We start from the raw sequence: 57,671 nt of genomic DNA, 5'->3' as shown, positions 1-57,671 counted from the left end.
TCGGCCACGCTCAGCATTTCGCCCTTGACGACACGCTCGGGGTGGTAACGGGTGATCAGCAGGTGCTCCTTGATCGGCTCTTCGCCGTTTTCAGAGCGGCGCGACTTGCTCGACAGGATGCCCAGCATACGGTCGGAGTCACGTACCGAAGACACTTCAGGGTTGGTCACGACGATGGCTTCGTCGGCGAAGTACATGGCCAGGTGCGCGCCTTTCTCGATACCCGCCGGCGAGTCGCAGATGACGTACTCGAACTGTGCTTTGAGGTCCATCAGTACCTTTTCGACGCCTTCCTGGGTCAGTGCGTCCTTGTCGCGGGTCTGGCTGGCGGCAAGTACGTACAGGTTCTCAAGGCGCTTGTCCTTGATCAGGGCCTGCTGCAGGTTGGCTTCGCCGTTGACCACGTTGACGAAGTCGTAAACCACGCGGCGCTCGCAGCCCATGATCAGGTCGAGGTTACGCAGGCCCACGTCAAAGTCGACGATGACCGTCTTGTGGCCGCGCAGTGCGAGGCCGGTGCCGATGGCGGCGCTGGTGGTGGTCTTGCCCACACCCCCCTTGCCGGAAGTAACGACGAGAATCTTGGCCAAGGTGTTTCACCCCTAAATAAGTCGGGACAGGCGTCCCAGCAAAATGCAAAAAAACGGCAACAGGTAAAAAAGTTGCTCTAAAAATGACGGCAAGTATCCGTTAAAGACGGGTGATGTTCAACACGTCACCGGACAGGCTGACTTGCACGCCGCCGCCCCACAGCGGGTCGCGGCGCAGGTCCTCGCAGACCTTGTACTGGCCAGCGATGGAGACCATTTCGGCGGTCATCTGCTGGCAGAAGATACGGGCCTTGGTGTTGCCTTTGATGCCGGCCAGGGCGCGGCCGCGCATGGCGCCGTACACATGGATGTTGCCATCGGCCAGAAGTTCCGCACCCGGGCTCACAGACCCTGTGACCACCAGGTCGCCACCCTGAGCATAGATCTGCTGGCCGCCACGTACAGGCGAAGTGATGATCCGGGTCGGGCGGATTTCCGGCTCTGCAGCGGGCGCCGGCGCCGGCTCGGGCTTTTTCACTTCCGGCTCCGGCTCCAGCGGCCGCTCACGGGCGCCGGAGGGCGGCAATACCGGCAGGTCGATGGCGATCGCGGCAGCGATGTCCTCGATGCGGTTGGCACGGATCGCCAGGGTTCGCAGGCCGTGGTGACGGCAGATGCGCATCAGCCCGGGCAGGTCGATCGCCCCTTCGTCGGCCGGCAGCTTGTCCAGCGCCAGCACCAACGGTGTGTTGCTGAAAAAATTGGGGGCTTGGGCCACTTTCGCCGCCAGCTGGCGGTCGAGGGCTTCAAGGTCGTTGCGCCCCAGCTCCAGCACAGTGATGGCGAGCATGCTGCCCTTGAGCTGGAACACGGAGGCGGTGTCGGGTGTGTGGTTTGGGCTCATGGTCTGCATAGACGGCTTGTTGCGGAAAAAGTGCCCTGACTTATAACGATAAGACCGGTTGGCCGCAACCGGCGCCGATCCGATGTAGAATGCTCGGCCTTTGACTTACCGGAAGCTTCAATGGAACGCCCGCGTTTTCGTCCCTATTTCCTTCACCCCAGGTTCTGGGGCCTGTGGCTGGGCCTGGGCCTGCTGTGGCTGGTGGTGCAGTTGCCCTACCGCGCCCTGTTGTGGCTTGGCGCTGCCCTGGGCGCGCTGATGTACCGGGTGGCCGGTGAGCGCCGACGCATCGCTGCACGCAACCTGGAACTGTGTTTCCCCGAGATGTCCGTCGACGAACGGCGCCGTTTGTTGAAGGCGAATTTCGCCTCCACCGGCATCGCCTTCTTCGAAATGGCCATGAGCTGGTGGTGGCCCAAGGCCAGGCTGGCGCGCCTGGCGCACATCGAGGGCCTCGAGCACCTGCAAGCCGCGCAGCAGGCCGGGCAGGGCGCGATCCTCATGGCCGTGCATTTCACCACCCTGGAGATCGGCGCCGCGTTGCTGGGCCAGGTGCACACCATCGACGGCATGTACCGCGAGCATGGCAACCCGCTGTTCGACTTCATCCAGCGCAGCGGCCGTGAGCGCCACAACCTCGATTCGCTGGCGGTGGAGCGTGAAGACGTGCGCGGCATGCTCAAACTGCTGCGTGCCGGCCGCGCCATCTGGTATGCGCCCGACCAGGACTACGGCGCCAAGCAAAGCCTGTTCGTGCCGTTGTTCGGCATCCAGGCGGCGACGGTTACCGCCACCACCAAGTTCGCCCGCCTGGGCAAGGCGCAGGTCATTCCCTTCACCCAGAAGCGCCTGGAGGATGGCAGTGGCTATCGCCTGGTGATCCACCCGCCGCTGGAAGGCTTCCCCGGTGAAAGCGAAGAGGCCGATTGCCTGCGCATCAACCAGTGGATCGAAGGCGTGTTGCGCGAGTGCCCGGAGCAGTACCTGTGGGCGCACCGGCGCTTCAAGTCGCGGCCTGAAGGTGCGCCGCGGCTGTATGACAAGAAAAAGCGCTGATCATGTGGGCGCCGGCCTGCCGGCGATGCGGCCAGCACTGGCGGTAAGAGATCCAGGGAGCAAGACATGGCCCCACCCCCGACTACCGGCCTGATCCTCTCTGGCGGCGGCGCCCGCGCCGCCTACCAGGTCGGCGTTCTGGCCGGCATCGCCGAGCTGCTGCCTGCCGGCGCAGCCAACCCCTTCCCGGTGATCGTCGGTACCTCGGCCGGCGCCATCAATGCTGTGACCCTGGCCAGTGGCGCAATGCGCTTCAGCGAGGCAGTGCAAAGGCTCACCGCCTTCTGGCAGAACCTGGGCAGCCACCTGGTGTTGCGCAGCGACTGGCCCGGTGTAATCCGCCAGGCCAGCCGCTTTGTCGGCCACAACCTGCTGGGGCTGGGTGGCCAGGCACCGGTTGCCCTGCTCGACAGCAGCCCGCTGCGTGGCCTGTTGCAGTCGCACATCGACCTCGATGGCATTACCCATGCCCTGGCCAGCGAGCAGCTGCGCGCGGTGGCGGTAACCGCATTCGGCTACGAGTCTGGCCAGGCGGTGACCTTCTACCAGGGCCGCGGCACCATCGACGCCTGGCTGCGCCACCGCCGCCTTGGTGTGCCCACGCCCTTGACCGTTGACCACCTGCTGGCCAGCTCGGCCATCCCGCTGCTGTTCGCCCCGGTGCGGCTCGGCGACGAGTATTACGGCGACGGCGCGGTGCGCCAGTCGGCGCCGATCAGCCCGGCCCTGCACCTGGGTGCCAGCCGCGTGCTGGTGGTCGGCGTCAGCGGCAACCCGCAGCGGCCAGCGCCGCCGCTGCCGACCCAGCGCGTGTTCAGTGGCCATCAGCCAAGCCTGGCGCAGATCGCTGGGCACATGCTCAACAGCACGTTCATCGACAGCCTGGAAGGCGATATCGAGCTGTTGCAGCGTTTGAACCACCTCAGCCGCCTGCTGCCGGCCCACCTGGATGCGCGACGCCTGGGCCTGGCGCCGATCGAGGTGCTGGTGGTGGCGCCCAGCCAGCCGCTGGACGAAATTGCCGCACGGCATCGGCGCGAGCTGCCGGCGGCGCTGCGCTTGTTCCTGCGTGGGCCGGGAGCGACGCGGACCAGCGGGGCGGGGGTGTTGAGCTACTTGCTGTTCGAAGCCAGCTATTGCAGCGAGCTGATCGAGCTGGGGCGGCGGGATGCGCTGGCCAAGCGGCGGGAGCTGGAGCAGTTTCTGGGGGTGTAATCGAACCTACGCGGCGCGTAGGAGCGGCCTTGTGTCGCGAAAGGGCCGCAAAGCGGCCCCATCGATAGTTGCAGCGCCGCTGAAAACCTGGGGCCGCTGTGCGGCCCTTTCGCGACACGAGGCCGCTCCTACAGCGGTTGTGCAAGCAGCACGTTACTCGGCAATCTGCAACTTGCGCGACTGGGTGTACACATACCGAACCTTCTCGTACTCGAACGGCGAGTTGAGCTGGCCGTAGCGGAATTTGGTGGTGTAGCGCTTGTCCACCGCGCGCAGCAGGAAGATTTCCGGATGATCGGTGCTGACCTCGGCCATGTTCAGGTAATTGATCGCCTGTTCGCCAGCGTAATCCACCACCACCCCGGTGGTATCGCGCAGGTTGGACGGCCCAAGCACCGGCAGCATGATGTATGGCCCATCAGGCACGCCATAGAACCCCAACGTCTGGCCAAAATCCTCGCTCTGGCGCGGCAGGCCCATCTTGGTCGCCGGGTCCCACAGCCCACCCACACCGATGATGGTATTGAACATCAGCCGTGCGGTGATCTCTGCCGAACGCTTGGCCTTGAGCTGCAGCACGCTGTTGAACAGGTTCGGCACATCGCCCAGGTTATTGAAGAAATTGCTCACCCCGGTACGCACGAACCTGGGCGTCACGTACTGGTAGCCATCCACCAGCGGCAGCAGCACCCACTGGTCCAGGCGGTAGTTGAAGTGGTAGATGCGCCGGTTCAGCGACTCCAGCGGGTCGTATATGTTGAGCGCCGCCAGGGTGGAGCGCTCGAATTCGCGCTGGTCCAGGCCTGGGTTGAATTTCAGCTCGCGCAGCGGGTCGGTGAAGCCGTCGGCTTCGGGGGCCAAGGGTTCGGCGGTTACTTGAGGATCGGACTCGATCACGCTGGTGCGCGGCGCGGTTTCCGCGGCCAGGGCATTGCCGGCAACCAGCAGGGCGGTGGCGAAGAGGAATTTGTTAACCACGGAAGAACTCCAGCATGGCGTCGCTGTTGACGCGGTAGTTGAGGTTGCCGCAATGGCCGCCATGGGGGTACAGGGTCAGGCGCTCGCCGAACACCTTGCGCAGGAAGCCGATATCGCCAGGGCCGAGGATGACATCATCGGCATTGTGCATCACGGCGATTTTCGGGCTGTCGCGCAGGTAGTCCTCCAGCGCGTACAGGCTCACCTGGTTGACCAGTTGCAGGATGCTGTTGCCGTCGGTGCGGGCGCGCCACATCGGGATCACCTGCTCGGTCATGTAACAGTCGAAGTCGCACTGCAGGGCACGCTTGAAGAACGGCGTAAGGCTGCTGCCCTCGGTGATCGGGTACTTCGGCGGGATGATCAGGCCACGGCGGTTGATCAGGTCCGACGTGAAGGCGATGTCGGCCGCCGAGAAGCGGAACGAGGTGCCGATCAGCATCGCCATCTGTTCGTTGGACAGGTGCTGGCGCGACTGCTGGAAGTCATACAGCAGCGCCTCGTTGAGGTCGATGTAGCCCTTGTCCTGGAAATAGCGGGTGAGCTTTTCCAGCATCAGCTCATAGAACGTGGTGCTGCGGTCGATGCCTTTGACCTGGGTCTGCACCAGTTTGTCGAGGTTGTTGATCGAGGTGTACAGGTTGACCGGCGGGTTGAGCAGCAGCACACGCTTGAAGTTGAAGCTGCGGCGGGTTTCATCCAGGTGGCTGACGAACGCCGCGTCCAGCGCGCCCAGGCTGTAGCCGGTGAGGTAGTACTCGCTGATCGGCAGGCGCGGGTGCTGGGCACGTACGGCTTGCATCACCCGGTACATGTCTTCGGCGTCTTCCCGGCTGATGCCCGGGGTGGCGAAGCGCGAGGCGGCGCTCATGAAGTCGTAGCTGGTCGGCGACGACAGCTGAACCACATGGTAACCGGCCTGGTAGAACAGTTTTTTCAGGTATTCGTTGATGGTGCTCGAATACGGCGCGCCGGTGCCGGCGATGATGAAGATCAGCGGCGCTTCATGGTCCTGGCGAGCCAGGCGGTACTTGAGCTTTTTCACTGCCCAGAAGTTGTCGGGCAGGGTGAATTCACGCTCCGGGCGCAAATTGAGGCTGTAGTCGCTCTGGTCGATCTCGTCGTCGCTGGGCAGCGTCGGGCGCTGATCGGGCGGCGTCGTGGCGATCGTCGCCTCGAACGGGTTGGTCAAGGGGAAGCCGTAGGTTGCGGCGTCGATGTCGCGCGCAGAAGCGGCCACAGCCATGAGCAGGCCGCCAAGAAGGGCGGCTAGGCGCCAATATCGAAGCATGTAATCCCCCAGAAAGAACGCGAGCAAGGTACTGCGCTACGCAGGCTAGGACCACAAGTGCCTTGGCAAAGTTGCCAAGTGCGGTGGCCTTTGGTGTGCTTGTTATCTGCAACATAGCTGCAGATTGTGATTTTGCCTTACAACGGGCCTTGGGCGATCATGGATCGTTTCGATTACTGCTATTGGAGAACGGGATGTCTCGTACCTTGCCGGCTGCGCTGCTCTTGCTGTTTCTCGCCTTGTGGCTGGCTGCAAGTTACGGCGTGCGCTACGGGTTGATGGAAGATGCGCAGTGGGTCGGCCTGTGCGCCGTGCCGGGTGAGCACTGGCAGTGCCAGGTGCGCTCGATGCTGGGGCTGGGCATTCACTTTCAGGTGATGGCCTGGGCTGGGCTTGCGCTGGCGTTGCTGGCGCAGGTGCTTGGCGGGCGCAGCGGTTGGTGGCTGGCGGTGTTGGCGCTGGTGTTCGGCATCCCGGCGCTGGTGCTGTATACCGCCAGCATTGCTGTATTTGTGGTGGTGCTGGCGGGGTTACGGCTGGTACGGCAAGCGCGTCGCGCCTGACAGGGGCTGCCGTGCAGCCCATTCGCCGGCAAGCCGGCTCCCACAGGAGTTGCACCGTACTTGAGGGCGGCGCTTTACCAGTGGGAGCCGGCTTGCCGGCGATGCAGGCACCTGGGTATCAAGCCTTGCGCACCCGCAAACTCCGCCACAACGCCGCAGCCATCAGCACACTGACCACCGCCCACCCCCAGGCCTGCTGATTCTCCAGCCCTTCCTTGTACAGCTGCGGCATCACGCCAGCCCCGACGATAAACGCCAGCAACGCCACCTCCGCCCGTGCTGCTACCACCGGGCGCAGCAGGTAAACCAGCGCCGGCAACGCCAACGCCGCGGTAGGGAAACTGCGATAACGCGGGTCGAACACCATCGCCAGCATGCTCACTGCCGCGGCAAAGCCTGCCGCCAGCAATAGCCACCCTGCGCGCGCCTCGAGCCAGGCAAACACACGCTCCCGCCAGCCAGCCCGGCGCGCCAACGCAAGTACCGCATGGGCCAGTACCATCAGGTTCAACCCCGCCAGCAACGCCGCCCACAGCCATTCCCCGGCAAACCTTGCGTGGGTCCGCATCAATTCGCCCCACAGCCCCAGGCAGCCAGCGCCAAACGCCGCCAGCAACGGCAACAGCAACGCCCCGGTCGCGGTGCCAGGGCGCCCTGCGAACACCAGCATCACTGCCATCAACACCGCGCTTGCCAGCAACCACTGGGGCCAGTGGTGCAGGTTGCTCACCGGGCCCTCGAGTACGCCTTTGTCCTGCCGGTCGGCATCGTACAGGCCCCAGTAGCCGCCCACCGCGCCTTCGCTGACGCGCTTCCAAGGCTGGTCGAAGGCTTCGATCAGGTTGTAGTGCCAGCCATTGGCCTCGGCCATGGCGACGAAACCGCGGATGAACCGCGCCTCGTTGGCCCGGCTGGGCACAGCGGTCTCGCGCTGGCGGCCTTCGCTGGGCCAGCCGGTCTCGCCGATGAAGATATCTTTGGGCGCAAAGCGCGTGCCGAACACCCGACGCACATCAGCGACATGCGCCAGGGCATCTTCGATACCGCGCGGGTCATCCTCCCAGTAGGGCAACAGGTGAATGGTCAGGAAGTCCACCGCTGGCGCCACCTGCGGGTGCTGCAGCCAGAACTCCCAGACATCGGCATAGGTCACCGGCACCTTGACCTGGCTTTTCACTTTGCCGATCAGCGCGGCCAGGCGCTCGCCCGTCACTTCCTTGCGCAGCAGCGCCTCGTTGCCCACGATCACTGCACTGACCACGTCCGGGTTGGCGTTGGCGGCGGCGATCAGCAAGTCCACTTCCTTGTCGGTATCGGCCGGGTTGGCATTGACCCAAGCCCCGAGCATCACCTTCAGGCCATGCTTGCGCGCCAGTGCCGGAATCGCTTCAAGCCCGGTCATGGAATAGGTGCGGATGCACTGAAATCGTTCGGCCAACAGCGCCAGGTCGGCGTCCATGCGCGCCGGGCGCAAGCGAAAAGGCTGGTCGAAAGGCGACTGGTCCTTGTCGAACGGGGTATAGGAGGCGCACTGCAATTTGTGCGTGGGGCTGGCGGCGTCCGGCAGCAGGATCGGCTTGCCGAGCGAGTACCAGAGCGCCCCAAGCCCTGCAAGGGCAAGCAGGCAGGCGAACAGGTACAGCGGCAGCAACAGGCGGGCAGGGCTGGGCATCAGGCGGTCCATCGTCAGGCGCAAAACGTTAGATAGTAGCCCGGCGCCAATCCTTTGGCATGCAAGGATCGCGCAGAATGGTGCAGGCAGACGCCGCTAATGGCACAGTGCTGTCGCAAAGGCATCGGGTACAGGTCGCAGTGGGAGCAGGTCACGCTTTGTTGCAGGAACATCATGCAATCTCCGAGACCTGACGAGGGGATGCTTTGATGGCAACTTTGAAAAAAATGCGACGACTCTTGGGGGCGGGCACCGCCCTGGTACTGGCCATGAGCGCTGCGCAGGCGATGGCCAAAGAAGTGAGCATCGGTTACGTGGATGGCTGGGCCGACAGCGTGGCGACCACCAACGTGGCCGCCGAAGTGATCAAGCAGAAGCTCGGCTACGACGTCAAACTGCAGGCCGTGGCCACCGGCATCATGTGGCAGGGTGTGGCCACCGGCAAACTCGACGCCATGCTCTCGGCCTGGCTGCCGGTGACCCACGGTGAGTACTGGACCAAGAACAAGGACAACGTGGTCGATTACGGCGCCAACTTCAAGGATGCCAAGATCGGCCTGATCGTGCCGGAGTACGTCAAGGCCAACAGCATTACCGACCTCAAGACCGACGAAAGCTTCAAGCAGAAGATCGTCGGCATCGACGCAGGCTCCGGGGTGATGCTCAAGACCGACCAGGCCATCAAGGACTACGGCCTTACCGGCTACAAGCTGCAGGCAAGCTCCGGCGCAGCGATGACCGCCGAACTGGGCCGCGCCTACGGCAAGCAGCAGTCCATTGCAGTGACCGGCTGGGTGCCGCACTGGATGTTCGCCAAGTGGAAGCTGAAGTTCCTCGAAGACCCCAAAGGCGTTTATGGTGCCGCCGAGACGGTCAACAGCATCGGCAGCAAGGAACTGGCGACCAAAGCGCCGGAAGTGGCCGAGTTCCTGAAGAAGTTCAGCTGGCAGTCCAAGGACGAAATTGGCGAGGTGATGCTGGCGATTCAGGAAGGCGCCAAGCCTGAAGCGGCGGCGAAGGATTGGGTGGCCAAGCATCCGGACCGAGTCAAGGAATGGACTGGCAAGTAACGAATCAAACTTTTTGAAGCGGGGCTGCTGTGCAGCCCTTCGCGACACAAGGCCGCTCCTACAGGCGTTATGCGCTGTAGGAGCGGCCTTGTGTCGCGAAAGGGCCGCACAGCGGCCCTGCTTTGTTACTTATTCTGTAAAACACCGTTGCATCTAAGACTAAGGTCGTCTGGTTGGCGTTCAAAGGCAGCATAAAGTGACGGTGTGGGTTCCATCCCCTATCTGTGCTGCTAGGACAAAAACAATGAACGACAGCATTTACCTCTCGATACAAAACAGCCCCCGCTTCAAGGAGCTGGTGACCAAACGCGAACGGTTCGCCTGGATTCTCTCGGCGATCATGCTCGGCCTGTACTGCGCCTTCATCCTCCTGATCGCCTACGGTCCTCATCTGCTGGGCGCCAAGCTCAGCCCTGAGTCGTCGATTACCTGGGGCATCCCCCTGGGCGTCGGCCTGATCATTTCGGCATTCGTCCTGACCGCCATCTACGTGCGCCGCGCCAACGGCGAGTTCGATGAGCTGAACAAGGCCATCCTCAAGGAGGCGCAACAATGATTCGTCACACCAAAGCCTTGGCCGTACTGGCCTGCGGCGTTTTCGCACCCGCCGTGTGGGCAGCCGATGCCCTGACCGGCGAGGTGCAGAAACAGCCGCTGAACGTTGCAGCGATCGCCATGTTCGTGGCCTTCGTCGCCTTCACCTTGGGCATCACCTACTGGGCCTCCAAACGCAATAAGTCGGCAGCCGACTACTACGCTGCCGGCGGCAAGATCACCGGCTTTCAGAACGGCCTGGCGATTGCCGGCGACTACATGTCGGCAGCGTCGTTCCTGGGTATTTCCGCGCTGGTGTTCACCTCTGGCTACGACGGCCTGATCTACTCGATCGGCTTTCTGGTCGGCTGGCCGATCATTCTGTTCCTGATCGCCGAACGCCTGCGCAACCTGGGCAAATACACCTTTGCCGACGTGGCCTCCTACCGCCTGGGGCAAAAGGAAATCCGTACCCTGTCGGCCTCCGGTTCGCTGGTGGTGGTGGCGTTCTACCTGATCGCGCAGATGGTCGGCGCCGGCAAGCTGATCGAGCTGCTGTTCGGCCTGGACTACCATGTGGCGGTGATCCTGGTAGGTATCCTGATGTGCCTGTACGTGCTGTTCGGCGGCATGCTGGCCACCACCTGGGTACAGATCATCAAGGCCGTACTGCTGCTGTCCGGTGCCAGCTTCATGGCACTGATGGTCATGAAGCACGTGGGCTTCGACTTCAACACCCTGTTCTCCGAAGCGATCAAGGTGCACAGCAAGGGTGAGGCGATCATGAGCCCGGGCGGCCTGGTCAAGGACCCGATCTCGGCCTTCTCGCTGGGCCTGGCGCTGATGTTCGGTACCGCCGGCCTGCCGCATATCCTGATGCGCTTCTTCACCGTCAGCGACGCCAAGGAAGCGCGCAAGAGCGTGCTCTACGCCACCGGCTTCATCGGCTACTTCTACATCCTGACCTTCATCATCGGCTTCGGCGCGATCCTGCTGGTCAGCACCAACCCGGACTTCAAGGACGCCGCCGGCGCCCTGCTGGGCGGCAACAACATGGCTGCGGTGCACCTGGCCGATGCCGTGGGTGGCAGCATCTTCCTCGGCTTCATCTCGGCGGTGGCGTTCGCCACCATCCTGGCGGTGGTTGCCGGCCTGACCCTGGCCGGTGCCTCGGCGGTGTCCCACGACCTGTACGCCAGCGTATGGCGCAAGGGCAAGGCCAACGACAAGGACGAGATCCGCGTCTCGAAGATCACCACCATCGCCCTTGGCGTGCTGGCGATCGGCCTGGGTATTCTGTTCGAGAAGCAGAACATCGCCTTCATGGTCGGCCTGGCGTTCTCCATTGCCGCCAGCTGCAACTTCCCGGTACTGCTGCTTTCGATGTACTGGAAGAAGCTGACCACCCGCGGCGCCATGATCGGCGGCTGGCTGGGCCTGGTGAGTGCAGTGACACTGATGATCCTTGGCCCGACCATCTGGGTGCAGATCCTCGGCCACGAGAAGCCGATCTACCCGTACGAGTACCCGGCGCTGTTCTCGATGCTGATTGCCTTCGTCGGTATCTGGTTCTTCTCGGTCACCGACAAGTCCAAGGCGGCTGAAAACGAACGCGCACTGTTCTTCCCGCAGTTCGTCCGCTCGCAAACTGGCCTGGGGGCCAGCGGGGCGGTTTCGCACTGACATAGAGCGCAAAAAACACAACGCCCCGCCAGTCGGGGCGTTGTGCATTGTGCAGTGTCATTTTGCCTTCGCTCGGAAATTTCCGAAGCTCCCTCGGAAGCTTCCTGATTATCCCGCCCCATGCTTCCCGAATACTTCTCCTCACCCGCCGGGCCAACCCGGCAGGCCTGTTACCTTCAAGGAGAAACCATTCGTGAAACGCACGTTACTCGCCCTTCCCCTGGCCCTGATGTTCGCAGGCGCCGCCCATGCCGTCGACCCGATCGAGAAGCAGGTGCAAATCGTCGCCCAGGTGCCCACCGACGCGTTCTACGTCGAGCCCGTGGGTGGCAACTGGATGAACGACCCGCAGGAAATGGCCTGGAATTCCTTTCAAGGCAAGCTCGACCCGATTCGCAAGCAACTGCAGGTCAAGAGCACCATCGGCCCGATCAGCGCCTACCTGGTATCGCCTGCAGTGATCGCCAACGGCAGCAACAACATTGGCCTGGACGTCACGGTCGGTGACACCGTGTTGCAAACCACCCCGGCCGAAGTGGTCAGTGCCACCCAGGCGGCACCGGGCGCGGTCATCGGTTTCCAGGTCGAGGCCCAGCCGGCGCCAGGCACCGGTTATGAGCCAGGCAGCTACCAGGGCCTGGTCAGCATGATCTTCGAAACCGCCGCCCCTTAAGGCTCCGTTCACCTCCAGTGCCTGCCCGGGCCCTCGCCAACGGCGAGGGGCGGGCAGGTCATGCCTGTAAGCGATACCCATGTCCCGACATTCCTCCTCCGCCGTCTTGCGCTGCTGGCTGCCACTGGCTGCCAGCATGGCCTTGTGGGCCGGCATGAGTCATGGCGCGGCCAGTGCCCTGGGGCCGGTCGCAGGCCTGCCGCGCGAGTTCGAGGCGCATTTCTTCGATGTGCCGTTGGCCGTACGGGTCGACCTGGACGGCCGTTACCTCGGTGATGCCATGGTGGTGCTCAGCCGCGACCAGCGGGTGCAGTTGCTGGAATTCACCGAAACCTTCGACAGCCGCGAGCCCGAGAGCCTGCGACGATGCTGGCGCGAGCGCCTGGCCGATGGCAGGCCCCTGGGCGACTGCCAGGCAGACTGCCCGGAAGGCTTGCGTGCGATTCATTACAGCCTGGCCAATTCGCAGCTGTCGCTGCTGACCGACCGTGCCGAAGTGGCCGCTACTGCCGAACGTTTTCATCGCCTGCCGGAGCAGGGCAGCCACGGCCTGTTGCTGCGCAACCAGCTCAACCTGGTCAATGATGGCGTCGCCACCAGTGGCCGCTACGCCTTGCAGGGCCAGGCCAGTGTCGGCCAGTGGACAGCCCTGGCCGACGGCCAGCTCGACCGCGGCAGCGACAGCCGCGAGGGCACCCGCTACCGGGTCGACCAGCTGTATGGCGAGCGCCTGGTCGAGGACCATTTCTACCGCCTGGGGTACTTCACCCCCAGCGCCCAGGGCCTGACCCGCCAACCCAGGCTGATGGGCGCCAGCCCTGACACGACCCTGGGCCTGATGTTCGGGAGCAGCGACAGCCTGCTCATCGACAGCGCCGCGCCCAGTGCCACGCCCATCCATGTCACACCCAGCCGCCCGGCCGTGGCGCAGATCTACCGCAACGGTGTGCTGATCAACAGCCAGCCGGTGCAGCCAGGGTTGCAGACCCTCGATACCAAGGTGCTGCCCGGCGGCATCTACGAGGTCGAAGTACGTCTGGTCGAGGACGGCCAGGTCAGTTCGCGCAGCCAGGCATTCGTCTACAAGCCCGGCAACTGGCGCAGTACCGACGCACCTTGGCGTTACAACCTGTATGTCGGGCGCCAGAGCAGTGAGCTCAGCAATTGGCAGGCCGTGCATGACGACACCCTGGCGGCGGGCGTGCTGGCCAACTACCTGCTGCACCCAAGGGCAATCGTCGGTGTGTCCGCTCAGCGGCTCGACGATGCCATGCAATACGGCACCTCACTGGACTGGGATGTGCGCGACCGGCTCAAACTCTATGGCAACCTGTTCCAGGCCCAGGGCCATGGCAACGGCTTCGACCTGCAACTGATCCATGCCTACGCGAGCGGCTCGCTGGTCGCAAGCCACAGCCGCACCTGGCTGGCGCAGCCCGGCAGGGACTACCTTGGCAATGCACCTGCACGGCCATTCACCCGGCGCCAGACGCAATCATCGCTGTCCTTGAACCATCGCCTGGACCCTCGCAATACCGCCAGTGTGCGTGTGTCGCACAGCAGTGGCAGTGATGCCGGCATCGGCATCGATCTGGGGTGGGCCTATTACGGGCGTTTGTTTGGCTCTGACGCCAACTGGCGCTTGTCGCTGTTCGATCGCCCGGGCAACAGCGGTACCGGTGATGCGCGCAACCGTGGCATCAACCTGAGCCTGAGCATGAGCCTGGGCGACGGCGGCCGACGTTTGTCCGCCAGCATCGGCAGCCGCACCTCGCGTGACGGCGGGCGTGACCTCAATACCTCGCTGGGCTATCGGCAGGATGTAGAGATCGGCCCATTGCGCAGCATTGGCGCCACCCTCAGCGCCGACCGCTACGGCACGGGGCTGGGGGCCGATACCCAGTTCGAGAACCCGTTCATGCAAGGTGACGCTTACCTGCAGCGCTCCTCCTACAACGGCGAATTCACCGGTGGCCTGAACCTGCAAAGCCTGCTGGCCGTGGGTGCCGGCAAGGCGGCAGTGAGCGGCCAGCCCCTGGGGCACCAGGCCGCGTTGATCGTCGATGTGGACACCGACATCGACGGCCTCAGGTTGCGTGCCGACGATGCCATGGGCGTCAACCTGCATGCCGGGCGCAACATCATCCCGGTCACCGCCTACAAGCCCGGGCATGTGCAGTTCGATTTCGACGGGAGCGAGGCGACCGCCGCCGTGATACAGCCATCGAGCGTTGACTACCACCTCAACCGCGGGGGCATCGACTACCGCCAGGTTCGTGTACTGCGCACCGTCACCGTGCTGGGGCGCCTGCTCGATGGCCAGGGCCTGCCGTTGCGTGGCGCCCAGGTGATCAACCATGCCAGCCGCAGTGTCAGCGAGGCCGATGGCTTTTTCGCGGTGGAAATGAGCGAAGCGGCACCGACCCTGGAAATTCGCCAGCGCGGGCAACCGCTCTGTCTCGTACGCCTGGACCTGGAAGGCCTGACGCGTGAAGGCGACGTGCTGCTGGCCGGCGACCAACAGTGCCAGCCCGAGATTGCATCGCGATCTTCGTGAGTTTCGGAATTTTCCTACTGCTTTAGCCGTGGCCGACGGGTTGCGCACGGCAATACCCTTAATCAAATCACCAGGGAGCTTCGCCACATGAAAATGCTTTCTCTATCGGCCTTCGTCCTGCTGGCCATGCCACTGGCTGCCGTGGCCACCCCCGAACTGAACGTTGGCGGATTGTACGATTACCTCGACGGTGACAGGAGCACCCTGCTCAAGCGTGTGCGCAACAGCGGCGACAGCACGGCGTTCGTCAAGGTCAGCGTCGCCGAGCTGGTCTATGACGATGCCGGGGTGGCCCACGAAATCGATACCGACGGCCTGGCCCTGGAGCAGCGCGGCCTGGTCGCCAGCCCGGCGCGGTTGATCGTGCCGGCCCACGGCATGCAGGCCGTGCGCCTGTTGTACCGTGGCCCGCGGGACCAGGAGCGTTACTTCCGCCTGCGCTTCATGCCAGTGCTGCCGGAATTGGGTGACGGTTTTGCCGTGGACGAACAGGAGGCGGCGCAGTACCGCGACGGCCTCAGGGCGGGGGTAAACCTGCTGGCCGGCTATGGCTCGCTGCTGTTCGTACGGCCTGCGCAGGCACGCTTCAACACGCCGGTGCGGCGTGAAAACGGGCAACTGACTGTGGTCAATGAAGGTAACTCCACCGTGGTTCTGGACCGCTTCCGTCAATGCCTGATGGCAGGGGAACAGTGTGAGCCCGCGACCAAGCATCACCTGCTGCCAGGCCGTAGCCGGCAGTTCGAGGGGCACTCGCAAAAGGTGCACCAGTTCGAGCTTCACGAAGGACGTGATCATAAAGTCATGGTGGTGAAGGGGTAAACGTGATGGTTCATCTGATGCGATTTTGCCTGGCATGGGTGGTAACGGCGTGGTTCATGCTGCTGGCCCCAAGTGCCCAGGCACTTGATGTCACGGTGTCGGCGCAGTATCTGGGCAAAGGGTCGGGGCAATTCGAAAACACGACGCCTCCTGCATTGTTCTGCCGCAGGTTTGCCTATCGCTGTACCAACAATGACGTGGTCGATCTGCCCCTGACCTACACAAAAGAGGTGACTACCGTCTCACCACGGGCAAAGTTTTTCATCCAGATGCCGGGCCGGCGCCAGGTCGATGTCTTCCACGAAGTTACCGGTGAGCCGCACACAGTGTCGTTCGAGTTCACAGGGGTCAGCCAGAAAACGGGGGGCGTGCCCTGGTATGAGAGTCCTACGTACAACGCTGTCGTGCAGGGTGGTTGCACCCGTGTAGCGTCCATTGGCAATCCACCCTGGGTATTCTTCCTCTGGGACATTACCAACCCGACAGCGCCTGCCGGCTGTCACTCATTGAATTCCCGGAATGGGCCTGATTATCACGGGTTCATCGACGTGACTGACATGGGCGTGTCTTACAACCTCCGGATGCCTGCCCCATTTCGCATGAAAACCGGGCTCTATCGAGGAAGCATCAAATACAGCGTTGGCCCTGGCGGCGACTTCGACTTTGGTGATGGCGTTACTGCACTCAATACCAACAGCGTCACAATCAACCTCGTGCTCGACGTCCAGCATGCCTTCTTTTTCGAGTTTCCGCCGGGTACTGACCGCGCCGTGCTGGAGCCTCGCGATGGCTGGCAGCACTGGCTTGCGGGGGGCAGTGTGCCGCAGCGTCTGTATAGAGACTTGCCATTCAGGCTGTCATCCTCTGGCCCGTTCAAGGTTTACAAGCTGTGCCAGTACGATATCGACGCCCGGTGCGCAATCACCAACGACAAGGGCGATCAAGTACCTGTCCTGCTGTCCCTGAGCTTGCCCGCCGGCATCCAGCACCGAGGTCAGATGGTCGAAAGGCTTGCGCTACCGACGGGGCGTGCTCAAGCGCTGCAGTTCGAAGCAGTGCAGCCCACCCTCAACCGCCCTGGCCAGATGCACTTTGAAATAGCCAAGGAGGATGTGCGTCGTATGTTACCTAATACCGGCAGTACCTATACCGGGCTGGCCACCGTGGTGTTCGATGCCGAGTTGTAGGCAGCGAGCAGAATTACAAAGGAGTGCATCATGCCCACAGCGCTGGTGGTCGACGACCACCCATTTATCCGTGCCACGGTCTGCCAGTTGCTGCGCCAGCAGCAGGTCGAAGTGGTTGGCCAGGCCGACAACGGCATCGATGCGGTGCGCCTGGTGCGCGAGCTGGCGCCGGATCTGGTGATCCTCGACATCGCCATGCCTGGCCTGGACGGGCTGGAGGTCATCAGCCGCATCCAGGCCTGCAGCCGTCCGAGCAAGGTCGTGGTGCTGACTTCACAGTTGGCCGTGGCCTACTCGTTGCGCTGCCTGCAGGCGGGGGCAGCCGGCTACGTGGCCAAGACCGATGACCTGGATGAACTGGGCAAGGCGGTACGTGCTGCGCTGTCGGGTTTTACCTACTTCCCCGCAGTGGCCTTGAGCTCGGTGCACAAACAGGACCTGCAGGCCACCGAGCCGCAGTGTATCGCCAGCCTGTCCGACCGTGAGCTGATGGTGTTGCAGTACCTGGCCCGCGGCCTGAGCAACAAAGCCATCGGCGAGGCCATGCTGCTGAGCAACAAGACCATCAGCACCTACAAGACGCGCCTGCTGGAAAAGCTCAGGCTCAACTCGCTGATTGACCTGGCGGATTTCGCTCGCCGCAATCAGCTGATCTGAATTTCGCCCCGCGTGCCCTTACGTGCCTTGCTCCTGGCGTTGCTCTGTTTCGTGCTGACACTGCCAGCGCTGGCCAGGCCGCAGTTGCACGCGCGGGCCACCCTGGACGGGCCCCGCCACGAGCCCAATGAAGCAGGCATACGCTGGTTGTGGGCGCGCCGCTCGCTGCGTTTGGGCGTGCTGGCCCAGGACAATCCGCCCCTCGACATCCTCGGCACCGGCAGCGCCTATGAAGGCATTACCGCTGATTACGCCGGGCTGCTGGGCGAACAGTTGAACCTGCAGGTGCAGGTGCAGGTTTTCGAAGCGTTCGCCGAGGCGCATGCGGCATTGCGTGCAGGCGAGGTCGACCTGCTCGGCTCGGTCACCAGCCGCCAGGCGCTGGACGCGGGGTTGCGGCTGTCACGGCCTTACGCCGAGGATTGCCCCTTGCTGCTGGCGCGTGAGGCGCGCGGCCGTGAACGGGTCGATGACACGCACGGCCTCGACCTGGTGATGGTCCAGGGCTATCGCAGCCTGGAGCAGGTCCGCGAACGCTACCCTCAGGCACGTGTGCAAACCCACCTTTCTCCGTTCGATGCCCTGGCGACGTTGGCACTCGGGCATGCCGACCTGTACTTGGGCAATGCCTTGGCGGCCCGCTACGCGTTGGGCCGCGGCCAACTTGCCGGTGTCGAGGAAGTCGGCCACGCCGGGCTGCCCCGGCAGGGCATCGGTTTTGCCATGCTCAATGGCGATACGCCCTTGCCGGGGCTGGTCGATGCCGCCCTTGGCAACCTCACCGAGCGCCAGCACCAGCGCATTCGCGAACGCTGGAGCCCACTGGGCGCCGCCGCGCAGCGGCCAGTGCCGCTGCAGTTGAGCGAGGCCGAGCAGCGCTGGTTGCTCGACAATCCAAGTGTGCAGGTGGCGATGGACGAGCAGCTGTTGCCGCTGAGCTTTCGCGATGGCAAGGGCCAATGGCGGGGCCTGAGCCTGGATGTGCTGCAACTGATCAGCCGGCGCACCGGGCTGCGTTTCGAGGTGCAGGCTGGCGGCACGCTGCAAGGCATGCTCGAACAACTGCGCGAGGGCGAGGTGCAACTGATTGCCGGCCTGCCGCGCAGCCCAGCCCTGGAGCGCCAGGTGTCCTTCAGCCGTGCTTACCTCAGTGCCTCGCGGGTACTGGTGACGCGCGATGCACCGCAGGCTCCTGGCAACCTCGAGCAACTGGCCGGGCGACCGCTGGCACTGGTGTGGGGCAGTGCCCTGCATGAAATGCTTGGCCAGCATTATCCGCAGGTTGTGCCAATGGCCGTGGCCAGCCCCGTTGAAGCCTTGCGCGCCGTGGCTCGCGGCAAGGCGGCCGCCGCCGTGCTGACCCTCGATGACGCGCGAGCACTGATCGCGCGTGGCTACCCGGGCCAGCTCAAGATCAGCGCCAGCCTGCCGCTGCCGCCCGCGCATTTCGCCCTGGCCAGCGCCCGCGGGGCGGTTGAACTGCAGGGCATACTCGACAAAGCCCTGCTCAGCCTGTCACCGCACGAGATTGACGGCCTGGTGCGTCGCTGGCGCAACCCGATGATCGTCGCTGACGGTGTGTGGCAACGTTACCGCGGCCGTATCCTGCTGGGTTTTGCCACGGCCCTGCTGTTGCTCAGCCTGGCCTTGCTGTGGATCCGCTACCTGCGGCGCCTGCAGGTGCAATTGCGCCGTGCCAAGCGTGAGGCCGATGCCGCAAACCAGGCCAAGACCCAGTTCCTGACCACCATGAGCCACGAGCTTCGCACGCCCTTGCATGCCGTGCAGGGCATGCTTGAACTGGCACGGCGCAAGGCCGAGCGAGGCGAGTTCGACCACCTGGCACTGGAGGTGGCCGACGAAGCGGCGCGTGGCCTGCTGGAACTGATCGGAGACATCCTGGACATCACCCGTATCGAGTCCGGGCACTTGCAGTTTGCTGCCCAGCGGGTGTGCCTGCGCGAACACGTGGGGCGGGTGCTGCAGTTGTTCGAGCAGCAGGCGCGCAGCAAAGGCCTGGCGTTGCGCCTGGTTACCCAAGGCCAGGTGGATGCCCAGGTCATGCTCGACCCGCTGCGCTTCAAGCAGGTGCTGGCCAACCTGCTGAGCAATGCCATCAAGTTCACCGAACACGGCGAGGTGACGGTGAACCTGTCGGCAACAGCGGTGGACGGCTACCTGGCGGTGGAGCTGACGGTGCGCGATACCGGTGTCGGCATTGCCGCAAGCGAGCTTGCGCACCTGGGGCAACCGTTCCGTCAGGCCAGCAACCAATGCCAGTCACCGCGCTGCAGCGCCGGCCTGGGCCTTGGCATCAGCCGCAGCCTGTGCGAGATGATGGGCGGCAGCCTGCACCTGCACAGCGTGCTGGGGCAGGGCACCGAAGTGAACGTGCGCCTGAGCCTGCCGCAGTTGAGTGCTGCCCAGCAACGGCCGGCGGCCGCTACCGGTGACACTCGTCACCCGCCCCAGCCGCTGCGCCTGCTGGTGGTCGACGACTATCCGGCCAATCGCCTGTTGCTGGTGCAACAGCTCGAATACCTCGGGCATCAGGCGTGCGTTGCCCAGGACGGTACCCAGGCCTTGCGCTTGTGGTTGGGCGAGCACTTCGACGGGGTGATCAGTGACTGCAACATGCCTCGGCTCAACGGCTACGCGCTGGCCCGCGCCATTCGCGAGCACGAGCGGCGCAGCGGCAGGCCCAGGTGCCAGGTGATCGGTTTGACTGCCAGTGCCACACAGGTTGAACGCCGGCGCTGCCGTGCAGCAGGCATGGACGCTTGCCTGTTCAAGCCTCTGGGGCTGGACGGCCTGGTTCAAGCCTTGGCCCGTGCCAGTCCTGCACTGCTGGACCTCGAGCACATCAGGCGGCTGGTGGCTGGCGACGAGGCTGCACTGCGAGCGTTGTTGGCCGACCTTCGTGCCAGCAACCTGCAGGACCTGCAGCTACTTGCGCAGGTGCCGGCCAATGCTGAGGCGCTGGCCATGCTGGCCCATCGGATAAAGGGAGGCGCCCGGATCGCTCGGGCAAGAGTGATAGTCGACCTGTGCGAGCGGTTGGAGCGCAGATGCCAAGCCAAACCGCCCGCACCGGGCGATATCGAGCAGGATGTGGGGGCGCTGCGCGAGGCCATGCTGCAGCTTGAACAGCAACTGGCCTTGCACGCCCCTGGTTCAAATCATGCCGAGCAACAACAACACCAGCAGAATCACCAGCACCACGCCAATGATGCCGGATGGGCCATAGCCCCAGCTGCGCGAGTGTGGGAAGACCGGTAAGCCACCAATCAACAGCAGGATCAGGATGATGATGAGGATCGTGGTCATGACGGAGTCCTTGCGTGGTTAGGGGTCAAGAGCCTCGTACAGCTGGCCTCTTGTTAATTCGGACCGGCGCCGCTTGGCAAAGATTCCATTTGCCTGGTACTGACCGTTTGGTCATGCCCGCCCATTCACTACCCTGATGAACCCTCTCTGGCGCCAACGCCTTGATTAGACTGGGCTGACCACCCATCAGTACAAGGCCTGCCACCATGCACAAACGCATCATGATCACTGGCGCCGGTTCCGGCCTCGGCCGCGAGATTGCCCTGCGCTGGGCGCGCGAGGGCTGGCGCCTGGCGTTGGCCGACGTCAACGAGCCAGGCCTGCGCGAAACCCTGGAGCTTGTGCGCGGTGCCGGCGGCGAGGGTTTCGTCCAGCGCTGCGACGTGCGCGACTACAGCCAGCTGACCGCCCTGGCCCAGGCCTGCGAAGAGAAGTTCGGCGGTATCGATGTGATCGTCAACAACGCCGGAGTCGCCTCGGGCGGCTTCTTCGCCGAGCTGTCGCTGGAAGACTGGGACTGGCAGATCGCGGTCAACCTGATGGGTGTGGTCAAGGGCTGCAAGGCCTTCCTGCCGCTGCTCGAACGCAGCAAGGGGCGCATCATCAATGTGGCGTCGATGGCGGCCCTGATGCAGGGGCCGGGCATGAGCAACTACAACGTTGCCAAGGCCGGTGTGCTGGCGTTGTCGGAGAGCCTGCTGGTAGAGCTGCGCCAGCTGGAAGTGGCTGTGCACGTGGTGTGCCCGTCGTTCTTCCAGACCAACCTGCTCGACTCTTTCCGCGGCCCGAACCCGGCCATGAAGGCCCAGGTGGGCAAACTGCTGGAGGGCTCGCCGATCAGTGCGGCGGACATTGCCGACTACATCCACCAGCAGGTGGAGGCCGGTGAATTCCTGATCCTGCCCCACGAGGCCGGGCGCCAGGCCTGGCAGCTCAAGCAACAGGCGCCACAGCGGCTGTATGACGAGATGGCAGAGATGGCGGTGAAAATGCGTGGCAAGGCCCAGGCGCGCGGATTGTAGTTCCGTCTGTAGGGCGAATTACCTGCCGATGTAGCCTTGTTCTGAATTGCTGCGAAGGCGTTGAGTCACCGAATATCCCCATGCACTCTCCGGTTTTCCCTGTTGCCGGAGGACCGGAACATGTTGGTCATTGGACGCGTAGTCGGCGAAGTCATCAACATTGGTGACGATATTCAGATCAAGGTGGTGGAAACACGCAATGGCATGGTGCGTTTTGGCGTGAGTGCGCCGCGTGAAGTGTCGGTGCACCGGGCTGAGGTGTACAAGCGGATCAAGGCGGGGGAGAAGCGCAAGGGCAATTCGGCTTGAGGTTGACCTCACCGGCCGCTTCGCGGGTTTGCTCCGCGAAGCGGCCGGTACCGGTCAGTCGAGCAGTTCGCGCGGCACATCATGCTTGGCCAACAGCTGGCACTGTTGGCTTTCCGGGTCGAACAGGATGAACGCCTGGCCCTTGGCCAGCGCCTGGCGCACCCGCAGCACACGGGTTTCCAGCGGCGTGTCATCACCATTGTCGGTGCCGTCGCGGGTGACGAAATCCTCGATCAGGCGCGTCAGGGTTTCGGCTTGCAAGTGTTCGTAGGGGATCAGCATGGGCGGCATTCAGCTTGGTAAAAGAATGCGCCCATGCTACGCCAAACCGGGCCGCTACGGCTCACTCCTTGTTCCCCACCAGGCTGTCGACGGCAGGCACCCGGGTATCGCTCTCCATCTGCGCATCGTGCTCCAACTGGTGGCTGAAGCGCTCCAGTGAGGCATTGGCCGGGTTGGAATCGCTTGCGAACACTGGCGGGCTGAGCAGGTAGCCCGACAACAGGCGGCTGAGCGCGGCCAGGCTGTCGATGTGGGTGCGCTCGTAACCATGGGTGGCATCGCAACCGAACGCCACCAGCGCCGTGCGGATATCGTGCCCGGCGGTGACCGCCGAATGGGCATCGCTGAAGTAATAGCGGAACACGTCACGGCGCACCGGCAGCTCCTGGTCGCCGGCCAGTTTCAGCAAGTGGCGTGACAGGTGGTAGTCATAGGGCCCCGACGAGTCCTGCATGGCCACGCTGACGGCGTGTTCGCTCGACGCCTGGCCGGGTGCCACCGGGGCAATGTCGATGCCGACGAACTCGCTGACGTCCCAGGGCAGGGCAGCGGCAGAGCCTGAACCGGTTTCTTCGGTGATGGTGAACAGCGGGTGGCAGTCGATCATCGGCTGGCGGCCGCTTTCCACGACTGCCTTGAGGGCAGCCAGCAGCGCGGCCACGCCGGCTTTGTCGTCCAGATGGCGGGCGCTGATATGGCCGCTGTCGGTGAACTCCGGCAGCGGGTCGAATGCCACGAAGTCGCCAATGGCAATGCCCAACGACTCGCAGTCGGCGCGGGTGGTGCAGTAGGCGTCCAGGCGCACTTCTACGTGCTCCCAGCTGACGGGCATCTGGTCGATGGCGGTATTGAAAGCATGCCCGCTGGCCATCAGCGGCAGCACGCTGCCCCGGAACACGCCGGTGTCGGTGAATACACTGACCCGGCTGCCCTCGGCGAAACGGCTCGACCAGCAGCCCACCGGGGCCAGGGCCAGGCGGCCGTTGTCCTGCAATTGGCGCACGCTGGCGCCGATGGTGTCCAGGTGGGCCGAGACGGCGCGGTCTGGGGAGCTTTGCCGGCCCTTGAGGGTGGCGCGGATGGTGCCGCGGCGGGTCAGCTCGAAGGGAATGCCCAGTTCGTCCAGGCGTTCGGCGACATAGCGCACGATGGTGTCGGTGAAGCCGGTCGGGCTGGGGATGGCGAGCATCTCCAGCAGGACGCGCTTGAGGTAGTCAAGGTCCGGCTCGGGGTATCGTTCAGACATGGGTACTCCTCGGGTAAAGCTGTGCTCTGGCGGGCCCTATCGCCGGCAAGCCGACTCCCACATGGACCGTGATGAGCCTTGTAGGAGCCGGCTTGCCGGCGATAGGGCCGTCATGGATTCACGCCAACGCCCGGCTATGCGGGAACAGCAGGTCGACAAAGCGCTCTGCCGTTGGCTGCGGTTCATGGTTGGCCAACCCGGCGCGTTCATTGGCCTCGATGATCACGTAGTCCGGCTGTTCGGCATCACGCACCATCAGGTCCAGGCCCACCACTGGAATTTCCAGCGCCCGCGCCGCGCGCACGGCCGCGTCGGCCAACACAGGGTGCAGGCGCTCGGTAACATCCTCCAGCGTGCCGCCGGTGTGCAGGTTGGCGGTGCGGCGCACGGCCAGGCGCTGGCCTGCAGGCAATACGCTGGTGTAGTCGAAGCCGGCATCACGCAGGGTGCGCTCGGTTTCGTCGTCCAGCGGAATGCGGCTTTCGCCACCGGTAGCGGCCTGACGGCGGCGGCTTTGGGCCTCGATCAGCTCAAGGATGCTGTGTTTACCGTCGCCGACCACCTGGGCCGGGTGCCGAATCGCCGCCGCAACCACCTCGAAACCGATCACCACGATGCGCAGGTCATGGCCCGGGTGGAAGCTCTCCAGCAGCACGCGGCTGTCGAAACGGCGGGCGTGTTCTATGGCTTGGCTGACTTCCTCGTAAGTGGTCAGGTTCACCGCCACCCCTTGGCCCTGCTCGCCATCCACCGGCTTGACCACCACCGCGCCGTGCTCGTCGAGAAACGCCAGGTTGTCGTCCGCATTGCCGGCCAGTTGCTGCACCGGCACCAGCAGGCCGGCGTTGTGCAAGGTTTGCTGGGTCAGGCGCTTGTCCTGGCAGAGGGTCATGCTGACCGCACTGGTCAGGTCGCTCAGCGACTCGCGGCAACGCACCCGACGCCCGCCCAGGCTGAGGGTGAACAGCCCGCCTGCGGCGTCGTCCACCTGCACCTCGATGCCACGGCGGTAGGCCTCATCGACGATGATCCGTGCATACGGGTTCAGCCCCGCTTCAGGGCCGGGGCCCAGAAACAATTGCTGGTTGATGCCGTTCTTGCGTTTGACCGCAAAGGTCGGCAGGTTGCGGAAACCGAGCTTCTCGTACAGCCGCTTGGCCTGGCGGTTGTCGTGCAGCACCGACAGGTCCAGGTAGGCCAGACCGCGGCTCATGAAGTGCTCGACCAGGTGGCGCACCAGCACCTCACCCACGCCAGGGCGGGTGCAATGCGGGTCCACGGCCAGGCACCACAGGCTGCTGCCGTGCTCGGGGTCATCGAACGCCTTGCTGTGGTTCAGGCCCATGACGCTGCCGATCACCGCGCCGCTGTCTTCGTCCTCGGCCAGCCAGTACACCGGCCCGCCCTGGTGGCGCGGCGTCAGCAGCTCGGGCTGCACCGGGAGCATGCCGCGTGCCTGGTACAGGGTGTTGATGGCCTGCCAGTCGCTGGCGCTTTGTGCGCGGCGGATACGGAAACCGCGAAACACCCGTTGCGCCTGGCGGTAGTCGGTGAACCACAGCCGCAGCGTGTCGGACGGGTCGAGGAACAGCTGCTGCGGTGCCTGCGCCAGCAGCTGTTGCGGGGCCGCCACATACAGCGCGATGTCGCGCTCGCCGGGACGTTCCTGCTGCAGCGCCTCGGCCAGGCTGGCCGGGTCCGGGTAGGTGTGGCCTATCAGCAGCCGGCCCCAGCCGCAGTGCAGCGCACGCGGCTGGCTGTGGGGCTCGCTGCCATCGCCGGCCAGGCGCGCCTGCAGGCGCTCGTAGGACGGCGCCTGGCCACGCAGCAGGCGCTGACCGTAGGCGGTTTCATGGGCTTTCATCGGTCAGATTCCTTGTTCGCTGAGCCACAGGTTCAGCGCCGCCAGCTGCCACAGCTTGGAGCCGCGCAGCGGGGTAAGCTGGCCATGCGGGTTGCTCAGCAGGCGGTCTACCATGGCCGGGTTGAACAGCCCGCGGTCCTGGCTGGGGTCGGTGAGCAGTTCGCGTACCCAGTCCAGGGTGGCGCCTTGCAGGTGCTTGAGGCCGGGTACCGGGAAGTAGCCTTTCTTGCGGTCGATCACCTCATGGGGGATCACCCGGCGTGCGGCTTGCTTGAGCACTTGCTTGCCGCCATCGGGCAATTTGAAGCGCGCCGGGATGCGTGCCGACAGCTCGACCAGGCGGTAGTCCAGGAACGGTGTACGGGCTTCCAGGCCCCAGGCCATGGTCATGTTGTCGACCCGTTTGACCGGGTCGTCGACCAGCATCACCGTGCTGTCCAGGCGCAGCGCCTTGTCTACTGCCTCGGCCGCGCCCGGGCGGGCGAAGTGTTCGCGCACGAAGTCGCCGGCCACGTCGGTTTCCAACAGCCACGGCGCTTGCACGGTGTCGCGGTACTCGGCATGGCTGCGGTCGAAGAATGCATCGCGGTAGGCGCCAAAGGCATCCTTGGCGCCGTCCACCTGCGGGTACCAGTGGTAGCCGGCGAACAGCTCGTCGGCACCCTGGCCGCTCTGCACGCCCTTGCAGTGCTTGGCCACTTCGCGTGACAGCAGGTAGAAGGCGATGCAGTCGTGGCTGACCATCGGTTCGCTCATGGCGCGGAACGCGGCCGGCAATTGCTCGATGATTTCGCTTTCGGCGATGCGCAGCTTGTGGTGGCGGGTGCCGTAGTGCTTGGCGATCAGGTCGGAGTACTGGAACTCGTCACCGCGCTCGCCGCCGGCATCCTCGAAGCCGATGGAGAAGGTCGACAGGTCATCAACGCCCACTTCGCGCAGCAAGCCGACCAACAGGCTGGAGTCGACGCCGCCGGACAGCAGTACGCCTACGTCCACGGCGGCGCGCTGGCGGATGCCGACGGCATCACGGGTGGCATCGAGCACACGGGTGGTCCAGCCTTCCAGGTCGAGGTCGCGCTCGTCCGGGTTGGGGCCGTAATGCAGCTGCCACCAGGTCTGGCGTTCGACTTCACCGTGGCGGTCGACGCGCATCCAGGTGCCGGGTTCGAGCTTTTGCACATTGGCCAGCAAGGTGCGTGGCGCCGGCACCACGGCGTGGAAGTTGAGGTAGTGGTTGAGCGCTACCGGGTCGATCATCGGGTCGATGTCGCCACCTTTGAGCAGCGCTGGCAGGGTCGAGGCAAAGCGCAGGCGCTCGCCGTTGCGCGACAGGTACAGCGGCTTGACGCCCAAGCGGTCGCGGGCCAGGAACAGGCGCTGGTTGTCGCGCTCCCAGATGGCCAGGGCGAACATGCCGTTGAGCTTGGGCAGCAAGGCCGCGCCCCAGGCGTGGTAGCCTTTGAGCAGCACCTCGGTGTCGCCGTCGGACCAGAAGGTGTAGCCCAGGTCCTGCAGCTCCTGGCGCAGTTCGGGGAAGTTGTAGATGGCACCGTTGAAGGCCAAAGACAGGCCCAGGGTGTTGTCGACCATGGGCTGAGCCGAGCCGTCGGACAGGTCCATGATTTTCAGCCGGCGATGGCCCAGGGCAATCGGGCCCAGGCTATGGAAGCCCCAGGCGTCGGGGCCACGGGGCGCCAGGTGATGGGTCATGCGCTCTACCGCGGCGAGGTCCGCCGGGCGAGGGGCTTGGTCGATGGGGGTGAAACGCAACTCTCCTGCTAATCCGCACATAGGTCCTTACCGGTTTTTCCGTTGGGGAATCAGCGCCCCGGATTAGGGCGCCTGTAAGGAACTGACCTGGGGGATTTGCGAGAGTTTTAGACCAATCCGTTATAAGCAGCACTTTGTAATGCGGCCAATCGCCGGCAAGCCGGCTGCCACAGGGCTCAGCAGCGCTGCGTATCGAGGCAGCCGGCTTGCCGGCGATTGGGCTGCACAGCAGCCCCTTCATTTACCCCGAATCAACTTGCGCAAGCCAAACCGGTTCGGATGGCATGCCTCAGCCACCGACCGCGGCAGCGGCAATGGCTCGCCACTGACCCAGGCCGCAATCAGCTCGCCCGAAAGCGGCGCCGTGATCAGCCCCCGGGACCCATGCCCGCTGTTCACATACAGCCCTTCCAGCCAGGGGCAGGGCACCTCGGGCACCTGCCGCGCGTCCTTGGCCAGGACGGCATAGGCTTCGGCGAAGGCTGCAGGGTCGGCAACCGGCCCCACGATCGGCAAGTAATCCGGGCTGGTGCAGCGAAATGCCGCGCGCCCCTGCAACTGCTCAGGGGCAAGCGCTGCGACACCCAGGCGCCGGGCCAGGTCGCTGGAGATTTCATCCAGCATGGCCAGGTTGCCCTGGTGCTCGGCCACGGTCGGCGCCAGGTCATCGCTATGGAAGTCGAAGCTGGCCCCCAGCGTGTGCTCCTCACCCCTGGGCGGTGCCACATAGCCCTCGGCGCAAACCACGGTAGCCAGCGCCCGGCTGGCGTCGGTCACCGGCAGGCGGGTGATCTGCCCGCGGATGCGCTTGAGCGGCAACTGCGTACAGGGCCCGAAACGCTTCACGTCAGCCGCCCCGGCCAGCACTACCACTGGCGCGCTGGCCAGCAGCCGGTCGCCGGCCCAGGCTTGCCACAGGCCATCGGCCTTGCGCAGTGCGAGCACATCGTGATGGGCCAGCAGGCGAATGTTCCGGTGCTGCAGTTGAGCGTTGCACAGTGCCGGTGGGTGCACCCAGCCGCCTTCGGGGTAGAACAACCCGCCGGCAGGCAGCGCGACCCCGGCAATCGCTTCGGCTTCACTGCGCTGCACGGCACGCAGCAAGCTGCCCTCGAAGGCGTCGGCGAGCTTGCCCTGGCGTTCGGCTTCCTTGCTGTCGAAGGCCAGTTGCAAAACCCCGCACGCATCCCAGTCCTGGCCGCGCTGCAGTAGTTCAAGCTGGCGCCGTGTATAGCCGAAGCCGGCCAGGATCATCTGCGACAAAGCCGTGCCGTGCGCGGACAGCTTGAGGTACAGCACGCCCTGGGGGTTGCCTGAGGCTTCGCGGGCCGCTGCGTCGTGACGCTCCAGTACCGTTACCTGCCAGCCGCGTGCGGCCAGGCTGGCAGCGCTGGCGCTGCCAGCGAGCCCTGCGCCGATCACCAGGGCCTCGCGCGGGCCTTCTGGGGCAGTTGGCCGGGCGTACCAGGGCGCCGACATGGGCGCGTTGGGCGTGCCGGTGTACTCACCGCTCATCACCTCCCACTTCTTGCCGATGCCAGGCACCTTCTTCATGGTGAAGCCGGCCTCGATCAAGCTGCGGCGAACCCAGCCGGTGGTGGTGAAGGTGCCCAGTGCGGTGCCGGCATGGGACAACCTGGCCAGTTGCGTGAACAGCTCGGGTGTCCACATGTCGGGGTTCTTCGCCGGGGCAAAACCGTCGAGGAACCACACGTCGATGCGTGCGTCCAGCTGCGGCAGTTGCTCGAGCACATCGCCGATCAGCAGGGTGAGGGTGATTCGGCCCTGGTCGAAGGTGAACTGCTGGAAGCCTTGGTGCACCGCGACGTACTGGCGCAAAAAGGGTTCGGTGAACGCCGCCAGCTCCGGCCACAGGCGCATAGCCCGGGCCATGTCGGCATGGCCCAGGGGGTACTTCTCGACGCTGACGAAATGCAGGCGCGCGTCGGCGTGGGCTGTTTCGGCGAACAGCTGCCAGGCGCAGAAAAAATTCATGCCGGTGCCAAAGCCGGTTTCGCCGATCACCAGGCAGGCGTGGGGCGCCAGGTTGGCGAAGCGCTGGCGCAGGCGGGTTTGTTCGAGGAACACATGCTGGGTTTCGGCAATGCCCTCGTTGATGGCGAAGTACACATCGCCGTATTGCCGCGAATGGGGGCGGCCCTGGTCGTCCCAGTCGATCTGGGCATGCTGAAGGAGGGTGGATGCGGGCATGGCTGGTTTCGCTGGAGGTGGGGAGCTGCAAGCGGCAAGCTGCAAGCTGGAAGAAAAAGCAGATGGTGGCACGGCCTGCGTTTTCTTGCAGCTTGAAGCGTGCCGCTTGCCGCCAGGATTCCGCTAATCTTGCTTATCCATTGAAGGAGCCAGTGCATGTTCGAATCCGCCGAAATTGGCCACAGCATCGACGACGATACCTTTGAGGCAGAAGTGCCCGCGCTGCGCGAGGCTTTGCTCGAAGCCCAGTACGAACTCAAGCAGCAGGCGCGCTTCCCGGTGATCGTGCTGATCAATGGCATCGAAGGCGCCGGCAAGGGCGAGACGGTCAAGCTGCTCAACGAGTGGATGGACCCGCGCATGATCGACGTGCTCACCTTCGACCAGCAGACCGACGAGGAACTGGCCCGGCCCCCCGCCTGGCGCTACTGGCGGGCGCTGCCGCCAAAGGGGCGCATGGGCGTGTTTTTCGGCAACTGGTACAGCCAGATGCTGCAGGGCAGGGTGCATGGGCAGTTCAAGGATGCGGTGCTCGACCAGGCCATCACCGGCGCCGAGCGCCTGGAGCAGATGCTTTGCGACGAAGGTGCGCTGATCATCAAGTTCTGGTTCCACCTGTCCAAGAAACAGATGAAAGCGCGGCTCAAGTCGCTCAAGGACGACCCCTTGCACAGCTGGCGCATCAGCCCGCTGGACTGGCAGCAGTCGCAGACCTACGACCGTTTCGTGCGTTTTGGCGAGCGGGTGTTGCGCCGTACCAGCCGTGACTATGCACCGTGGCATGTAGTTGAAGGGGTCGACCCCAACTACCGCAGCCTGGCCGTTGGGCGCATCTTGCTGGAAAGCCTGCAGGCCGCACTGGCCGTCAACCCCAAAGGCAAGCACCAGGGCAACATTGCGCCGCTGGGGCGCAGCATCGATCAGCGCAGCCTGGTCGGCGCCCTGGACATGACCCTGCACCTGGACAAGCAGGACTACCAGGAGCAACTGGTGACCGAGCAGGCTCGCCTGGCTGGCCTGTTGCGCCACAAGCACATGCGCCGGCACTCGCTGGTGGCCGTGTTCGAGGGCAATGATGCTGCAGGCAAGGGCGGGGCGATTCGCCGTGTGGCGGCAGCGCTGGACCCGCGCCAGTACCGTATCGTGCCGATCGCCGCCCCTAGCGAAGATGAGCGTGCGCAGCCGTACCTGTGGCGGTTCTGGCGGCACATTCCGGCACGCGGCAAGTTCACCATCTTCGACCGCTCCTGGTACGGCCGGGTGCTGGTGGAACGCATCGAAGGCTTCTGCACCCCGGCCGACTGGATGCGTGCCTACGGCGAGATCAATGATTTCGAGGAACAGTTGGTGAACGCCGGCGCGGTAGTGGTCAAGTTCTGGCTGGCGATCGACCAGCAAACCCAGCTGGAGCGTTTTGAAGAGCGCGAGCAGATCCCGTTCAAGCGCTACAAGATCACCGAGGACGACTGGCGCAACCGCGACAAGTGGGACCTGTATGTGGATGCAGTGGGGGACATGGTCGACCGCACCAGCACCGAGATCGCGCCATGGACCTTGGTCGAGGCCAATGACAAGCGTTGGGCGCGGGTGAAGGTGTTGCGCACCATCAATGAAGCCCTGGAAGCGGCGTTTGCCAAACACAAGAAATAGTCAGCCGCCATGCCGCAGGGGAATGACCTGATGAATTCTTTTCCCGCCTTTTTTCCCCGTTGGCAGGTAGCAAGCCTTTAGAATCGAGGCACCCTACAACGGGCTCGACCGAGGACTTTATGCACATCACATCCGGACGCCGGAGCTATGGACTGGCCCTGGCGCTTCTGACCGCACTGCTGTGGGGCATCCTGCCAATCAAACTCAAGCAAGTGCTGCAGGTGGTCGACCCGGTGACCGTCACCTGGTTCCGCCTGCTGGTGGCCGGCGGCCTGCTGTTCGCCTGGCTGGCAGCCAAGCGCCGTTTGCCGTCGTTCGGCAAGCTCGGCACCAAAGGCAAAGGCCTGGTGGCTGTGGCCGTGTGCGGCCTGATGGGCAATTACGTGCTGTACCTGATCGGCCTGAACCTGCTGAGCCCCGGTACTGCGCAATTGGTGGTGCAGATCGGCCCGGTACTGCTGCTGGTGGCCAGCGTGTTCGTGTTCAAGGAGCGCTTCAGCCTGGGCCAAGGCCTGGGGTTGCTGGTGCTGCTTGCCGGCTTCGGCCTGTTCTTCAACCAGCGCCTTGAAGAGCTGCTGACCTCGCTGGGCACCTACACCACGGGCGTGCTGACCATCCTGCTGGCCACCAGCATCTGGGTGTTCTATGCCCTGAGCCAGAAGCAGCTGCTGACGGTGTGGCATTCGCAGCAGGTGATGATGGTGATCTACCTGAGCTGCGCCGCGCTGCTGACACCCTGGGTGCACCCGCTGGAGGCGTTGCAGTTGACGCCCCTGCAAGGCTGGCTGCTGCTGGCCTGCTGCCTGAACACGCTGGTGGCCTATGGTGCTTTTGCCGAGGCACTGGCGCACTGGGAGGCATCACGGGTGAGCGCCACGCTGGCGCTGACACCTCTGGTGACCTTTGTGGCGGTGGCAGTGGCGGCCTGGATGTGGCCGGCGTATGTGCAGGCTGAAGACATCAATGCCCTGGGCTATGTAGGCGCGGTGACCGTGGTGCTGGGGTCGACCCTGGTGGCCTTGGGGCCATCGCTGGTGGCCGGGTGGCGGGCGAGGAGGGCGCGCCTGGCTCAGGTTGGTTGAGAGCCTGTTCCGGCCCTATCGCCGGCAAGCCGGCTCCCACAAAACCCTTGTAGGAGCCGGCTTGCCGGCGATAGGGCCATAAGTACCAGCCAATCAATCAGCCCTTGCCACCTGGTGCCAGCATGTTCTCCGGCCGCACCCACTCATCGAACTGCTCATTGGTCAGGTACTTCAATTCCAGCGCCGCCTCGCGCAGGGTCTTGCCCTCGCTGTAGGCCTTCTTGGCAATCTCCGCCGCTTTGTCATAGCCGATATGCGGGTTGAGCGCGGTCACCAGCATCAGCCCGCGCTCCAGGTGCGCCGCCATCTGGTCGGTATCCGGCTCTATCCCGGCCACGCAGTGCTGCTGGAAGTTGCGGCAGCCATCAGCCAGCAGCGTGATCGACTGCAGCAGGTTATGAATGATCACCGGCTTGAACACGTTCAACTGCAGGTGCCCCTGGCTGGCGGCAAAACCGATGGCCGCGTCATTGCCCAATACCTGGCAGGCCAGCATCGACAGCGCTTCGCACTGGGTCGGGTTGACCTTGCCTGGCATGATCGAGCTGCCCGGCTCGTTTGCCGGCAGGCGCACCTCGGCCAACCCGGCGCGGGGCCCGGAGCCGAGCAGGCGCAAGTCATTGGCGATTTTCATCAAGGCCACCGCCAAGGTCTTCAGCGCCCCCGCCAGGCTGGTCAGCGGCTCGTGGCCGGCCAGGGCGGCAAACTTGTTCGGCGCGGTGACGAACGGCAGGCCGGAGAGGGCGGCCAGTTCCGCAGCAATGGCTTCGGCGAAACCCTGCGGGGCATTGAGCCCGGTGCCCACGGCAGTGCCGCCCTGGGCCAGTTCGCACACCGCCGGCAAGGTGGCGCGGATGGCGCGCTGGGCGTAGTCGAGCTGGGCCACGAAGGCCGACACCTCCTGGCCGAAGGTGATGGGCGTGGCGTCCATCATGTGCGTGCGGCCAGTCTTGACCAGTTTATGGTGGCGCGCCGACAGCTCGGCCAGCCCCGAAGACAGTTCGGCGATCGCCGGTAGCAGTTGCTCGTGCACGGCCTGTGCTGCCGCAATGTGCATGGCGGTGGGGAAGCAGTCGTTGGAGCTTTGCGAGCGGTTGACATGGTCGTTGGGGTGCACCGGCGCCTTGCCGCCGCGGCCTTTGCCGGCCAGCTCGTTGGCCCGCCCGGCAATCACCTCGTTGACGTTCATGTTGCTCTGCGTGCCGCTGCCGGTCTGCCACACCACCAGCGGGAATTGGTCGTCGTGCTCGCCGTGGAGCACTTCGTCGGCAGCCTGCTCGATCAAGCGGGCGATGTCGGCTGGCAGGTCGCCATTGCGGTCGTTGACCCGTGCTGCGGCTTTTTTGATCAGCGCCAGGGCGTGCAGCACCGGGAGCGGCATGCGTTCCTTGCCAATGGCAAAGTTGATGAGCGAGCGTTGGGTCTGCGCGCCCCAGTAGGCGTGCTCCGGAACTTCGACCGGGCCCAGGCTGTCTGTTTCGATACGGCTCATGCTGCGTTCACTCCCTTGTCAGTCAGAATCAGCAGTTTAGGCCCCCATGCGATCGAGCGGTTCAATCGCTCGTCGTGCCACTTGAGCGCTGCACCCTGGCGGGAGCAGAATGCTCATCTCTGAGGTACCGCCTCCCCCTCCTTGAAGGATATGCAATGACCCGTCTCCGTGCCCTCTGTGCTGCCGTCGCCCTGGCCTGTGCCAGCGGCCAGGTACTCGCTGCCACCGCCAGCCACAACGCTGCCGCCGAGAAGTTCCTGACCCTGGCCAACGCTGACAAGCTGGGCACCCCGGTGTACATGCAGGTCCAGCAGATGTTCGCCCAGCGCTTCGCCCAGACCAAGGCCCCGGCCACCAAGCAGTCGGTGCTGGAAAGCTACCAGGCCAAGGCCAACGCCGCGCTGGACAGCGCCATCGGCTGGAACAAGCTCAAGCCGAAGATGGTTGACCTGTACACCCAGACCTTCACCGAGCAGGAGCTCAAGGACCTGGTGAAGTTCTACCAGTCGCCGCTGGGCAAGAAAGTCCTCAGCCAGATGCCCAAGGTCACCCAGCAGTCGGCCCAGCTGACCCAGCAAAGCCTGGAGCCGGCAGTGCCGGTGGTCAACAAGCTGCTCGAAGACATGACCAAAGAGCTTGACCCCAATGCCGGCAAGGCCGCCGCCCCTGCCAAGAAGTGAGTAACACCCGATGACCATGCAGCAACGCATCGAGCAGCAGCTGGCCGCCCTGGCGCCGCAGCACCTTGAAGTGCTCAACGAAAGCCACATGCACAGCCGTGGCCAGGAAACCCACTACAAGGCGGTGATCGTCAGCGAGCAGTTTGCCGGGCTCAACAGCGTCAAGCGCCACCAGAAGGTGTACGCCACCATGGGTGAACTGATGGGCCAGATCCATGCGCTGGCCATCCACACCTATACCAACGAGGAGTGGGCGAAGGTGGGTGTTGCACCCGCGTCGCCGGTGTGTGCAGGTGGCGGCAAGCACTGAATCCTTTTTGGCGTTCTGGTACAATTTGCGACATCCGGGGGGCCGCTTTGCGGCCCTTTCGCGACACAAGGCCGCTCCTACAGGGGTTATGTATTCACCTGTAGGAGCGGCCTTGTGTCGCGAAAGGGGCGCAGAGCGGCCCCCAGCTTTTTGTCAAACCCGGTCCGCCCCTTACGAGGGCAACCACCTGGAGATTCAACGCAATGACCCAACCGATCGTCGTGGCGGCGCTGTACAAGTTCGTCACCCTTGAAGACTACGTAGAGCTGCGCGAGCCCCTGCTCAAGGCCATGCTCGACAATGGCGTCAAAGGCACCCTGCTGCTGGCCAACGAGGGCATCAACGGCACCGTTTCGGCCACCCGCGAAGGCATCGATGGCCTGCTCGCCTGGCTGCGCAGCGACCCGCGCCTGGTCGATGTCGACCACAAGGAATCCTACTGCGACGAGCAGCCGTTCTACCGCACCAAGGTCAAGCTCAAGAAAGAGATCGTCACCCTCGGCGTGCCGGGCGTGGACCCGAACAATGCCGTTGGTACCTACGTCGATCCCAAAGACTGGAATGCCCTGATCAGCGACCCGGAAGTACTGCTGATCGACACCCGCAACGACTACGAAGTGGCCATCGGCACCTTCAAGGGCGCAATCGACCCCAAGACCGAGACCTTCCGCGAGTTCCCCGAGTACATCAAGGCCAACTTCGACCCCAGCAAGCACAAGAAGGTCGCCATGTTCTGCACCGGCGGCATCCGCTGTGAAAAAGCCTCCAGCTACATGCTCGGTGAAGGCTTCGAGGCGGTCTATCATCTTAAGGGCGGCATCCTGAAATACTTCGAGGAAGTACCCCAGGAAGAAAGCCTGTGGGACGGCGACTGCTTTGTCTTCGACAACCGCGTCACGGTGCGCCATGACCTGACCGAAGGCGAGTATGACCAGTGCCATGCCTGCCGCCACCCGGTCAACGCCCAGGACCGCGCGTCCGAGCACTATTCGCCAGGCGTGAGCTGCCCGCACTGCTGGGACAGCCTGAGCGAAAAGACCCGGCGCAGCGCCATCGACCGGCAGAAGCAGATCGAGCTGGCCAAGGCCCGCAACCTGCCGCACCCGATCGGTTACAACTACAAAGCCGAGGCCTGATTGCATGACTGCCCGCCTGCTCTATGTGATGGACCCGATGTGCTCCTGGTGCTGGGGTTTTGCACCGGTGGCCCAGGCCCTTATCGCCCAGGCGCGTGAAGCGGGCGTGGCCACCCGGGTGGTGCCGGGTGGGTTGCGCCGCGGTGCCAGCCCGCTGGACGCCTCGACCCGCAAGTACATCCTCGAGCATTGGCAGGCGGTGGCCGAGGCCACCGGGCAGCCGTTCGCGTTCGAAGGTGCCATGCCCGATGGCTTCGTCTACGACACCGAGCCTGCCTGCCGCGCCCTGGTGGCCGCCCGCGAACTGGACGCCGAGCGCGTCTGGCCGCTGCTGGCACTGATCCAGCGTGGGTTCTACCAGCAGGGCCTGGACGTCACCACCGCGCCGCAGCTGGTCGAGCTGGCCGAGCAGGCCGGGTTCGATCGGGCAACCTTCGCCGATGCCCTGCTGCGTGCCGACGTGCGCGCTGCCACTGCAGCCGATTTCAGCTGGGTACAGGACCTGGGGATTGCCGGTTTTCCAACGCTGCTGGCGGAGCGCAACGGCCAGCTCGCCCTGTTGACCAACGGCTACCAGCCGCTGCAAAGCCTGCAGCCCTTGCTTGGCCGCTGGCTACAGCAGGCCGCCTGTGCTTGACCTGCCAGGGTCGCCCGACCCGGTGCCAGGGAAGCCCGCTGCTGTGCCTGACCGGCTGAGCTGGGCGCAAATCCGCCGCTTGGCACTGCACCACAAGAAACACCTCTGGGCCGCCAACCTGGTGGCCGTGCTGGCGGCCTGCTGCAGCGTGCCGATACCATTGCTGCTGCCCCTGCTGGTCGACGAAGTACTGCTGGGCCACGGCGATGGCGCGCTGAAGTTCATGAACCACCTGCTGCCCAGCGGTTGGCAGGTGGCGGCCGGTTATATCGGCCTGATGCTGGTCGTTACCCTGTGCCTGCGCGTGGCCGCGCTGGGCTTCAACGTGGTGCAGGCCAAGCTGTTCGCCGGCCTTGCCAAAGACATCGTCTATCGTCTGCGCATCCGCCTGATCGAGCGGCTCAAGCGTATTTCGCTCAAAGAGTACGAAAGCCTGGGCAGCGGCACCGTGACCACGCACCTGGTCACCGACCTGGAGACCCTCGACAAGTTCGTCGGCGAAACCCTGAGCCGCTTCCTGGTGGCCATGCTGACCCTGACCGGCACGGCGGCGATCCTGATCTGGATGCACTGGCAGCTGGCCTTGCTGATCCTGTTGTTCAACCCGCTGGTGATCTACTTCACCGTGCAGTTGGGCAAGCGCGTCAAACACCTTAAAAAGCTCGAAAACGACAGCACCTCGCGGTTCACCCAGGCGCTGGCCGAAACCCTGGACGCCATCCAGGAAATCCGCGCCAGCAATCGCCAGGGCTACTTCCTCGGCCGCCTGGGCCTGCGTGCCCGCGAAGTGCGCGATTACGCCGTGGATTCGCAATGGAAAAGCGATGCCAGTGGCCGTGCCAGTGGCCTGCTGTTCCAGTTCGGTATCGATATTTTCCGTGCTGCGGCCATGCTCACGGTGCTGTTCTCCGACCTGTCGATCGGGCAGATGCTGGCCGTGTTCAGCTACCTGTGGTTCATGATCGGCCCGGTCGAGCAGTTGCTCAACCTGCAATATGCCTACTATGCCGCAGGCGGCGCGCTGAGCCGGCTCAACGAGTTGCTGGCGCGTGATGACGAGCCGCAATACCCGGCTGCCCGCGACCCGTTCGCCGGCCGTGAAACGGTTGGCATCGAAGTGCGCGACCTGCGCTTCGCCTATGCCGACGAGCCGGTGCTCGAGCACCTGGACCTGTCCATCGCCCCGGGCGAAAAGGTCGCCATCGTCGGCGCCAGTGGCGGCGGCAAAAGTACCCTGGTGCAATTGCTGCTGGGCCTGTACAGCGCCCAGGCCGGGACCATCCGTTTTGGCGGTGCCAGCCTGCAGGAAATCGGCCTGGAGACCTTGCGTGAAAATGTGGCAGTGGTGCTGCAGCACCCGTCACTGTTCAACGACACGGTACGCGCCAACCTGACCATGGGCCGCGACTGCACGGACGAGGCCTGCTGGCAGGCGCTGCGCATCGCCCAGCTGGACGCCACCATTGGCGCCTTGCCGCAAGGGCTGGACAGCGTGGTCGGCCGCTCTGGTGTGCGCCTGTCCGGCGGCCAGCGCCAGCGCCTGGCGATTGCCCGCATGGTCCTGGCCGAGCCGAAGGTGGTAATCCTCGACGAGGCCACCTCGGCGCTGGATGCCGCCACCGAGTACAACCTGCACCAGGCCCTGGCGCGCTTTCTCAGTGGCCGTACCACATTGATCATCGCCCACCGCCTTTCGGCGGTGAAGCAGGCCGACCGTGTGCTGGTGTTCGACGGCGGGCACGTGGCCGAGGATGGCGGCCACCAGCAGTTGATCGCCGAGGGCGGCTTGTATGCCAAGCTGTACGGGCATCTGCAGCAGACCTGACCCAAGCGGCAAGCTTGAAGCTTGCCACTCAAAATTCCCTCCACACAGATGGCAAATGGCCTACGCTGAGCTTGTCTGGTTGGTTCGAGCCTTATCTGCTCTGTGACAGGGACTTCATGAAGGGACATCGCACACTAGAGGCGCCAAGGCTGCTGGGTATCATCTGGCCCTTCATCGCCGTTGTAGTCTTCCAGGTCCTGTTGGGCAGCTTCAGCCTGTACGCGCTGTCGGCTGTGCGTGCCTATGTCGCTGGCGAAAGCCTGTGGTCCAAGGCACAGAAAGACGCCATCTATTACCTGAACCTGTATGCCGATACTGGCGATGAACGCACCTACCAGCGCTATCGTCAGGTCATCACTGTGCCCCACGGTGATCGGCAGATGCGTGAGGTGCTCGACCTGCCTGATCCAGACCTTGATGTCGCGCGCCAGGCCGTTTTGCAAGGCGGCAATCACCCCGACGACGTCGACCGTATCATCTGGTTCTACCGCAATTTCAGCCAGATCAGCTATGTGCAGGCGGCGATCGCCTACTGGAATGTCGGTGACGATTACCTCAAGCAACTGGATGTGCTGGCCAACGAGATGCGCGAGGGTTTTGCCAGCGGCCATGCCGGCCCGCGCCAGGTCAGCCAATGGCGCGCCCGCATCGTCGCCATCAACGAAGGCGTGACCCCGGCAGCCAAAGCCTTCAGCGATGCCCTGGGCGAGGGCTCGCGCATGCTGTTGCGGGTGCTGTTGGTCACCAACCTGCTCACCGCGCTGTTCCTCATCACCTTTGCCTGGCGCCGTTCGAGCAAGCTGCTGGCCCAGCGCCAGGCCTTCGCCAGCGCCCTGCAGGAAGAAAAGGAACGCGCGCAGATTACCCTGCAGGCGATCGGCGATGCTGTGATCACCACCGATGTCGATGGCAGCATCGGCTACATGAACCCGGCGGCCGAGCAACTCACCCATTGGCAGGCAGGCCAGGCCGTGGGCCTGCCGTTGACAGCACTGTTCAGCCTGGTGGACGAGCAGGCCCAGAACGACAGCAGCACCTTGCTCGAACAGGTGCTCAGCGGCAGCCTCAAAGGGGGTGCCGAACATGCACGGTTGATCCAGCGCCTGGATGGCAGCACGGTTTCGATCAACCTGGTGGGTTCGCCCATCATCAACAACGGGCAGGTGGCGGGCATCGTCCTGGTGCTGCATGACATGACCCAGGAGCGCCAATACATCGCCAACCTGTCCTGGCAGGCTACCCATGACGCCCTGACCGGCCTGGCCAACCGCCGTGAATTCGAGTACCGCCTGGAGCAAGCACTGAACGACCTGGTGCGCCAGGGTGGGCGGCATTCGCTGATGTTCCTTGACCTCGACCAGTTCAAGCTGGTCAACGATACCTGTGGGCATGCCGCCGGTGATGAATTGCTGCGGCACATCTGCGCCGTGCTGCAATCGGTGCTGCGCGAAGGCGACACCCTGGCCCGGCTGGGGGGGGATGAGTTTGGCGTGCTGCTGGAAAACTGCCCGGGCGAACAGGCCGAGCGCATTGCCGAAAGCCTGCGCCAGGCGGTGCAAAGCCTGCACTTCGTATGGAAAGGCAGGCCGTTCGTCACCACCGTGAGTATCGGCCTGGTGCACATGGCGCAAGCCCCGGCCACGCTGGAAGCCTCCCTGCGGGCAGCCGACATGGCGTGCTACATGGCCAAGGAGAAGGGCCGCAACCGTATCCAGGTCTACCATGCCGATGACAGTGAACTGTCGATGCGGTTTGGTGAAATGGCCTGGATACAGCGCCTGCACGTCGCTCTGGAGGAGAACCGCTTCTGCCTGTATGCCCAGGAAATCGCCGCGCTCACCGCGCTTGAAGGGCCAGGCCATGTCGAGATTCTGTTGCGCCTGCAAGACGAAAGCGGCCGCACCATCCTGCCTGACAGCTTCATCCCGGCGGCCGAGCGCTATGGCCTGATGACCGCTATCGACCGCTGGGTGGTGCGCAATGTGTTCCAGGTCATTCGCCAGTGCCTGGATGAGGGGCGCGAGGGCCCGCTGTCGATGTGTGCCATCAACCTCTCGGGGTCGAGTATCGGTGACGACAAGTTCCTGGAGTACCTGCGGCGCCTGTTCGTCGAATATTCGATTCCGCCACGGCTGATCTGCTTCGAGATCACCGAGACCAGTGCCATTGCCAACCTCGGCAGTGCCATCCGGTTCATCAATGAATTGAAAGGGCTGGGTTGCAAGTTCTCGCTGGATGACTTTTGTGCCGGAATGTCGTCATTCGCTTATTTGAAACATTTACCTGTCGACTTCTTGAAGATCGACGGAAGTTTTGTCAAAGATATGCTGGATGATCCGGTCAACCGGGCCATGGTCGAAGTCATCAATCACATCGGCCACGTCATGGGTAAACGGACCATTGCCGAGTTCGTTGAAACTCCGTTGATCGAGCAGGCCTTGCAAGAGATCGGCGTGGACTACGCCCAGGGCTATCTGATCGAACGACCGCAGGTGTTCACTTGCGACAGTCTGCAGCGCCAACGGATTGCTGCACGGCCCCTGCTGCATCGGGCGCCTGGAACCTTTCGCTGAAGTAGCGTTGGTAAATCACAGGGATCAAGGAGCTGAAAAGTGATTGATGCATTCGTCCGTATCGGGCCTTTGATGGACCCGGCCAGTTACCCCCAATGGGCCCAGCAACTGATCGAAGATTGCCGCCCGGGCAAGCGTCGGGTGGTGGAGCATGAGTTCTACCAGCGCCTGCGCGATGGCCAGTTGCGCCAAGCCACCATACGCCAGTACCTGATCGGTGGCTGGCCGGTGGTCGAGCAGTTTTCGTTGTACATGGCCCACAACCTGACCAAGACCCGCTATGCCCGCCACCCGGGCGAAGACATGGCGCGGCGCTGGCTGATGCGCAATATCCGCGTGGAGCTCCACCATGCCGATTACTGGGTGCACTGGTGCCATGCCCATGGCATTCACCTGCACGAGCTGCAGTCCCAGGAAGTGCCCGCCGAGCTCAATGGGCTAAACGACTGGTGCTGGCGAGTGTGTACCACCGAGTCGCTGGCCATTGCCATGGCGGCTACCAACTATGCCATTGAAGGGGCGACGGGTGAGTGGTCGGCGGTGGTCTGTGCTGAAGACACCTACGCCATGGGCTTCCCGGAGGACCAGCGCAAGCGCGCCATGAAGTGGTTGAAGATGCATGCGCAGTATGACGACGCCCACCCGTGGGAGGCGCTGGAGATCATCTGTACCCTGGCTGGCGAAAACCCGACCTTGGGGTTGCGCAACGAACTGCGCAAGGCGATCTGCAAAAGTTATGACTGCATGTACCTGTTCCTGGAGCGGTGCATGCAGCTGGAAGGCCGCCAGCAAGGGCGCCTGCGCCCGACCTTGGCTGCGGGCTGAATGCCTGGGGCTGCTTTGCAGCCCTTTCGCGACACAAGGCCGCTCCTACAGATTTGATGCCGGATTCAACGGCACCGCTGTAGGAGCGGCCTTGTGTCGCGAAGGGCCGCAAAGCGGCCCCATCGGTTTCAAGCCCTACTGAGCGTTAAAGGCCTGCCCGTTCACCCCGGTACTGTCCGGCCCCATCAGGTACAGGTACACCGGCATGATCTCTTCAGGCAGTGGATTGTTCTGCGGGTTCTCGCTCGGGTAGGCCTGGGCCCGCATCGCCGTACGGGTAGCCCCCGGGTTGATACCTACGCCATGGGCTTCCCGGAGGACCAGCGCAAGCGCGCCATGAAGTGGTTGAAGATGCATGCGCAGTATGACGATGCGCACCCGTGGGAGGCGCTGGAGATCATCTGTACCCTGGCTGGCGAAAACCCGACCTTGGGGTTGCGCAACGAACTGCGCAAGGCGATCTGCAAAAGTTATGACTGCATGTACCTGTTCCTGGAACGGTGCATGCAGCTGGAAGGCCGCCAGCAAGGGCGCCTGCGCCCGACCTTGGCTGCGGGCTGAATGCCTGGGGCTGCTTTGCAGCCCTTTCGCGACACAAGGCCGCTCCTACAGATTTGATGCCGGATTCAACGGCACCGCTGTAGGAGCGGCCTTGTGTCGCGAAGGGCCGCAAAGCGGCCCCATCGGTTTCAAGCCCTACTGAGCGTTAAAGGCCTGCCCATTCACGCCGGTACTGTCCGGCCCCATCAGGTACAGGTACACCGGCATGATCTCTTCAGGCAGTGGATTGTTCTGCGGGTTCTCGCTCGGGTAGGCCTGGGCCCGCATCGCCGTACGGGTAGCCCCCGGGTTGATACCTACGCCATGGGCTTCCCGGAGGACCAGCGCAAGCGCGCCATGAAGTGGTTGAAGATGCATGCGCAGTATGACGATGCGCACCCGTGGGAGGCGCTGGAGATCATCTGTACCCTGGCTGGCGAAAACCCGACCTTGGGGTTGCGCAACGAACTGCGCAAGGCGATCTGCAAAAGTTATGACTGCATGTACCTGTTCCTGGAACGGTGCATGCAGCTGGAAGGCCGCCAGCAAGGGCGCCTGCGCCCGACCTTGGCTGCGGGCTGAATGCCTGGGGCTGCTTTGCAGCCCTTTCGCGACACAAGGCCGCTCCTACAGATTTGATGCCGGATTCAACGGCACCGCTGTAGGAGCGGCCTTGTGTCGCGAAGGGCCGCAAAGCGGCCCCATCGGTTTCAAGCCCTACTGAGCGTTAAAGGCCTGCCCATTCACGCCGGTACTGTCCGGCCCCATCAGGTACAGGTACACCGGCATGATCTCTTCAGGCAGTGGATTGTTCTGCGGGTTCTCGCTCGGGTAGGCCTGGGCCCGCATCGCCGTACGGGTAGCCCCCGGGTTGATACCTACGCCATGGGCTTCCCGGAGGACCAGCGCAAGCGCGCCATGAAGTGGTTGAAGATGCATGCGCAGTATGACGATGCGCACCCGTGGGAGGCGCTGGAGATCATCTGTACCCTGGCTGGCGAAAACCCGACCTTGGGGTTGCGCAACGAACTGCGCAAGGCGATCTGCAAAAGTTATGACTGCATGTACCTGTTCCTGGAACGGTGCATGCAGCTGGAAGGCCGCCAGCAAGGGCGCCTGCGCCCGACCTTGGCTGCGGGCTGAATGCCTGGGGCTGCTTTGCAGCCCTTTCGCGACACAAGGCCGCTCCTACAGATTTGATGCCGGATTCAACGGCACCGCTGTAGGAGCGGCCTTGTGTCGCGAAGGGCCGCAAAGCGGCCCCATCGGTTTCAAGCCCTACTGAGCGTTAAAGGCCTGCCCGTTCACCCCGGTACTGTCCGGCCCCATCAGGTACAGATACACCGGCATGATCTCTTCAGGCAGCGGGTTGTTCTGCGGGTTCTCGCTCGGGTAGGCCTGGGCCCGCATCGCCGTGCGGGTAGCCCCCGGGTTGATGCTGTTGGAACGCACCGGTGCCACGCCTTCCAGTTCGTCTGCCAAGGTCTGCATCAGGCCTTCGGTAGCGAATTTGGACACGCCATAAGCGCCCCAGTAAGCCCGGCCCTTGCGCCCGACACTGCTGGAGGTGAACACCACCGAGGCGTCCTCCGACAGCTTGAGCAGCGGCAGCAGGGTGCTGGTGAGCATGAACGTGGCATCGACGTTGATGTGCATCACCCGCATGAAGTTGTCGCCCGAGAGCTGCTCCAGCGGCGTGCGCGGGCCGATGATCGAGGCATTGTTGAGCAGCCCGTCCAGGCGGCCGAACTGTTCCTCGACCATCACCGCCAGTTCGTCGTACTGGTGGGGCAGGGCGGTTTCCAGGTTGAACGGGATCACCACCGGCTGCGGGTGGCCGGCGGCCTCGATTTCATCGTAGACCTCGTTCAGGTTGGCTTCGGTCTTGCCCAGCAGCAGCACAGTGGCGTCCAAGGCGGCATAAGCCTTGGCGGCCGCTGCACCGATGCCACGGCCAGCGCCGGTGACCATGATGACGCGGCCCTTGAGCAGGTCGGGGCGGGCGGTATAGTCGAACATGCGTTTGTCCTTGAGTTGAAGCTTGCAGCTTGCCGCTAAAAGATCAGCACCCGCACAGGGCGCTGTCGAGCACCTTGCGCAGCTCCAGCGGGTGGTCCACCACCACGTCGGCGCCCCAGTTGTTCGGGTTGTCTTCTGGGTGAATATAGCCGTAGCGAACGGCCGCCGTGCGGGTGCCGGCATCGCGGCCAGACTCGATGTCGCGCAGGTCGTCGCCGACGAACAGCACGCTGGCCGGGTCCAGGTTCAAGGTCTTGCAGGCCAGGATCAACGGCTCCGGGTCGGGCTTGCTGTTTTTCACGTGATCCGGGCAGATCAGCAGTGCAGAGCGCTCGGCCAGGCCCAGGCGCTGCATGATCGGCTCGGCGAAGCGGACCGGCTTGTTGGTCACCACGCCCCACAGCAGGTTGCCCCGCTCGATATCGGCCAGCAGTTCGCCCATGCCGTCGAACAGCTTGCTGTGCACCGCGCAGTCACGCTGGTAGCGCTCGAGGAACTCCAGGCGCAGGGCCTCGAAACCTTCATCCTGCGGGCTCATGGCGAAGGTCGCGGCGACCATCGCCCGCGCGCCGCCGGAAATCACATCGCGGATCAGCTTGTCGTCGATGGCCGGCAGGCCGCGCTCGGCGAGCATGGCCTGGCAAATGGCGATGAAGTCCGGCGCCGTGTCGAGCAGGGTGCCGTCCATGTCAAAAAGTACCGCTCGCAAACGCATGCTCATTCCTCGCGCAGGGTCTGGATCATGTAGTTGACGTCCACATCGCTGCTGAGCTTGTAGTGCTTGGTCAACGGGTTGTAGGTCAGGCCGATGATGTCCTTGACCTCAAGGCCGGCCACGCGGCTCCAGGCACCCAGCTCGGAAGGGCGGATGAACTTCTTGAAGTCGTGGGTACCGCGCGGCAGCATCTTGAGGATGTATTCGGCGCCGATGATGGCCAGCAGGTAGGCCTTGGGGTTGCGGTTGATGGTCGAGAAGAACACCTGGCCACCCGGCTTGACCATGCGGTAGCAGGCGCGGATGACCGAGGACGGGTCGGGCACGTGCTCGAGCATTTCAAGGCAGGTGACCACATCGAACTGCTCGGGCATCTCTTCAGCCAGGGCCTCGGCGGTGATCTGCCGGTACTCCACCTCCACGCCCGACTCCAGCTGGTGCAGCTGGGCCACGGCCAGGGGCGCTTCGCCCATGTCGATGCCGGTGACGGTGGCGCCGCGCAGGGCCATGGCTTCGCTGAGGATGCCGCCGCCGCAGCCGACGTCCAGCACCTTCTTGCCAGCCAGGCTGACGCGCTCGTCGATCCAGTTGACGCGCAGCGGATTGATGTCGTGCAGCGGCTTGAACTCGCTCTCGCGGTCCCACCAGCGGTGCGCCAAGGCTTCAAACTTGGCGATTTCGGCGTGGTCGACGTTGCTCATTGAACAGTCCTCTGAAACTTCTACGAATTGCGCCGGAGTATACCCGAGCGCCCAAGGCTGTTGGTCGCTATAATCGTCCGCTTTTGATATGCGAAAGTCAGGGAGAGGTGATGCGCGAGCGACTTATGGCGGCGGAGAAGGTGACCGGTATCCGGTGGCACCACGGCGCCTTGCACCTGCTCGACCAGCGCCTGCTGCCTTCGCAAGAACGCTGGCTGGCCTGCGACAATGTCGCGCAGGTGGCGGCGGCGATCCGCGACATGGCTGTGCGGGGTGCGGCGGCCATCGGCATCGCTGCCGCCTATGGCCTGGTGCTGGCCCTGGAAGAGCGCCTGGCCGAGGGCGGCGACTGGGAAATGGACCTGGAAGAGGATTTTCTCAGCCTGGCCGAGGCGCGGCCTACCGCCGCCAACCTGTTCTGGGCGCTCAACCGCATGCGTGAGCGCCTGCAGCGCCTGCGCCCAGGCGAGGATGTGCTGGCCGCGCTGGAGGCCGAGGCCGTGGCCATTCACGAAAGCGACCGTGAGGCCAACCTGACCATGGCCCAGCAGGGCATCGAGCTGATCCGCCGCCACCAGGGCAGCGAGCAGGCCCTGCTGACCTACGGCAACGCCGGTGCCCTGGCCAGTGGCGGTTTCGGTACGGCGTTGGGGGTGATCCGCGCAGGCTTTCTCGAAGGCATGGTCGAGCGCGTCTATGCCGGCGAAACCCGGCCCTGGCTGCAGGGTTCGCGCCTGACCGCCTGGGAGCTGGCCAATGAAGGCATTCCGGTGACCCTTTGCGCCGATTCGGCGCTGGCCCACCTGATGAAAAGCAAGGGCATCACCTGGGTGGTGGTCGGCGCTGATTGCATTGCCGCCAACGGCGACGTGGCGAGCAAGATCGGCACCTACCAGCTGGCGGTGAGCGCCATGCACCATGGTGTGCGGTTCATGGTGGTGGCGCCCAGCACCAGCATCGACCTCAACCTGGCCACAGGTGAAGACATCCCGCTGGAAGAGCGTGATGCCGACGAATTGCTGGATTACGCCGGCACCCGCGTGGCACCGCAGGTGGAGGTGTTCAATCCGGTGTTCGACGTGACCCCGGCTGACCTGATCGATGTGATCGTGACTGAGAAGGGCGTCGTTGAACGGCCGGATACCGCCAAATTGGCACAATTGATGTGCCGCAAACGCCTGCATTGACCGTTTGGGGTGGGGTGGGAGAGGGAGTGTGGGAGGCCGAGCGCCGGCAATCGGGCATCAGCGCCAATCACGTCAACAATTCCCACAAAACCCCCTTCCACCCCCTGCGCCATATCTCCCCACCGCTACTGCCTTTGTGATAACATCCGGCAGTTTCCAAGACCGCCCATGACGGCGGCCTTCATTGCGCAGATCCATGGCACAACTCATTGATTTGTCGTAAGTCGTCGCACCCTTATGCGCTGCGGCGGCGAGCTTCGTTCGGCCCTTGATGGAGCTGCGAAGTTTCACCAGAAAAAGGAATCAGGCTTCTCATGGGCGAACTGGCCAAAGAAATCCTCCCGGTCAATATCGAAGACGAACTGAGACAGTCTTACCTCGACTACGCGATGAGCGTGATTGTCGGGCGAGCGCTGCCCGATGCACGTGACGGCTTGAAGCCCGTGCATCGTCGCGTTCTCTTTGCGATGAGCGAACTGGGCAACGACTGGAACAAGCCGTACAAGAAATCCGCCCGTGTGGTCGGTGACGTGATCGGTAAGTACCACCCGCACGGCGACACTGCGGTCTACGACACCATCGTGCGTATGGCCCAGCCATTCTCGCTGCGCTACCTGCTGGTCGACGGCCAGGGCAACTTCGGTTCGGTCGACGGCGACAACGCCGCGGCGATGCGATACACCGAAGTGCGCATGGCCAAGCTGGCCCACGAGCTGCTGGCCGACCTGCACAAGGAAACCGTCGACTGGGTGCCCAACTACGACGGCACCGAGCAGATCCCGGCGGTCATGCCCACCCGCATCCCCAACCTGCTGGTCAACGGTTCCAGCGGTATCGCCGTGGGCATGGCGACCAACATTCCGCCGCACAACCTCGGTGAAGTCATCGACGGCTGCCTGGCGCTGATCGACAACCCGGAAGTCACCGTCGACGAACTGATGCAGTTCATCCCCGGCCCCGACTTCCCGACTGCCGGCATCATCAACGGCCGCCAGGGCATCATCGAGGCGTACCGTACCGGCCGTGGCCGCATCTACATGCGTGCGCGCTCCGAGATCGAAGACATCGACAAGGTCGGTGGCCGCCAGCAGATCGTCGTCACCGAGCTGCCGTACCAGCTGAACAAGGCGCGCCTGATCGAGAAGATCGCCGAGCTGGTCAAGGACAAGAAGATCGAAGGCATCACCGAGCTGCGCGACGAGTCCGACAAGGACGGCATGCGCATCGTCATCGAGCTGCGCCGCGGCGAGGTGCCGGAGGTGGTGCTCAACAACCTCTACCAGCAAACCCAGCTGCAGAGCGTGTTCGGCATCAACGTGGTGGCACTGATCGACGGCCGCCCGCGCGTGCTCAACCTCAAGGACCTGCTCGAAGCGTTCGTCCGTCACCGCCGTGAAGTGGTCACGCGCCGTACCGTGTTCGAGCTGCGCAAGGCCCGTGAGCGTGGCCATATCCTTGAAGGCCAGGCGGTCGCGCTGTCCAACATCGACCCAGTCATCGCACTGATCAAAGCCTCGCCGACGCCGTCCGAAGCCCGGGAAGCGCTGATTGCCACTGCCTGGGAATCCAGTGCCGTGCAGGTCATGGTCGAGCGCGCCGGCGCCGATTCCTGCCGCCCTGAAGACCTGCCCGAGCAATACGGCCTGCGCGATGGCAAGTACTACCTGTCGCCGGAACAGGCCCAGGCGATCCTCGACCTGCGCCTGCACCGCCTGACCGGCCTCGAGCACGAGAAGCTGCTGGCCGAGTACCAGGAAATCCTCGAGCAGATCGGCGAACTGATCCGCATCCTCAGCAGCGCCGAGCGCCTGATGGAAGTGATCCGCGAAGAACTCGAAGCGATCCGCGCCGAATACGGCGATGCGCGCCGCACCGAGATTCTCAACGCCAGCCACGACCTCAACTACGGCGACATGATCCCGGAAGAAGAGCGCGTGGTGACCATCTCCCACGGTGGCTATGCCAAGACCCAGCCGTTGTCCGCTTACCAGGCCCAGCGCCGTGGCGGTAAAGGCAAATCGGCGACCGGCGTGAAGGACGAGGACTACATCGAGCACCTGCTGGTCGCCAACAGCCACGCCACCCTGTTGCTGTTCTCCAGCAAGGGCAAGGTGTACTGGAAGAAGACCTACGAGATCCCTGAAGCATCCCGCGCCGCGCGTGGCCGCCCGCTGGTCAACCTGTTGCCGCTGGAGGAGGGTGAGCGCATCACCGCCATGCTGCAGATCGACCTCGAGGCCCTGCAGCAGAGCGCCGACCCGGATGAAGAGCTGGAAGACGGCGACGAGGGCGTGATCGAAGGCGAAGTGGTCGAAGTAGAAGAAATCGACGAAGAAGACGGCGACACCCCTGAGTGGGTGGCTGAGCCGACCGGCGCGTACATCTTCATGGCCACCGCTTCCGGTACCGTCAAGAAAACCCCGCTGGTGCAGTTCGCCCGTCCGCGCTCCAATGGCCTGATCGCCTTGAAGCTGAAGGAAGGCGACACCCTGATTGCTGCGGCAATCACCGACGGCGCCAAGGAAGTCATGATGTTCTCCGACGCCGGCAAGGTGATCCGCTTTGCCGAGAGCGTGGTGCGCGAAATGGGCCGTACCGCCCGTGGTGTGCGCGGCATGAAGCTGGGCAAGGGGCAGCAGATCATCTCGATGCTGATCCCGGAGTCTGGTGCGCAGATCCTTACCGCGTCCGAGCGTGGCTTCGGCAAGCGTACCCCGCTGTCCAAGTTCCCGCGCCGCGGCCGTGGTGGCCAGGGCGTGATCGCCATGGGCACCAAGGGGCGCAATGGCCTGCTGATCGGTGCTATCCAGGTGCAGGAAGGTGAAGAGATCATGCTGATCTCCGACCAGGGCACGCTGGTGCGCACACGGGTTGGCGAGGTATCCAGCCTGAGCCGTAACACCCAGGGCGTAACCCTGATCAAGCTGGCTGCAGACGAAACGCTGGTAGGCCTGGAGCGTATCCAGGAGCCTTCCGAGGAAGAGCTCGACGAACTGGTCGGGGCGGACGAGGAGGGCGTGGAGCTCGATGCGCCGGAAGCGGCGGACGATGACAATGCGGGCGCCGAAGAGGCACCGCAAGAGTAAGCAAGCGCAACAACCCGAACGGGGCGACCAAGGTCGCCCCGTTTGACTGATTACAGCAGGCAACAGCAGGACCTGCCTTTTTTTTGGGGCGGCCTTGTGTCGTGAAAGGGTCGCCTGGCGGTCCTAGGGTAAGCAGCGCAACAACTATCGCGGGGGCTGCTGCGCAGCCCTTTCGCGACACAAGGCCGCTCCTACAGGGGTGCGCGGCCTGCAACAAACGATTTTGTTCTATTTGGCAGAGCGAGAGTGGATGTGAGCAAACGAGCCTTTAACTTCTGCGCAGGCCCTGCCGCGCTTCCTGAAGCTGTCCTGCAGCGCGCCCAGGCCGAAATGCTGGACTGGCATGGCAAGGGCTTGTCGGTGATGGAAATGAGCCATCGCAGCGACGATTACGTGGCCATTGCCGAAAAGGCCGAGCAGGACCTGCGTGACCTGCTGTCCGTCCCCTCCAACTACAAAGTCCTGTTCCTGCAGGGCGGTGCCAGCCAGCAGTTCGCCGAAATCCCGCTGAACCTGCTGCCGGAGAACGGCACTGCCGACTACGTCGAAACCGGCATCTGGTCGAAAAAGGCCATCGAAGAAGCGCGCCGTTTCGGCAACGTCAACGTCGCCGCCAGCGCCAAGCCATACGACTACCTGGCCATCCCTGGCCAGAACGAGTGGCAACTGACCAAGAACGCAGCGTACGTCCACTACGCCTCCAACGAGACCATCGGCGGCCTGCAGTTCGACTGGGTGCCGCAAACCGGTGACGTTCCGCTGGTGGTCGACATGTCCTCCGACATCCTCTCGCGCCCGATCGACGTGTCGCAGTACGGCCTGATCTACGCCGGCGCGCAGAAGAACATCGGCCCGAGCGGCCTGGTGGTGGTCATCGTCCGTGAAGACCTGCTGGGCCACGCCCGCAGCAGCTGCCCGACCATGCTCGACTACAAGGTCTCGGCCGACAACGGTTCGATGTACAACACCCCGGCCACCTATTCCTGGTACCTCTCGGGCCTGGTCTTCGAGTGGCTCAAGGAGCAGGGTGGCGTCGACGCCATGGAGCAACGCAACCGCGCCAAGAAGGACCGCCTGTACGGGTTCATCGACGCCAGCGAGTTCTACACCAACCCCATCAGCCACAACGCCCGTTCGTGGATGAACGTGCCGTTCCGCCTGGCCGATGAGCGCCTGGACAAGGCCTTCCTGGCCGGCGCCGATGCCCGTGGCCTGCTCAACCTCAAGGGCCACCGCTCGGTGGGCGGCATGCGCGCTTCCATCTACAACGCCCTGGGCCTGGACGCTGTCGAGGCGCTGGTGGCCTACATGGCCGAATTCGAGAAGGAGCACGGCTGATGTCCGAACATGAGCTCAAGGCGCTGCGCGTACGCATCGACAGCCTCGACGAGAAAATCCTCGAGCTGATCAGCGACCGCGCCCGTTGCGCCCAGGAAGTGGCCAAGGTCAAGACCGCCTCGCTGGCCGAAGGCGAGCAGCCGGTGTTCTACCGCCCTGAGCGTGAAGCTGCCGTGCTCAAGCGCGTGATGGAACGCAACAAGGGGCCGCTGGGTAACGAAGAGATGGCGCGGTTGTTCCGCGAGATCATGTCGTCCTGCCTGGCCCTGGAAGAGCCGCTGAAAATCGCCTACCTGGGGCCGGAAGGCACCTTTACCCAGGCTGCGGCCATGAAGCACTTCGGCCACGCCGTGATCAGCCGCCCGATGGCTGCCATCGACGAAGTGTTCCGCGAAGTGGCGGCCGGCGCCGTCAATTTCGGCGTGGTGCCGGTGGAAAACTCCACCGAGGGTGCGGTCAGCCACACCCTGGACAGCTTCCTCGAGCACGACATGGTGATCTGCGGCGAAGTCGAGCTGCGCATTCACCATCACCTGCTGGTGGGCGAAAGCACCAAGACTGACAGCATCACCCGCATCTACTCGCATGCCCAATCGCTGGCCCAGTGCCGCAAGTGGCTGGACGCGCACTACCCGAACGTGGAGCGCGTGGCGGTGTCGAGCAATGCCGAGGCCGCCAAGCGGGTCAAGGGCGAGTGGAATTCGGCGGCGATCGCCGGCGACATGGCCGCCAACCTGTACGGGTTGACCCGCCTAGCCGAGAAGATCGAAGACCGCCCGGACAACTCCACGCGCTTCTTGATGATCGGCAACCAGGAAGTGCCGCCGACCGGCGACGACAAGACCTCGATCATCGTTTCGATGAGCAACAAGCCAGGTGCCCTGCACGAACTGCTGGTGCCGTTCCACGACAACGGCATCGACCTGACCCGCATCGAGACCCGCCCGTCGCGCAGTGGCAAGTGGACCTACGTGTTCTTCATCGACTTCGTTGGCCACCACCGCGACCCGCTGATCAAGGCCGTGCTGGAGAAGATCAGCCAAGAGGCTGTGGCGCTGAAGGTACTGGGCTCGTATCCAAAGGCGGTGCTTTGATTCAAGGTTGTTGGGGGCGCTTTGCGCCCCATCGCGACGCAAGGCCGCTCCTACAGGCGTCTGCAATCCCTTGTAGGAGCGGCCTTGTGTCGCGATGGGCTGCAAAGCAGCCCCCTGCGGTCCCAAAGACTGTCCTGATTTCTGAACAGGGTTCGTACCAGTGGTAAATGCAGCAAAAAACAACCCCGCACCGCTCATCGGCCGCCTCGTCGTCGTAGGCCTGGGCCTGATCGGCGGCTCCTTCGCCAAAGGCCTGCGTGAAAGCGGCCTGTGCCGCGAAGTGGTCGGCGTCGACCTGGATGCCCCTTCACGCAAGCAAGCTGTGGCCCTGGGTGTGGTCGACCGCTGCGAAGAAGACCTCGCCGCCGCCTGTGTCGGCGCCGACGTCATCCAGCTGGCGGTACCGATCCTGGCCATGGAAAAGCTCCTGGCGCGCCTGGCGCAACTGGACCTGGGCAGCGCCGTCATCACTGACGTCGGCAGCGCCAAAGGCAATGTGGTGCGTGCTGCGCGTGAGGTGTTCAGCGACCGCCTGCGCCACTTCGTGCCCGGCCACCCCATCGCCGGCTCCGAGCAGAGCGGGGTAGAGGCCTCCAACGCCACCCTGTTCCGCCGCCACAAGGTCATCCTCACGCCGCTGCCCGAAACCGACCCCGCCGCCCTGGCCCTGGTCGACCGCCTGTGGCGTGCGCTGGAGGCCGACGTGGAGCACATGCCAGTCGAGCGCCACGACGAAGTGCTGGCCGCCACCAGCCACCTGCCGCACCTGCTGGCGTTCGGCCTGGTCGATTCATTGGCCAAGCGCAATGAAAACCTTGAGATCTTCCGGTACGCTGCCGGTGGTTTCCGCGATTTCACCAGAATCGCCGGCAGCGATCCGACCATGTGGCATGACATATTCCTCGCCAACCGCGAGGCTGTCCTGCGCACCCTGGACACTTTTCGCAGCGACCTCGACGCCTTGCGCGACGCGGTCGATGCAGGGGACGGGCACCAGTTGCTGGGTGTATTCACCCGCGCTCGGGTTGCCCGCGAGCATTTCAGTAAAATCTTGGCCCGCCGGGCCTATGTGGACGCTATGAACGCCAACGATCTGATTTTCCTGGCCCAACCGGGTGGCCGCCTGACCGGGCGAATCCGCGTACCGGGCGACAAGTCGATTTCCCACCGTTCGATCATGCTCGGCTCCCTGGCCGAAGGCACGACCGAAGTCGAAGGCTTCCTCGAAGGTGAGGACGCCCTGGCGACCCTTCAGGCTTTCCGTGACATGGGGGTGGTCATCGAAGGCCCGAACCACGGCCGCGTGACCATCCACGGTGTCGGCCTGCACGGCCTCAAGCCACCGCCCGGGCCGATCTACGTGGGCAACTCCGGCACCTCCATGCGCCTGCTCTCGGGCCTGCTGGCCGGCCAGTCGTTCGACGTGACCATGACCGGCGATGCCTCGCTGTCCAAGCGCCCGATGAACCGCGTGGCCAACCCGCTGCGCGAAATGGGCGCGGTGGTCGAAACCGGCCCGGACGGCCGCCCACCACTGACCATTCGCGGTGGCCACACGCTCAAGGCGCTGACCTACACGCTGCCGATGGCCAGTGCCCAGGTCAAATCCTGCCTGCTGCTGGCTGGCCTGTACGCCGAAGGCAAAACCACCGTTACCGAACCTGCGCCTACCCGTGACCACACCGAGCGCATGCTGCGCGGCTTCGGCTATGCGGTGGAGTCCAACGGCCCGGTGGCTTCGCTGCAGTCCGGCGGCAAGCTCACTGCCACCCGCATCGAAGTGCCCGCAGACATCTCCTCGGCTGCGTTCTTCCTGGTGGCAGCATCCATTGCCCAGGGCTCGGAGCTGGTGCTCGAACATGTCGGCATCAACCCGACCCGCACCGGTGTCATCGACATCCTGCGCCTGATGGGCGGCGACATCACCCTGGAAAACCAGCGTGAAGTCGGCGGCGAGCCAGTGGCCGACCTGCGTGTGCGCGGTGCCAAGCTCAAGGGTATCGATATCCCTGAGCACCTGGTGCCGCTGGCCATCGACGAATTCCCGGTGCTGTTCGTGGCCGCCGCCTGCGCCGAAGGGCGTACCGTGCTGCGTGGCGCCGAAGAGCTGCGGGTGAAAGAGTCCGACCGTATCCAGGTAATGGCCGACGGCCTGATCGCCCTGGGCGTGAAGTGCGAGCCAACCCCAGACGGCATCATCATCGACGGCGGCCAGATTGGCGGTGGCGAAGTGCATGGCCACGGCGACCACCGTATCGCCATGGCCTTCAGCGTTGCCTCGCTGCGCGCCAGCGCGCCAATCCGCATCCATGATTGCGCCAACGTCGCCACCTCGTTCCCCAACTTCCTCGCGCTGTGCGCCGAAGTGGGTATCCGCGTGGCAGAAGAGGGCAAGTCGTGAATGCTCAAGCGCCGGTCATCACTATCGATGGCCCGAGCGGCTCGGGCAAGGGCACGGTCGCGGGCCTGTTGGCGCGCGAACTTGGCTGGCGGCTGCTGGATTCCGGTGCGCTTTACCGCCTGCTGGCGTTCAACGCCAGCAACCACGGTGTCGACCTGACCAACGAAGAGCTGCTCAAGGCCCTGGCCGCCCATCTGGATGTGCAGTTCATCGCCGCCGAGCCGGGTAAGCTGCAACAGATCATTCTCGAAGGTGAGGACGTCAGCAATGTCATCCGCACCGAGACGGTCGGTGCCGGTGCGTCGATGGTGGCGTCCCTGCCGGCAGTGCGCGAAGCACTGCTGCAGCGCCAGCGCGCATTCCGCGAAGCGCCGGGCCTGATCGCCGATGGCCGCGACATGGGCACCGTGGTGTTCCCGGACGCGCCGCTTAAGGTGTTTTTGACCGCCAGTGCCGAGGAGCGTGCCCGTCGCCGCTACCTGCAGTTGAAGGGCAAAGGCGAAGATGTTAGTCTGTCGAGTCTGCTAGATGAGATTCGTGCGCGCGATGAGCGCGACACCCAGCGCGCAGTGGCCCCGCTCAAGCCGGCGGCCGATGCCATTCAGCTGGACTCCACGGAGCTGTCCATCGAGCAGGTGCTGCACCGTATCAGGAGCGAGCTCGCCCAGCGCGACTTGGTCTGATCGTCAGGAAAGCAGGCAGGGGCACCAGTCAACGTCCTGCCCGCTTTCCTTTACTTAACGAAACCCACATTGTCTGGAGTGTGGCGATGGGCGTCTGTTTCGCCCGAATCTACAGGAATTAAAATGAGCGAAAGCTTTGCAGAACTCTTTGAAGAAAGCCTGAAAACCCTCAATCTTCAGCCGGGTGCGATCATCTCCGGTATCGTTGTCGACATCGACGGCGACTGGGTTACCGTACACGCTGGCCTGAAGTCCGAGGGCGTCATCCCGCTCGAGCAGTTCTACAACGAAGCTGGCGAGCTGACCATCAAGGTCGGTGACGAAGTTCACGTTGCGCTGGACGCGGTCGAAGACGGCTTTGGCGAAACCAAACTGTCCCGTGAAAAAGCCAAGCGCGCCGAGTGCTGGATTGTTCTGGAAGCAGCTTTCGCCGCCGAAGAAGTGGTCAAGGGCGTTATCAACGGTAAGGTTAAGGGCGGCTTCACTGTCGACGTTAACGGCATCCGTGCGTTCCTGCCGGGCTCCCTGGTTGATGTCCGCCCTGTGCGCGACACCACCCACCTGGAAGGCAAAGAGCTGGAATTCAAGGTCATCAAGCTGGACCAGAAGCGCAACAACGTTGTCGTTTCCCGTCGCAGCGTGCTGGAAGCCGAGAACTCCGCCGAGCGCGAAGCCCTGCTGGAAACCCTGCAGGAAGGCCAGCAAGTCAAAGGTATCGTCAAGAACCTCACCGACTACGGCGCATTCGTGGACCTGGGCGGCATCGACGGCCTGCTGCACATCACCGACATGGCCTGGAAGCGCATCAAGCATCCTTCCGAAATCGTTAACGTTGGTGACGAAGTCGACGTACGCGTTCTGAAGTTCGACCGTGAGCGCAACCGCGTTTCGCTGGGCCTGAAGCAGATGGGCGAAGATCCGTGGGTTGCTATCACTGCGCGTTACCCAGAAGGTACCCGCGTACAGGCTCGCGTTACCAACCTGACCGACTACGGCTGCTTCGCTGAGCTGGAAGAAGGCGTTGAAGGTCTGGTACACGTTTCCGAAATGGACTGGACCAACAAGAACATCCACCCGTCGAAAGTCGTTCAGGTTGGCGACGAAGTGGAAGTCATGGTTCTGGACATCGACGAAGAGCGTCGTCGTATCTCCCTGGGCATCAAGCAGTGCAAGTCCAACCCATGGGAAGACTTCTCCGGCCAGTTCAACAAGGGTGACAAGATCACCGGTACCATCAAGTCGATCACCGACTTCGGTATCTTCATCGGCCTGGACGGCGGCATCGACGGCCTGGTTCACCTGTCCGACATCTCCTGGAACGAAACCGGCGAAGAAGCCGTACGTCGTTTCAAGAAGGGCGACGAGCTGGAAACCGTCATCCTGTCGGTTGACCCAGAGCGCGAGCGCATCTCCCTGGGCATCAAGCAGCTGGAAGACGATCCGTTCTCCAACTTCGTTGCTGTCAACGACAAGGGCGCTATCGTCAAGGGCATCGTGAAAGAAGTTGACGCCAAAGGCGCCATCGTCACCCTGGCCGACGACATCGAAGCCACTCTGAAAGCTTCCGAAATCAGCCGTGACCGCGTTGAAGACGCGCGTAACGTTCTGAAGGAAGGCGAAGAGATCGAAGCCAAGATCATCAGCGTTGACCGCAAGTCGCGCGTGATCAGCCTGTCGATCAAGTCGAAAGACGACGCTGAAGAGCGTGAAGCCATCCAGAGCCTGAAAAACGCTCCGGAAGCGGCTGCCGATACCACCATGGCTGCGCTGCTGCGCGAAGCAATGGCCAAGCAGAACTAAGTTCTGTTTGATCGGTGTAAAAAAGGGTGGCCTTCGGGCCACCCTTTTTTTATGCCCAAAATCTCCCCAAGCCTAACGCTATCCCCTGTAGGAGCCGGCTTGCCGGCGATGGCCTGCAGCGCAGGCCCAACCGCGTCTAAACCGCCGCGCAAAGCATCGCCAATGCATAACCAAGCTCTTTACGGCCAGCATAAAAAAGCCTGCCCTCCAGGCCACCCTTTCTCCCTCCAAAAAATTACCCCAGCCAAACGCGATCCCCGGCGGATCAACTGTCTCACCAATTTCTAAAAGTTAACGCAGCTCCTTGTCAGAGCCACTGTCTTGCTCAACTTCTAAAAGCTGGCACGATCCCTGTGGGAGCCGGCTTGCCGGCGATGGCCTGCAAAGCAGGCCCAACCGAGTCTGCACCTGCGCGCAAAGCATTGGCCAATCCATAGCCAAGCTCTGTATACCCAGCATAAAAAGCCTACCCTC

Annotated in this window: 44 protein-coding genes and 7 pseudogenes (1 of these 51 running past the window's edge); 33 read left to right on the top strand and 18 right to left on the bottom strand. The window is 63.8% G+C overall.

Translation table 11 applies throughout. From position 1 onward, the window contains the following. Positions 1 to 590, bottom strand: the 5' portion of a protein-coding gene (minD, locus tag NGJ21_RS06005; RefSeq protein WP_115272953.1) for a septum site-determining protein MinD. Its footprint begins 223 nt before the window's first position; only the first 590 of its 813 coding nucleotides appear in the window; its start codon is at positions 588 to 590; its stop codon lies beyond the left edge, outside the window. Between the two features lie 100 nt (positions 591 to 690). Beyond that, a complete protein-coding gene (gene minC, locus NGJ21_RS06000) occupies positions 691 to 1,443 on the bottom strand; it encodes a septum site-determining protein MinC (protein ID WP_046787408.1) in 753 nt (250 codons plus the stop codon). Between the two features lie 111 nt (positions 1,444 to 1,554). Here minC and NGJ21_RS05995 point away from each other — a divergent pair, with 111 nt between their 5' ends. Further along, positions 1,555 to 2,490: a lipid A biosynthesis lauroyl acyltransferase gene (locus tag NGJ21_RS05995; RefSeq protein WP_039603104.1), complete on the top strand. Its 936-nt coding sequence runs from the start codon at positions 1,555 to 1,557 to the stop codon at positions 2,488 to 2,490. A gap of 66 nt (positions 2,491 to 2,556) precedes the next feature. Beyond that, positions 2,557 to 3,705 (top strand): patatin-like phospholipase family protein, encoded by a 1,149-nt coding sequence (locus NGJ21_RS05990; protein WP_174142141.1) that lies wholly within the window; start codon positions 2,557 to 2,559, stop codon positions 3,703 to 3,705. Positions 3,706 to 3,858: 153 nt separating this feature from the next. Here NGJ21_RS05990 and NGJ21_RS05985 read toward each other — a convergent pair whose 3' ends face one another. Further along, on the bottom strand, positions 3,859 to 4,683 hold the full coding sequence (locus NGJ21_RS05985; RefSeq protein ID WP_115272951.1) for an MlaA family lipoprotein: 825 nt from the start codon (positions 4,681 to 4,683) through the stop codon (positions 3,859 to 3,861). Then, positions 4,676 to 5,974, bottom strand: a complete 1,299-nt coding sequence (gene mlaY, locus NGJ21_RS05980) for a lipid asymmetry maintenance lipase MlaY (protein ID WP_039603299.1) — start codon at positions 5,972 to 5,974, stop codon at positions 4,676 to 4,678. Before mlaY ends, NGJ21_RS05985 begins: the two co-directional genes overlap by 8 nt. A gap of 194 nt (positions 5,975 to 6,168) precedes the next feature. Between mlaY and NGJ21_RS05975 the strand changes: the two genes are divergently transcribed. Beyond that, on the top strand, positions 6,169 to 6,537 hold the full coding sequence (locus NGJ21_RS05975; protein ID WP_251961944.1) for a hypothetical protein: 369 nt from the start codon (positions 6,169 to 6,171) through the stop codon (positions 6,535 to 6,537). A gap of 118 nt (positions 6,538 to 6,655) precedes the next feature. Here the strand turns inward: NGJ21_RS05975 and NGJ21_RS05970 are convergent, their stop codons facing one another. Then, positions 6,656 to 8,221: a glycoside hydrolase family 17 protein gene (locus NGJ21_RS05970; protein ID WP_251961943.1), complete on the bottom strand. Its 1,566-nt coding sequence runs from the start codon at positions 8,219 to 8,221 to the stop codon at positions 6,656 to 6,658. 197 nt (positions 8,222 to 8,418) lie between these two features. Here NGJ21_RS05970 and NGJ21_RS05965 point away from each other — a divergent pair, with 197 nt between their 5' ends. The 9 genes from NGJ21_RS05965 (at position 8,419) to NGJ21_RS05925 (ending at position 20,671) form a co-directional block, all read left to right on the top strand. Beyond that, complete coding sequence (locus NGJ21_RS05965; RefSeq protein ID WP_046787404.1) at positions 8,419 to 9,279, top strand: glycine betaine ABC transporter substrate-binding protein; 861 nt, start codon at positions 8,419 to 8,421, stop codon at positions 9,277 to 9,279. Positions 9,280 to 9,523: 244 nt separating this feature from the next. Then, positions 9,524 to 9,835, top strand: coding sequence for a DUF485 domain-containing protein (locus tag NGJ21_RS05960; protein WP_039604303.1), 312 nt, complete (start codon positions 9,524 to 9,526; stop codon positions 9,833 to 9,835). Further along, a complete protein-coding gene (locus tag NGJ21_RS05955; RefSeq protein WP_046787403.1) occupies positions 9,832 to 11,496 on the top strand; it encodes a cation acetate symporter in 1,665 nt (554 codons plus the stop codon). The genes NGJ21_RS05960 and NGJ21_RS05955 overlap by 4 nt, the downstream gene beginning before the upstream one ends. 193 nt (positions 11,497 to 11,689) lie before the next feature. Next, positions 11,690 to 12,169: a CS1 type fimbrial major subunit gene (locus tag NGJ21_RS05950; RefSeq protein WP_046787402.1), complete on the top strand. Its 480-nt coding sequence runs from the start codon at positions 11,690 to 11,692 to the stop codon at positions 12,167 to 12,169. Positions 12,170 to 12,248: 79 nt separating this feature from the next. Further along, positions 12,249 to 14,726 carry a CS1-pili formation C-terminal domain-containing protein gene (locus tag NGJ21_RS05945; RefSeq protein WP_502943490.1) on the top strand — a complete coding sequence of 826 codons (2,478 nt, stop codon included), beginning with the start codon at positions 12,249 to 12,251 and terminating at the stop codon, positions 14,724 to 14,726. A gap of 87 nt (positions 14,727 to 14,813) precedes the next feature. Next, complete coding sequence (locus tag NGJ21_RS05940) at positions 14,814 to 15,548, top strand: fimbrial biogenesis chaperone (protein WP_119688433.1); 735 nt, start codon at positions 14,814 to 14,816, stop codon at positions 15,546 to 15,548. Between the two features lie 5 nt (positions 15,549 to 15,553). Then, the gene (locus NGJ21_RS05935) at positions 15,554 to 16,735 is read left to right on the top strand and encodes a hypothetical protein (protein WP_182445253.1); all 1,182 of its coding nucleotides are present in this window, start codon (positions 15,554 to 15,556) and stop codon (positions 16,733 to 16,735) included. 30 nt (positions 16,736 to 16,765) lie between these two features. Beyond that, entirely contained in the window at positions 16,766 to 17,392 is a 627-nt protein-coding gene (locus NGJ21_RS05930) for a response regulator transcription factor (protein ID WP_115272946.1), read from the top strand. Between the two features lie 12 nt (positions 17,393 to 17,404). Then, positions 17,405 to 20,671 (top strand): transporter substrate-binding domain-containing protein, encoded by a 3,267-nt coding sequence (locus NGJ21_RS05925; RefSeq protein WP_502943504.1) that lies wholly within the window; start codon positions 17,405 to 17,407, stop codon positions 20,669 to 20,671. On the opposite strand, the pseudogene NGJ21_RS26020 reads toward NGJ21_RS05925, so the two are convergent. Then, positions 20,630 to 20,719: pseudogene (locus tag NGJ21_RS26020) on the bottom strand (DUF3309 family protein); the annotation flags it as partial. The gene NGJ21_RS05925 and the pseudogene NGJ21_RS26020 overlap by 42 nt on opposite strands. Positions 20,720 to 20,925: 206 nt before the next feature. On the opposite strand from NGJ21_RS26020, the gene NGJ21_RS05915 reads away from it, so the two are divergent. Then, positions 20,926 to 21,741 carry an SDR family oxidoreductase gene (locus NGJ21_RS05915; RefSeq protein ID WP_119688435.1) on the top strand — a complete coding sequence of 272 codons (816 nt, stop codon included), beginning with the start codon at positions 20,926 to 20,928 and terminating at the stop codon, positions 21,739 to 21,741. Positions 21,742 to 21,861: 120 nt separating this feature from the next. Further along, entirely contained in the window at positions 21,862 to 22,050 is a 189-nt protein-coding gene (csrA, locus tag NGJ21_RS05910) for a carbon storage regulator CsrA (RefSeq protein ID WP_039603188.1), read from the top strand. 54 nt (positions 22,051 to 22,104) lie between these two features. Here the strand turns inward: csrA and NGJ21_RS05905 are convergent, their stop codons facing one another. From NGJ21_RS05905 to mnmC, 5 genes are all read right to left on the bottom strand, one after another. Beyond that, positions 22,105 to 22,332 (bottom strand): YheU family protein, encoded by a 228-nt coding sequence (locus tag NGJ21_RS05905; RefSeq protein WP_039603187.1) that lies wholly within the window; start codon positions 22,330 to 22,332, stop codon positions 22,105 to 22,107. Between the two features lie 61 nt (positions 22,333 to 22,393). Further along, complete coding sequence (locus tag NGJ21_RS05900) at positions 22,394 to 23,578, bottom strand: osmoprotectant NAGGN system M42 family peptidase (protein ID WP_046787396.1); 1,185 nt, start codon at positions 23,576 to 23,578, stop codon at positions 22,394 to 22,396. A gap of 118 nt (positions 23,579 to 23,696) precedes the next feature. Further along, complete coding sequence (gene ngg, locus NGJ21_RS05895; protein ID WP_046787395.1) at positions 23,697 to 25,442, bottom strand: N-acetylglutaminylglutamine synthetase; 1,746 nt, start codon at positions 25,440 to 25,442, stop codon at positions 23,697 to 23,699. Positions 25,443 to 25,445: 3 nt separating this feature from the next. Further along, positions 25,446 to 27,233, bottom strand: coding sequence for an N-acetylglutaminylglutamine amidotransferase (locus NGJ21_RS05890; RefSeq protein WP_046787394.1), 1,788 nt, complete (start codon positions 27,231 to 27,233; stop codon positions 25,446 to 25,448). Positions 27,234 to 27,449: 216 nt separating this feature from the next. After that, positions 27,450 to 29,423: a bifunctional tRNA (5-methylaminomethyl-2-thiouridine)(34)-methyltransferase MnmC2/FAD-dependent 5-carboxymethylaminomethyl-2-thiouridine(34) oxidoreductase MnmC1 gene (gene mnmC, locus NGJ21_RS05885; RefSeq protein WP_251961942.1), complete on the bottom strand. Its 1,974-nt coding sequence runs from the start codon at positions 29,421 to 29,423 to the stop codon at positions 27,450 to 27,452. A gap of 156 nt (positions 29,424 to 29,579) precedes the next feature. Here mnmC and pap point away from each other — a divergent pair, with 156 nt between their 5' ends. After that, complete coding sequence (gene pap / locus NGJ21_RS05880; RefSeq protein ID WP_046787392.1) at positions 29,580 to 31,073, top strand: polyphosphate:AMP phosphotransferase; 1,494 nt, start codon at positions 29,580 to 29,582, stop codon at positions 31,071 to 31,073. Between the two features lie 119 nt (positions 31,074 to 31,192). Then, complete coding sequence (locus NGJ21_RS05875; protein ID WP_196997636.1) at positions 31,193 to 32,155, top strand: DMT family transporter; 963 nt, start codon at positions 31,193 to 31,195, stop codon at positions 32,153 to 32,155. Between the two features lie 97 nt (positions 32,156 to 32,252). Here NGJ21_RS05875 and NGJ21_RS05870 read toward each other — a convergent pair whose 3' ends face one another. Then, positions 32,253 to 33,647 carry a class II fumarate hydratase gene (locus NGJ21_RS05870; protein ID WP_251961941.1) on the bottom strand — a complete coding sequence of 465 codons (1,395 nt, stop codon included), beginning with the start codon at positions 33,645 to 33,647 and terminating at the stop codon, positions 32,253 to 32,255. Positions 33,648 to 33,802: 155 nt separating this feature from the next. On the opposite strand from NGJ21_RS05870, the gene NGJ21_RS05865 reads away from it, so the two are divergent. The 7 genes from NGJ21_RS05865 (at position 33,803) to NGJ21_RS05835 (ending at position 41,633) form a co-directional block, all read left to right on the top strand. After that, complete coding sequence (locus NGJ21_RS05865; RefSeq protein ID WP_039602789.1) at positions 33,803 to 34,327, top strand: DUF2059 domain-containing protein; 525 nt, start codon at positions 33,803 to 33,805, stop codon at positions 34,325 to 34,327. A gap of 10 nt (positions 34,328 to 34,337) precedes the next feature. Next, positions 34,338 to 34,637 carry a BolA family protein gene (locus tag NGJ21_RS05860; protein WP_012313276.1) on the top strand — a complete coding sequence of 100 codons (300 nt, stop codon included), beginning with the start codon at positions 34,338 to 34,340 and terminating at the stop codon, positions 34,635 to 34,637. A 203-nt stretch (positions 34,638 to 34,840) separates the two neighbouring features. After that, the gene (gene trhO, locus NGJ21_RS05855; protein ID WP_046787387.1) at positions 34,841 to 35,773 is read left to right on the top strand and encodes an oxygen-dependent tRNA uridine(34) hydroxylase TrhO; all 933 of its coding nucleotides are present in this window, start codon (positions 34,841 to 34,843) and stop codon (positions 35,771 to 35,773) included. Positions 35,774 to 35,777: 4 nt separating this feature from the next. Beyond that, complete coding sequence (locus tag NGJ21_RS05850; protein WP_196914247.1) at positions 35,778 to 36,410, top strand: DsbA family protein; 633 nt, start codon at positions 35,778 to 35,780, stop codon at positions 36,408 to 36,410. Continuing rightward, positions 36,403 to 38,235: an ABC transporter ATP-binding protein gene (locus tag NGJ21_RS05845; protein WP_046787386.1), complete on the top strand. Its 1,833-nt coding sequence runs from the start codon at positions 36,403 to 36,405 to the stop codon at positions 38,233 to 38,235. The genes NGJ21_RS05850 and NGJ21_RS05845 overlap by 8 nt, the downstream gene beginning before the upstream one ends. Before the next feature lie 116 nt (positions 38,236 to 38,351). Further along, on the top strand, positions 38,352 to 40,808 hold the full coding sequence (locus tag NGJ21_RS05840; RefSeq protein ID WP_125924326.1) for an EAL domain-containing protein: 2,457 nt from the start codon (positions 38,352 to 38,354) through the stop codon (positions 40,806 to 40,808). Positions 40,809 to 40,847: 39 nt separating this feature from the next. Then, positions 40,848 to 41,633, top strand: a complete 786-nt coding sequence (locus tag NGJ21_RS05835; RefSeq protein ID WP_161872978.1) for an iron-containing redox enzyme family protein — start codon at positions 40,848 to 40,850, stop codon at positions 41,631 to 41,633. Between the two features lie 135 nt (positions 41,634 to 41,768). Here the strand turns inward: NGJ21_RS05835 and NGJ21_RS05830 are convergent. Further along, positions 41,769 to 41,927 (bottom strand): annotated as a pseudogene (locus NGJ21_RS05830) (YciK family oxidoreductase); the annotation flags it as partial. A gap of 3 nt (positions 41,928 to 41,930) precedes the next feature. On the opposite strand from NGJ21_RS05830, the pseudogene NGJ21_RS05825 reads away from it, so the two are divergent. After that, positions 41,931 to 42,194, top strand: a pseudogene (locus NGJ21_RS05825) (TenA family transcriptional regulator); the annotation flags it as partial. A 135-nt stretch (positions 42,195 to 42,329) separates the two neighbouring features. On the opposite strand, the pseudogene NGJ21_RS05820 reads toward NGJ21_RS05825, so the two are convergent. Further along, positions 42,330 to 42,488 (bottom strand): annotated as a pseudogene (locus tag NGJ21_RS05820) (YciK family oxidoreductase); the annotation flags it as partial. A gap of 3 nt (positions 42,489 to 42,491) precedes the next feature. On the opposite strand from NGJ21_RS05820, the pseudogene NGJ21_RS05815 reads away from it, so the two are divergent. Then, positions 42,492 to 42,755: pseudogene (locus tag NGJ21_RS05815) on the top strand (TenA family transcriptional regulator); the annotation flags it as partial. Positions 42,756 to 42,890: 135 nt separating this feature from the next. On the opposite strand, the pseudogene NGJ21_RS05810 reads toward NGJ21_RS05815, so the two are convergent. Continuing rightward, a pseudogene (locus NGJ21_RS05810) lies at positions 42,891 to 43,049 on the bottom strand (YciK family oxidoreductase); the annotation flags it as partial. 3 nt (positions 43,050 to 43,052) lie between these two features. On the opposite strand from NGJ21_RS05810, the pseudogene NGJ21_RS05805 reads away from it, so the two are divergent. After that, positions 43,053 to 43,316, top strand: a pseudogene (locus NGJ21_RS05805) (TenA family transcriptional regulator); the annotation flags it as partial. 135 nt (positions 43,317 to 43,451) lie between these two features. On the opposite strand, the gene NGJ21_RS05800 reads toward NGJ21_RS05805, so the two are convergent. Genes NGJ21_RS05800 through ubiG form a run of 3 tightly spaced genes read right to left on the bottom strand, consistent with a single transcriptional unit; the run spans position 43,452 to position 45,608 of the window. Continuing rightward, entirely contained in the window at positions 43,452 to 44,192 is a 741-nt protein-coding gene (locus NGJ21_RS05800) for a YciK family oxidoreductase (RefSeq protein ID WP_251961940.1), read from the bottom strand. 43 nt (positions 44,193 to 44,235) lie between these two features. Further along, positions 44,236 to 44,907 (bottom strand): N-acetylmuramic acid 6-phosphate phosphatase MupP, encoded by a 672-nt coding sequence (mupP, locus tag NGJ21_RS05795; RefSeq protein ID WP_012313283.1) that lies wholly within the window; start codon positions 44,905 to 44,907, stop codon positions 44,236 to 44,238. 2 nt (positions 44,908 to 44,909) lie between these two features. Beyond that, positions 44,910 to 45,608 carry a bifunctional 2-polyprenyl-6-hydroxyphenol methylase/3-demethylubiquinol 3-O-methyltransferase UbiG gene (ubiG, locus tag NGJ21_RS05790; protein ID WP_046787382.1) on the bottom strand — a complete coding sequence of 233 codons (699 nt, stop codon included), beginning with the start codon at positions 45,606 to 45,608 and terminating at the stop codon, positions 44,910 to 44,912. Between the two features lie 110 nt (positions 45,609 to 45,718). Here ubiG and mtnA point away from each other — a divergent pair, with 110 nt between their 5' ends. The 7 genes from mtnA (at position 45,719) to rpsA (ending at position 57,197) form a co-directional block, all read left to right on the top strand. Beyond that, complete coding sequence (gene mtnA / locus NGJ21_RS05785; protein ID WP_039602966.1) at positions 45,719 to 46,795, top strand: S-methyl-5-thioribose-1-phosphate isomerase; 1,077 nt, start codon at positions 45,719 to 45,721, stop codon at positions 46,793 to 46,795. Between the two features lie 314 nt (positions 46,796 to 47,109). Then, positions 47,110 to 49,881: a DNA gyrase subunit A gene (gyrA, locus tag NGJ21_RS05780; RefSeq protein WP_119688445.1), complete on the top strand. Its 2,772-nt coding sequence runs from the start codon at positions 47,110 to 47,112 to the stop codon at positions 49,879 to 49,881. Positions 49,882 to 50,133: 252 nt separating this feature from the next. After that, positions 50,134 to 51,219, top strand: a complete 1,086-nt coding sequence (serC, locus tag NGJ21_RS05775) for a 3-phosphoserine/phosphohydroxythreonine transaminase (RefSeq protein ID WP_039604670.1) — start codon at positions 50,134 to 50,136, stop codon at positions 51,217 to 51,219. Further along, a complete protein-coding gene (pheA, locus tag NGJ21_RS05770) occupies positions 51,219 to 52,313 on the top strand; it encodes a prephenate dehydratase (RefSeq protein ID WP_039604669.1) in 1,095 nt (364 codons plus the stop codon). Before serC ends, pheA begins: the two co-directional genes overlap by 1 nt. A 160-nt stretch (positions 52,314 to 52,473) precedes the next feature. Further along, a complete protein-coding gene (locus NGJ21_RS05765) occupies positions 52,474 to 54,714 on the top strand; it encodes a bifunctional prephenate dehydrogenase/3-phosphoshikimate 1-carboxyvinyltransferase (protein WP_251961939.1) in 2,241 nt (746 codons plus the stop codon). After that, on the top strand, positions 54,711 to 55,397 hold the full coding sequence (cmk, locus tag NGJ21_RS05760) for a (d)CMP kinase (protein WP_251961938.1): 687 nt from the start codon (positions 54,711 to 54,713) through the stop codon (positions 55,395 to 55,397). Before NGJ21_RS05765 ends, cmk begins: the two co-directional genes overlap by 4 nt. 123 nt (positions 55,398 to 55,520) lie before the next feature. Beyond that, on the top strand, positions 55,521 to 57,197 hold the full coding sequence (gene rpsA / locus NGJ21_RS05755; RefSeq protein WP_012313291.1) for a 30S ribosomal protein S1: 1,677 nt from the start codon (positions 55,521 to 55,523) through the stop codon (positions 57,195 to 57,197). Positions 57,198 to 57,671 lie beyond the last annotated feature (474 nt).

Origin of the sequence: Pseudomonas sp. Marseille-Q5299 (assembly GCF_943737035.1) — a bacterium.
Classification (GTDB): Bacteria; Pseudomonadota; Gammaproteobacteria; order Pseudomonadales; family Pseudomonadaceae; genus Aquipseudomonas; species Aquipseudomonas putida_E.
Note: the sequence above shows the minus strand (reverse complement) of the source record. Positions and strands in the feature narration are given on the sequence as shown.

Coding starts and splice junctions, on each gene's coding strand:
- NGJ21_RS05975 (WP_251961944.1), top strand. CDS start 6,169: ATGTCTCGTACCTTGCCGGCTGCGCTGCTCTTGCTGTTTCTCGCCTTG.
- mtnA (WP_039602966.1), top strand. CDS start 45,719: ATGCGCGAGCGACTTATGGCGGCGGAGAAGGTGACCGGTATCCGGTGG.
- NGJ21_RS05865 (WP_039602789.1), top strand. CDS start 33,803: ATGACCCGTCTCCGTGCCCTCTGTGCTGCCGTCGCCCTGGCCTGTGCC.
- mlaY (WP_039603299.1), bottom strand. CDS start 5,974: ATGCTTCGATATTGGCGCCTAGCCGCCCTTCTTGGCGGCCTGCTCATG.
- NGJ21_RS05800 (WP_251961940.1), bottom strand. CDS start 44,192: ATGTTCGACTATACCGCCCGCCCCGACCTGCTCAAGGGCCGCGTCATC.
- ngg (WP_046787395.1), bottom strand. CDS start 25,442: ATGAAAGCCCATGAAACCGCCTACGGTCAGCGCCTGCTGCGTGGCCAG.
- NGJ21_RS05890 (WP_046787394.1), bottom strand. CDS start 27,233: ATGTGCGGATTAGCAGGAGAGTTGCGTTTCACCCCCATCGACCAAGCC.
- NGJ21_RS05870 (WP_251961941.1), bottom strand. CDS start 33,647: ATGAGCCGTATCGAAACAGACAGCCTGGGCCCGGTCGAAGTTCCGGAG.
- NGJ21_RS05850 (WP_196914247.1), top strand. CDS start 35,778: ATGACTGCCCGCCTGCTCTATGTGATGGACCCGATGTGCTCCTGGTGC.
- NGJ21_RS05930 (WP_115272946.1), top strand. CDS start 16,766: ATGCCCACAGCGCTGGTGGTCGACGACCACCCATTTATCCGTGCCACG.
- pheA (WP_039604669.1), top strand. CDS start 51,219: ATGTCCGAACATGAGCTCAAGGCGCTGCGCGTACGCATCGACAGCCTC.
- mupP (WP_012313283.1), bottom strand. CDS start 44,907: ATGCGTTTGCGAGCGGTACTTTTTGACATGGACGGCACCCTGCTCGAC.
- NGJ21_RS05900 (WP_046787396.1), bottom strand. CDS start 23,578: ATGTCTGAACGATACCCCGAGCCGGACCTTGACTACCTCAAGCGCGTC.
- NGJ21_RS05990 (WP_174142141.1), top strand. CDS start 2,557: ATGGCCCCACCCCCGACTACCGGCCTGATCCTCTCTGGCGGCGGCGCC.
- ubiG (WP_046787382.1), bottom strand. CDS start 45,608: ATGAGCAACGTCGACCACGCCGAAATCGCCAAGTTTGAAGCCTTGGCG.
- gyrA (WP_119688445.1), top strand. CDS start 47,110: ATGGGCGAACTGGCCAAAGAAATCCTCCCGGTCAATATCGAAGACGAA.
- trhO (WP_046787387.1), top strand. CDS start 34,841: ATGACCCAACCGATCGTCGTGGCGGCGCTGTACAAGTTCGTCACCCTT.
- NGJ21_RS05970 (WP_251961943.1), bottom strand. CDS start 8,221: ATGGACCGCCTGATGCCCAGCCCTGCCCGCCTGTTGCTGCCGCTGTAC.
- NGJ21_RS05945 (WP_502943490.1), top strand. CDS start 12,249: ATGTCCCGACATTCCTCCTCCGCCGTCTTGCGCTGCTGGCTGCCACTG.
- NGJ21_RS05935 (WP_182445253.1), top strand. CDS start 15,554: ATGGTTCATCTGATGCGATTTTGCCTGGCATGGGTGGTAACGGCGTGG.
- minC (WP_046787408.1), bottom strand. CDS start 1,443: ATGCAGACCATGAGCCCAAACCACACACCCGACACCGCCTCCGTGTTC.
- NGJ21_RS05860 (WP_012313276.1), top strand. CDS start 34,338: ATGACCATGCAGCAACGCATCGAGCAGCAGCTGGCCGCCCTGGCGCCG.
- NGJ21_RS05995 (WP_039603104.1), top strand. CDS start 1,555: ATGGAACGCCCGCGTTTTCGTCCCTATTTCCTTCACCCCAGGTTCTGG.
- NGJ21_RS05915 (WP_119688435.1), top strand. CDS start 20,926: ATGCACAAACGCATCATGATCACTGGCGCCGGTTCCGGCCTCGGCCGC.
- NGJ21_RS05940 (WP_119688433.1), top strand. CDS start 14,814: ATGAAAATGCTTTCTCTATCGGCCTTCGTCCTGCTGGCCATGCCACTG.
- NGJ21_RS05965 (WP_046787404.1), top strand. CDS start 8,419: ATGGCAACTTTGAAAAAAATGCGACGACTCTTGGGGGCGGGCACCGCC.
- pap (WP_046787392.1), top strand. CDS start 29,580: ATGTTCGAATCCGCCGAAATTGGCCACAGCATCGACGACGATACCTTT.
- NGJ21_RS05905 (WP_039603187.1), bottom strand. CDS start 22,332: ATGCTGATCCCCTACGAACACTTGCAAGCCGAAACCCTGACGCGCCTG.
- rpsA (WP_012313291.1), top strand. CDS start 55,521: ATGAGCGAAAGCTTTGCAGAACTCTTTGAAGAAAGCCTGAAAACCCTC.
- NGJ21_RS05840 (WP_125924326.1), top strand. CDS start 38,352: ATGAAGGGACATCGCACACTAGAGGCGCCAAGGCTGCTGGGTATCATC.
- NGJ21_RS05875 (WP_196997636.1), top strand. CDS start 31,193: ATGCACATCACATCCGGACGCCGGAGCTATGGACTGGCCCTGGCGCTT.
- NGJ21_RS05960 (WP_039604303.1), top strand. CDS start 9,524: ATGAACGACAGCATTTACCTCTCGATACAAAACAGCCCCCGCTTCAAG.
- NGJ21_RS05955 (WP_046787403.1), top strand. CDS start 9,832: ATGATTCGTCACACCAAAGCCTTGGCCGTACTGGCCTGCGGCGTTTTC.
- mnmC (WP_251961942.1), bottom strand. CDS start 29,423: ATGCCCGCATCCACCCTCCTTCAGCATGCCCAGATCGACTGGGACGAC.
- csrA (WP_039603188.1), top strand. CDS start 21,862: ATGTTGGTCATTGGACGCGTAGTCGGCGAAGTCATCAACATTGGTGAC.